The 55,652-nt window shown below is 72.5% G+C and carries 58 protein-coding genes and 1 pseudogene (1 of these 59 running past the window's edge); 28 read left to right on the top strand and 31 right to left on the bottom strand.

Features of this window, described 5'->3' with window-relative positions:
* Positions 1–130: 130 nt before the first annotated feature.
* The 6 genes from CHF16_RS13515 to CHF16_RS13540 form a co-directional block, all read right to left on the bottom strand.
* Positions 131–1,555, bottom strand: coding sequence for a pyridoxal phosphate-dependent decarboxylase family protein (locus tag CHF16_RS13515; RefSeq protein WP_089326359.1), 1,425 nt, complete (start codon positions 1,553–1,555; stop codon positions 131–133).
* Entirely contained in the window at positions 1,545–2,939 is a 1,395-nt protein-coding gene (locus CHF16_RS13520; RefSeq protein WP_089326360.1) for an MFS transporter, read from the bottom strand. The genes CHF16_RS13515 and CHF16_RS13520 overlap by 11 nt, the downstream gene beginning before the upstream one ends.
* The gene (locus CHF16_RS13525) at positions 2,936–3,544 is read right to left on the bottom strand and encodes a TetR/AcrR family transcriptional regulator (RefSeq protein WP_089326361.1); all 609 of its coding nucleotides are present in this window, start codon (positions 3,542–3,544) and stop codon (positions 2,936–2,938) included. The genes CHF16_RS13520 and CHF16_RS13525 overlap by 4 nt, the downstream gene beginning before the upstream one ends.
* A 32-nt stretch (positions 3,545–3,576) precedes the next feature.
* Positions 3,577–4,797, bottom strand: a complete 1,221-nt coding sequence (locus CHF16_RS13530) for a PucR family transcriptional regulator (protein ID WP_245868452.1) — start codon at positions 4,795–4,797, stop codon at positions 3,577–3,579.
* 233 nt (positions 4,798–5,030) lie between these two features.
* Positions 5,031–5,660, bottom strand: coding sequence for a LysE family translocator (locus CHF16_RS13535; protein ID WP_089326498.1), 630 nt, complete (start codon positions 5,658–5,660; stop codon positions 5,031–5,033).
* Positions 5,661–5,736: 76 nt separating this feature from the next.
* Positions 5,737–6,348: a TetR/AcrR family transcriptional regulator gene (locus CHF16_RS13540; protein ID WP_089326363.1), complete on the bottom strand. Its 612-nt coding sequence runs from the start codon at positions 6,346–6,348 to the stop codon at positions 5,737–5,739.
* Between the two features lie 231 nt (positions 6,349–6,579).
* Here CHF16_RS13540 and CHF16_RS13545 point away from each other — a divergent pair, with 231 nt between their 5' ends.
* Positions 6,580–7,743: a cytochrome P450 gene (locus CHF16_RS13545; protein WP_089326364.1), complete on the top strand. Its 1,164-nt coding sequence runs from the start codon at positions 6,580–6,582 to the stop codon at positions 7,741–7,743.
* A gap of 117 nt (positions 7,744–7,860) precedes the next feature.
* Complete coding sequence (locus tag CHF16_RS13550) at positions 7,861–8,793, top strand: NAD-dependent epimerase/dehydratase family protein (RefSeq protein WP_089326499.1); 933 nt, start codon at positions 7,861–7,863, stop codon at positions 8,791–8,793.
* A gap of 62 nt (positions 8,794–8,855) precedes the next feature.
* On the opposite strand, the gene CHF16_RS13555 is transcribed toward CHF16_RS13550, so the two are convergent.
* A complete protein-coding gene (locus CHF16_RS13555; protein WP_089326365.1) occupies positions 8,856–9,116 on the bottom strand; it encodes a hypothetical protein in 261 nt (86 codons plus the stop codon).
* A gap of 13 nt (positions 9,117–9,129) precedes the next feature.
* A complete protein-coding gene (locus CHF16_RS13560; RefSeq protein WP_089326366.1) occupies positions 9,130–10,614 on the bottom strand; it encodes a flavin-containing monooxygenase in 1,485 nt (494 codons plus the stop codon).
* Between the two features lie 135 nt (positions 10,615–10,749).
* On the opposite strand from CHF16_RS13560, the gene CHF16_RS13565 reads away from it, so the two are divergent.
* On the top strand, positions 10,750–11,346 hold the full coding sequence (locus CHF16_RS13565; protein ID WP_089326367.1) for a TetR/AcrR family transcriptional regulator: 597 nt from the start codon (positions 10,750–10,752) through the stop codon (positions 11,344–11,346).
* Between the two features lie 10 nt (positions 11,347–11,356).
* Here CHF16_RS13565 and CHF16_RS13570 read toward each other — a convergent pair whose 3' ends face one another.
* Positions 11,357–11,707, bottom strand: a complete 351-nt coding sequence (locus CHF16_RS13570) for a MerR family transcriptional regulator (RefSeq protein ID WP_089326368.1) — start codon at positions 11,705–11,707, stop codon at positions 11,357–11,359.
* 86 nt (positions 11,708–11,793) lie between these two features.
* Between CHF16_RS13570 and CHF16_RS13575 the strand changes: the two genes are divergently transcribed.
* The 5 genes from CHF16_RS13575 (at position 11,794) to CHF16_RS13595 (ending at position 15,357) form a co-directional block, all read left to right on the top strand.
* Positions 11,794–12,591 (top strand): aminotransferase class IV family protein, encoded by a 798-nt coding sequence (locus CHF16_RS13575; RefSeq protein WP_089326369.1) that lies wholly within the window; start codon positions 11,794–11,796, stop codon positions 12,589–12,591.
* Between the two features lie 94 nt (positions 12,592–12,685).
* On the top strand, positions 12,686–13,105 hold the full coding sequence (locus CHF16_RS13580) for a hypothetical protein (RefSeq protein ID WP_143227965.1): 420 nt from the start codon (positions 12,686–12,688) through the stop codon (positions 13,103–13,105).
* Complete coding sequence (locus tag CHF16_RS13585; protein WP_089326371.1) at positions 13,072–13,674, top strand: GNAT family N-acetyltransferase; 603 nt, start codon at positions 13,072–13,074, stop codon at positions 13,672–13,674. The genes CHF16_RS13580 and CHF16_RS13585 overlap by 34 nt, the downstream gene beginning before the upstream one ends.
* Before the next feature lie 61 nt (positions 13,675–13,735).
* The gene (locus CHF16_RS13590) at positions 13,736–14,383 is read left to right on the top strand and encodes an RNA polymerase sigma factor (protein WP_245868454.1); all 648 of its coding nucleotides are present in this window, start codon (positions 13,736–13,738) and stop codon (positions 14,381–14,383) included.
* A complete protein-coding gene (locus CHF16_RS13595; protein ID WP_281259347.1) occupies positions 14,380–15,357 on the top strand; it encodes a CU044_5270 family protein in 978 nt (325 codons plus the stop codon). Before CHF16_RS13590 ends, CHF16_RS13595 begins: the two co-directional genes overlap by 4 nt.
* Before the next feature lie 21 nt (positions 15,358–15,378).
* Here the strand turns inward: CHF16_RS13595 and CHF16_RS13600 are convergent, their stop codons facing one another.
* The 6 genes from CHF16_RS13600 to CHF16_RS13625 all read right to left on the bottom strand — a co-directional run bounded on the left by CHF16_RS13600 (position 15,379) and on the right by CHF16_RS13625 (position 17,503).
* A complete protein-coding gene (locus tag CHF16_RS13600) occupies positions 15,379–15,801 on the bottom strand; it encodes a ribosomal maturation YjgA family protein (RefSeq protein WP_089326374.1) in 423 nt (140 codons plus the stop codon).
* 80 nt (positions 15,802–15,881) lie between these two features.
* Positions 15,882–16,076 (bottom strand): DUF397 domain-containing protein, encoded by a 195-nt coding sequence (locus tag CHF16_RS13605; protein ID WP_342750093.1) that lies wholly within the window; start codon positions 16,074–16,076, stop codon positions 15,882–15,884.
* A gap of 27 nt (positions 16,077–16,103) precedes the next feature.
* On the bottom strand, positions 16,104–16,391 hold the full coding sequence (locus CHF16_RS42055; protein WP_342750094.1) for a DUF397 domain-containing protein: 288 nt from the start codon (positions 16,389–16,391) through the stop codon (positions 16,104–16,106).
* Positions 16,306–16,491, bottom strand: coding sequence for a DUF397 domain-containing protein (locus tag CHF16_RS13615; RefSeq protein WP_089326376.1), 186 nt, complete (start codon positions 16,489–16,491; stop codon positions 16,306–16,308). Before CHF16_RS13615 ends, CHF16_RS42055 begins: the two co-directional genes overlap by 86 nt.
* Before the next feature lie 29 nt (positions 16,492–16,520).
* Positions 16,521–16,706, bottom strand: a complete 186-nt coding sequence (locus CHF16_RS13620) for a DUF397 domain-containing protein (protein WP_089326377.1) — start codon at positions 16,704–16,706, stop codon at positions 16,521–16,523.
* The gene (locus tag CHF16_RS13625) at positions 16,697–17,503 is read right to left on the bottom strand and encodes a helix-turn-helix domain-containing protein (RefSeq protein ID WP_089326378.1); all 807 of its coding nucleotides are present in this window, start codon (positions 17,501–17,503) and stop codon (positions 16,697–16,699) included. Before CHF16_RS13625 ends, CHF16_RS13620 begins: the two co-directional genes overlap by 10 nt.
* Positions 17,504–17,713: 210 nt before the next feature.
* Between CHF16_RS13625 and CHF16_RS13630 the strand changes: the two genes are divergently transcribed.
* On the top strand, positions 17,714–18,100 hold the full coding sequence (locus CHF16_RS13630; RefSeq protein ID WP_143227967.1) for an ATP-binding protein: 387 nt from the start codon (positions 17,714–17,716) through the stop codon (positions 18,098–18,100).
* Positions 18,079–18,456 (top strand): hypothetical protein, encoded by a 378-nt coding sequence (locus CHF16_RS13635; RefSeq protein ID WP_089326380.1) that lies wholly within the window; start codon positions 18,079–18,081, stop codon positions 18,454–18,456. Before CHF16_RS13630 ends, CHF16_RS13635 begins: the two co-directional genes overlap by 22 nt.
* A gap of 179 nt (positions 18,457–18,635) precedes the next feature.
* On the opposite strand, the gene CHF16_RS13640 is transcribed toward CHF16_RS13635, so the two are convergent.
* From CHF16_RS13640 to galE, 6 genes are all read right to left on the bottom strand, one after another.
* Entirely contained in the window at positions 18,636–19,934 is a 1,299-nt protein-coding gene (locus tag CHF16_RS13640) for a pentapeptide repeat-containing protein (RefSeq protein WP_143227968.1), read from the bottom strand.
* Positions 19,935–20,072: 138 nt separating this feature from the next.
* Positions 20,073–20,393, bottom strand: a complete 321-nt coding sequence (locus CHF16_RS13645) for a hypothetical protein (protein ID WP_089326382.1) — start codon at positions 20,391–20,393, stop codon at positions 20,073–20,075.
* On the bottom strand, positions 20,393–20,758 hold the full coding sequence (locus CHF16_RS13650) for a hypothetical protein (RefSeq protein WP_089326383.1): 366 nt from the start codon (positions 20,756–20,758) through the stop codon (positions 20,393–20,395). The genes CHF16_RS13645 and CHF16_RS13650 overlap by 1 nt, the downstream gene beginning before the upstream one ends.
* A 380-nt stretch (positions 20,759–21,138) precedes the next feature.
* On the bottom strand, positions 21,139–21,906 hold the full coding sequence (locus CHF16_RS13655; protein WP_089326384.1) for a hypothetical protein: 768 nt from the start codon (positions 21,904–21,906) through the stop codon (positions 21,139–21,141).
* 164 nt (positions 21,907–22,070) lie between these two features.
* A complete protein-coding gene (locus CHF16_RS13660) occupies positions 22,071–23,144 on the bottom strand; it encodes a hypothetical protein (protein ID WP_089326385.1) in 1,074 nt (357 codons plus the stop codon).
* A gap of 254 nt (positions 23,145–23,398) precedes the next feature.
* The gene (gene galE, locus CHF16_RS13665; RefSeq protein ID WP_089326386.1) at positions 23,399–24,403 is read right to left on the bottom strand and encodes a UDP-glucose 4-epimerase GalE; all 1,005 of its coding nucleotides are present in this window, start codon (positions 24,401–24,403) and stop codon (positions 23,399–23,401) included.
* Between the two features lie 219 nt (positions 24,404–24,622).
* Here galE and CHF16_RS13670 point away from each other — a divergent pair, with 219 nt between their 5' ends.
* From CHF16_RS13670 to CHF16_RS13710, 9 genes are all read left to right on the top strand, one after another.
* Positions 24,623–25,276, top strand: coding sequence for a response regulator (locus tag CHF16_RS13670; protein WP_179271521.1), 654 nt, complete (start codon positions 24,623–24,625; stop codon positions 25,274–25,276).
* Positions 25,277–25,385: 109 nt separating this feature from the next.
* Entirely contained in the window at positions 25,386–26,795 is a 1,410-nt protein-coding gene (locus CHF16_RS13675) for a YveK family protein (RefSeq protein ID WP_089326388.1), read from the top strand.
* A gap of 4 nt (positions 26,796–26,799) precedes the next feature.
* Positions 26,800–27,945: a DegT/DnrJ/EryC1/StrS family aminotransferase gene (locus CHF16_RS13680; protein ID WP_089326389.1), complete on the top strand. Its 1,146-nt coding sequence runs from the start codon at positions 26,800–26,802 to the stop codon at positions 27,943–27,945.
* A 2-nt stretch (positions 27,946–27,947) separates the two neighbouring features.
* Positions 27,948–29,129: a polysaccharide biosynthesis protein gene (locus CHF16_RS13685; RefSeq protein ID WP_089326390.1), complete on the top strand. Its 1,182-nt coding sequence runs from the start codon at positions 27,948–27,950 to the stop codon at positions 29,127–29,129.
* 7 nt (positions 29,130–29,136) lie between these two features.
* Positions 29,137–30,372: a glycosyltransferase gene (locus CHF16_RS13690; RefSeq protein ID WP_089326391.1), complete on the top strand. Its 1,236-nt coding sequence runs from the start codon at positions 29,137–29,139 to the stop codon at positions 30,370–30,372.
* Positions 30,369–31,682: an O-antigen ligase family protein gene (locus CHF16_RS13695; protein ID WP_089326392.1), complete on the top strand. Its 1,314-nt coding sequence runs from the start codon at positions 30,369–30,371 to the stop codon at positions 31,680–31,682. The genes CHF16_RS13690 and CHF16_RS13695 overlap by 4 nt, the downstream gene beginning before the upstream one ends.
* A complete protein-coding gene (locus CHF16_RS13700) occupies positions 31,679–33,070 on the top strand; it encodes a lipopolysaccharide biosynthesis protein (RefSeq protein ID WP_089326393.1) in 1,392 nt (463 codons plus the stop codon). The genes CHF16_RS13695 and CHF16_RS13700 overlap by 4 nt, the downstream gene beginning before the upstream one ends.
* A gap of 2 nt (positions 33,071–33,072) precedes the next feature.
* Positions 33,073–33,801 carry a sugar transferase gene (locus tag CHF16_RS13705; protein ID WP_089326394.1) on the top strand — a complete coding sequence of 243 codons (729 nt, stop codon included), beginning with the start codon at positions 33,073–33,075 and terminating at the stop codon, positions 33,799–33,801.
* A gap of 23 nt (positions 33,802–33,824) precedes the next feature.
* Complete coding sequence (locus CHF16_RS13710) at positions 33,825–34,745, top strand: hypothetical protein (protein ID WP_089326395.1); 921 nt, start codon at positions 33,825–33,827, stop codon at positions 34,743–34,745.
* 39 nt (positions 34,746–34,784) lie between these two features.
* On the opposite strand, the gene CHF16_RS40260 is transcribed toward CHF16_RS13710, so the two are convergent.
* The 3 genes and pseudogenes from CHF16_RS40260 to CHF16_RS42165 form a co-directional block, all read right to left on the bottom strand.
* On the bottom strand, positions 34,785–34,940 hold the full coding sequence (locus tag CHF16_RS40260; RefSeq protein WP_179271522.1) for a hypothetical protein: 156 nt from the start codon (positions 34,938–34,940) through the stop codon (positions 34,785–34,787).
* Positions 34,941–35,148: 208 nt separating this feature from the next.
* Positions 35,149–36,297 (bottom strand): Rieske (2Fe-2S) protein, encoded by a 1,149-nt coding sequence (locus CHF16_RS13715; RefSeq protein ID WP_245868456.1) that lies wholly within the window; start codon positions 36,295–36,297, stop codon positions 35,149–35,151.
* Positions 36,298–36,339: 42 nt separating this feature from the next.
* Positions 36,340–36,714, bottom strand: a pseudogene (locus CHF16_RS42165) (MBL fold metallo-hydrolase); the annotation flags it as partial.
* A 259-nt stretch (positions 36,715–36,973) separates the two neighbouring features.
* On the opposite strand from CHF16_RS42165, the gene CHF16_RS13720 reads away from it, so the two are divergent.
* From CHF16_RS13720 to CHF16_RS13755, 8 genes are all read left to right on the top strand, one after another.
* Entirely contained in the window at positions 36,974–37,834 is an 861-nt protein-coding gene (locus CHF16_RS13720; RefSeq protein WP_179271523.1) for a sensor histidine kinase, read from the top strand.
* Positions 37,831–38,478, top strand: coding sequence for a response regulator (locus CHF16_RS13725; RefSeq protein ID WP_089326398.1), 648 nt, complete (start codon positions 37,831–37,833; stop codon positions 38,476–38,478). The genes CHF16_RS13720 and CHF16_RS13725 overlap by 4 nt, the downstream gene beginning before the upstream one ends.
* Before the next feature lie 124 nt (positions 38,479–38,602).
* Complete coding sequence (locus CHF16_RS13730; protein WP_089326399.1) at positions 38,603–39,472, top strand: cytochrome P450; 870 nt, start codon at positions 38,603–38,605, stop codon at positions 39,470–39,472.
* Positions 39,473–39,576: 104 nt separating this feature from the next.
* A complete protein-coding gene (locus tag CHF16_RS13735; RefSeq protein WP_089326400.1) occupies positions 39,577–40,905 on the top strand; it encodes a sensor histidine kinase in 1,329 nt (442 codons plus the stop codon).
* Entirely contained in the window at positions 40,902–41,567 is a 666-nt protein-coding gene (locus tag CHF16_RS13740) for a response regulator (RefSeq protein WP_089326401.1), read from the top strand. Before CHF16_RS13735 ends, CHF16_RS13740 begins: the two co-directional genes overlap by 4 nt.
* Before the next feature lie 88 nt (positions 41,568–41,655).
* Complete coding sequence (locus tag CHF16_RS13745) at positions 41,656–42,270, top strand: response regulator (protein ID WP_089326402.1); 615 nt, start codon at positions 41,656–41,658, stop codon at positions 42,268–42,270.
* 297 nt (positions 42,271–42,567) lie between these two features.
* A complete protein-coding gene (locus tag CHF16_RS13750) occupies positions 42,568–43,203 on the top strand; it encodes a DUF6230 family protein (protein WP_218826663.1) in 636 nt (211 codons plus the stop codon).
* 5 nt (positions 43,204–43,208) lie between these two features.
* On the top strand, positions 43,209–44,354 hold the full coding sequence (locus tag CHF16_RS13755) for a DUF6114 domain-containing protein (protein WP_143227969.1): 1,146 nt from the start codon (positions 43,209–43,211) through the stop codon (positions 44,352–44,354).
* Here the strand turns inward: CHF16_RS13755 and CHF16_RS13760 are convergent.
* From CHF16_RS13760 to CHF16_RS41345, 3 genes are read right to left on the bottom strand one after another with little or no spacing between them, the layout of a single operon-like run.
* Positions 44,264–45,733 carry a serine/threonine-protein kinase gene (locus CHF16_RS13760; protein WP_089326404.1) on the bottom strand — a complete coding sequence of 490 codons (1,470 nt, stop codon included), beginning with the start codon at positions 45,731–45,733 and terminating at the stop codon, positions 44,264–44,266. The genes CHF16_RS13755 and CHF16_RS13760 overlap by 91 nt on opposite strands.
* Before the next feature lie 22 nt (positions 45,734–45,755).
* Positions 45,756–47,483 carry a serine/threonine-protein kinase gene (locus tag CHF16_RS41340; RefSeq protein WP_089326405.1) on the bottom strand — a complete coding sequence of 576 codons (1,728 nt, stop codon included), beginning with the start codon at positions 47,481–47,483 and terminating at the stop codon, positions 45,756–45,758.
* On the bottom strand, positions 47,483–49,564 hold the full coding sequence (locus tag CHF16_RS41345; RefSeq protein WP_245868459.1) for a serine/threonine-protein kinase: 2,082 nt from the start codon (positions 49,562–49,564) through the stop codon (positions 47,483–47,485). The genes CHF16_RS41340 and CHF16_RS41345 overlap by 1 nt, the downstream gene beginning before the upstream one ends.
* 188 nt (positions 49,565–49,752) lie before the next feature.
* Between CHF16_RS41345 and lysX the strand changes: the two genes are divergently transcribed.
* Positions 49,753–53,064, top strand: coding sequence for a bifunctional lysylphosphatidylglycerol synthetase/lysine--tRNA ligase LysX (gene lysX, locus CHF16_RS13775; RefSeq protein WP_089326406.1), 3,312 nt, complete (start codon positions 49,753–49,755; stop codon positions 53,062–53,064).
* On the opposite strand, the gene CHF16_RS13780 is transcribed toward lysX, so the two are convergent.
* The 4 genes in view from CHF16_RS13780 to CHF16_RS13795 are tightly spaced (at most 42 nt apart) and all read right to left on the bottom strand, a layout consistent with a single transcriptional unit that may run on beyond the window.
* Positions 53,061–53,567 (bottom strand): polysaccharide deacetylase family protein, encoded by a 507-nt coding sequence (locus CHF16_RS13780; protein WP_089326407.1) that lies wholly within the window; start codon positions 53,565–53,567, stop codon positions 53,061–53,063. The two genes, lysX and CHF16_RS13780, sit on opposite strands and share 4 nt — an antisense overlap.
* 41 nt (positions 53,568–53,608) lie before the next feature.
* Positions 53,609–53,989, bottom strand: a complete 381-nt coding sequence (locus tag CHF16_RS13785) for a hypothetical protein (protein ID WP_089326408.1) — start codon at positions 53,987–53,989, stop codon at positions 53,609–53,611.
* A 42-nt stretch (positions 53,990–54,031) separates the two neighbouring features.
* Positions 54,032–54,778 (bottom strand): GNAT family N-acetyltransferase, encoded by a 747-nt coding sequence (locus CHF16_RS13790; protein WP_089326409.1) that lies wholly within the window; start codon positions 54,776–54,778, stop codon positions 54,032–54,034.
* Between the two features lie 6 nt (positions 54,779–54,784).
* On the bottom strand, positions 54,785–55,652 hold the 3' portion of the coding sequence (locus tag CHF16_RS13795) for a DEAD/DEAH box helicase family protein (protein WP_089326410.1). Its footprint extends 3,035 nt past the window's final position; 868 of the gene's 3,903 nt are visible here — the last part of the coding sequence; the start codon falls outside the window, past its right edge — the gene reads right to left on this strand; it ends in the stop codon at positions 54,785–54,787.

Genomic DNA, 55,652 nt, shown 5'->3' on the forward strand with positions numbered 1-55,652 from the left:
ACTCCACGGTCCAGGCGATGGAAGTGCTCACTCACCGGCGGCTACCAGGCACCGAGTCTGTCAGCAGTGGCCGACCCGGCAGCTCCCATTAGGCGGACAGGGCGGAGCCTCAGGCGTACAGGGCGCAGCCTCAGGCGTACAGGGCGGACAGGAAGCGGATCAGCAGGGACTCGCGGGTCGCGGGCGGCAGGGCGTCCAGGATGGCGTTGACCACGGCCATCTCGGGGTCGCCGCCACCGGCGAGGTCGACGCCGACGGAGGCGAGGAGCCCGGCGAAGCCGGCGTCGTCGAGGCTGTCGAGATCGAGCCCGGCGAGGGCGCCGACCAGCTCGGCCGGGACGTCCGGCGGCCCGGCGGCGCGGGCCGCGTCGGTGGCGGCGGTGAGCGCGCCGAGGAGCGCGTCGACGTCGCTGACGCCGGTGACCGTGAAGTGCAGGTTCGGCGGGATGCCCTGGTAGGAGAGCTGCGGCTGGAAGAACCAGCCGCGCCGCCGGGCCTCGTCGGCGATGACGAAGACGTCCAGTTCCGGGTCGGTGGAGGCGACCGCGACGAGCGGCGCGACCGGGTCGCCGAGCACCCGCAGGCCCGGTATGCCGGCGACGCCCGCGCTGAGGCGTTCCGCCGACTTCATGGCGCTCTCGGCGAGGTCGCGGTAGCCCTGCGCGCCGACCGCGTTGAGGGTTGCCCAGGCGGCGCCGAGCGGCCCGGCGCTCTTGCTGCTCTGGACGGTCGCGTTGATGACGGTGTATCCGGGCCATTCGGCGGACGCGAAGTAGGCGGCCCGGCGGTGCGACTCGTCCGCGAACAGGACGACCGAGGCGCCCTTCGGCGTGTACCCGTACTTGTGCAGGTCGCAGGAGATGGACGTCACGCCGGGCACGGACAGGTCGAACGGCGGGACGTCGCGGCCCGCGTCCCGCAGCCACGGCAGCACCCAGCCGCCGACGCACGCGTCCACATGGCAGGGCACGCCGGCCTCCGCGGCGATCGCCGCGATCTCCGGGACCGGGTCCATGGTCCCGTGCGGGTAGGACGGCGCCGAGGCGACGACGAGCGCGGTGCGGGGCGTCAGCGCGGCGGCGGTCGCGGCCGGGTCGGCCCGGTACGCGGTGTCCACCGGCACGTGCACGACCTCCATGCCGAGGTAGTGCGCGGCCTTGTGGAACGCGGGGTGCGCCGTCGCCGGCAGGACGACCTGCGGCCGCCCCTCGACCGGGTGCGCGTCCCGCGCCGCCTTCACCGCCAGCATGATCGACTCGGTGCCGCCGCTGGTGAAGATGCCGGAGCCGCCGCCGAGCTTGGCCGCGACGAACCCGACGATCTGCCGCTCCAGCGCGACGATGCTGGGGAACGCCGTCGGGTCGAGGCAGTTGACCTCCAGCATCTCCCGGTAGGCGGTGGCGGCGAGGTCGTGCACGGGCTCGCGCCCGGTGTCGTAGACGTAGGCGGTGACCTTGCCGCCGCGGACGGGCAGGTCCGCGTCCCGCAGGCGGGCGAGCTCGGCGAGCAGGTCGGCGGGCGGGCGGCCCGCCTCGGGCAGGTGCTCAGACGGCATGTTCGGGTGTTTCCTCCACGGGACGGCGCCCGGTCGCCCGCCGGAACGCGAGCAGGGGCGGCACGCTGATCAGCAGGAGCAGCGCGGGGACGAGGGAGAATCCGGCGCTCAGCCCGGTGAGGGCCGAGTCCGGCTGGACGACCGGCGTCTCGAAGTCGGCGGAGCGGAACGAGGTCGCGGCGAGGATCAGCGCGAACACGCCGGGCCCGAGGGCGAGCGCGCCGGTCTCCGCGGCCGTGTAGAGGCCGGTGAACGCGCCGGACTGGGCGTGCCCGGTGCGTCCGGTGTCGGCGTGGACGGTCTCCGGCAGCAGCATCAGCGACAGCAGCTGCATGGCGGCGTAGCAGACGCCGACCAGGCAGGCGAACCCGAGCACGCCGGGGGTGGAGCCGAGGACCGGGTACGTCGCGGCGGCCGTCACGGCGAACATCAGCACGCCCGCGATGTAGCACTCGACGACCCCGAACCTGCGCGCGAGCCACCGCCACATCGGCACCGCGAACGCGCTCGGCCCGACCATGCAGACGAACATCGCGGACGTCAGCCCGTAGTCGTCCAGCCGGTAGGTCGCGACGTACGGGGCGCCCGCCAGCATGATCCCGACGGCGAGGATCTGCGCGACGGACGCGTAGAGCAGCAGGAAGAACGGCCGGTTGCCGCGCGCGGTGTGCAGCGCGGCGGCGAGCCCGAGCGGGCGCGGTCCGGGCCGGGACGGGATCCACCGGCTGGCCAGCGTGCTCGCGATCATCGCGGCGCCCATGGCGAGCCCGATGACGGCGCCCATCAGCGCGTACCCGCCGCGCCCGCCGCCGGCGGCGTCGGTGATGGCGGGGGCGACGCCGCCCGCGACGAGGATGCCGAGCGTCAGGCAGACGACCCGCCACGCCATCGCGCGGCCCCGCTCGGACGGGTCGGCGGAGATCTCGGCGGGCAGCGCCACGTACGGGACCTGGTAGCAGGCGAACGCGGTCGCGGCCAGCAGGAACGCGACCCCGGCCCAGGCGGCGGCGAGCCCCGGGGAGTCGCCCGGCACCGCGAACATGGCGGCGAACAGGACCGGCAGCGTCACGGCGCCGGTCAGCAGCAGCCGGGTGCGGCGGCCGGTGCGGACGGCCTCGCGGTCGCTCGCGGCGCCGACGACGGGGTTGAGCAGCACGTCCCACGCCTTGGGGACGACCAGCACGGCCCCGGCGATCGCCGCGGACACGCCGAGGACGTCGGTGAGGTAGTACAGGAGCAGCAGGCCGGGGACGGCGGAGAACACGCCGGTGCCGACCGAGCCGACGCCGTAGCCGAGCAGGCGCCGCCGCGACAGCGGGGCCGAGGGGTCGTCCGGCGGGGGGTGCGCGGCAGGGGGGACCGCCGCCGGGGGGAGGCCGGTCATCCGCGGGCCCGGTCGGGGGCGCCGATCGCCAGGGCGATGGTGCGGCGCATGTGGCGGCGGAACCGGTCCACGGCCTGCGGGTCGTCGGCGCCGTGCCGGTGCCCGCCGGGGTCCAGGACGCCGCCGCGCCCGAACCCGTGGGTGCACCACACGACCGTCCACACGACGTAGTCGACGTCGATGTCGTCGGGGACGACCTTGCGGACCGCCTCGGTGACCATCTGCATCAGCGGCCGGACGTACTGCTCCTCCAGGTGGACGACGTCGCTGGCGTCCGACAGCCAGCGGTGCATCCACAGCGCCGGGATCTCCGGCCGGGCCAGGCAGAACCCGACGTAGGCGTCGACGAGGGAGAGCAGGCCGTCGACGTCCGGGGTCATCCGGCCGAGCGCCTCCTCCAGCGCGGCGCGCTCGGCCTCGTGGGCGCGTTCCATCACGGCGAGGTACAGGTCGCGCTTGCCGCCGACGTGGTAGGCGACGGTGGCGACGTTGAGCCCGGCCGCCTCCGCGATCATGCGGGTGGACGTCCCGTCGTAGCCCAGCGCGGAGAACAGCCGGGTGGCCGCCTCCAGGATCCGTTCTCGGCCCGATTCGCTACTGCCCATGGCCTCACGCTAGGCGCTGCTCCGGAGCCCGGTCAATCGCTTGATTGATCGCCCGCGGGCTCGGTGAGCCGGACGGTGAGCACCATCTCCATCTCCATCCGCGCTTCCGGGTCGTACAGGCGCTCGCCGAACAGGTCCTGCAACTGGTGCAGCCGGTACCGGACGGTCTGCGGGTGGACGTGCAGGCGGTGCGCGACCTCGGTGGCGTTGAAACCGTTCTGCAGGCACGACAGCAGCGTCCGCATCAGCCGCTCCCGGTGCCGGGGCCGGACGCCGCGCAGCGGCGCGAGCCGCAGCTCCGCGACCGTCCGGACGAGCTCCTCGTCCTTGAACATCACCAGCGCCGGCATGTGGTCGGCGCAGCGGATCAGCCGGCCGGACGGCAGGATGCCGCGCCGCGCGAGCGGCAGCGCCTCCCGCGCCCAGCGCAGCGACTTCGCCGCCTCCTCGGTGCCGACGGTCGGGCCGAGCGCGGCGACCCAGTCGCGCAGCGCCGACTCCAGCATCCGCCCCCGGCCGGGGCCGTCCGGGTCGGGGACGAGCAGGCACGGCTCGCGCCGGTTGACGTCGGCGAGCACGTCCGGCGGCAGCGACGGTTGCGAGAACGGCCGCCGGCCCCGCTCGTACAGCACGACCGCGGCGACCGTGCGGGGCACGCGCCACTGCGCGAGCCGGGCGAGGTCGGCCACGGCCTGCGGGGCGGCGGGCGGCTCGGCGAGCAGCAGGTCCAGCAGCCGGCGGCGGCGGTGCTCCAGCTCGCCGGCCTCCTGCGCGCGGGCCCTGGTGTAGCCCTCGGTGGCGGCGCGGGCGATCTCGTCCAGGAACGCGAAGATCGCCTCGGCGATGCTGGCGAGGGTGCCCCGCGAGATGTCGTACCGCTCGGACTCGGCGGCGAGCCGCCGCCAGGCGACCCGGGCGCCGAGCCGCAGCGAGGTCTGCAGGATGTCCAGGCCGCGGCCCTCGCGGGCCTCGGCCCGGCCGATCTCCCGGTAGACGGCCGCGACCGGCTCCCAGGAGCTGTCCGGGTCCATGATCAGGTCGACGAACTGGTGGAGCGCGCCCTCGACGGCGAGCCGGACCAGCCGCGCGTACTCCTCGTCCCGCGGGCGGGAGTACTCGGGGATCCCGGCGAGGATCTCCTCGATCATCTCCTCGGCGAGCGCGTCCAGGTGGGGCCGGAAGGCGGTGGACAGCTCGCTCGGCACGCCGGCCCAGGGCTTCAGCGGGGAGCGGTTCTCAAGCGTCGTGGTCACCGTTCGCACCTCCGGCCCGGAAGCTACCCGCGCCGGGCCGGACGGGCTGCACGACCGGTTACGCATTGCGGTGCCGCGCTTATCAACCGATTGACAATCCGGTCTGACAAATCCACCTGGCAGTGCAGGTCGGCGGGTCAGCACGGTGTGTCAGGCGCGGCGGGTCTTTCAGAGAATCAGGCGCAGAGAATCCGGCGCAGAGAATCAGGCGCAGGCAATCAGGGCGCGGCGGGTCAGGCGCGGCGGGCGCTCGGTCCGGCGAGCATCGCGCCGGCGCCGAGCCCGAGGTAGACCAGGCTCGTCGCGTACCGCTGCCGCCGCCGGAACGCGGGACGGGTCCGCAGCCACGCGCCGATCGACCCGGCGGCGACCGCGTACCCGAGGTCGACGGCGAGGCCGATCAGCGCGAGGGCCAGGCCCAGCACGGCGATCTGCAGCGGCACGGCGCCCGCGTCCCGGTCGACGAACTGCGGCAGGAACGCCAGGAAGAACAGCACGACCTTCGGGTTCAGGACGTTCACGAGCGCACCGTCCAGGTAGACGCGGCGGATCGGGCGGGGCGCGAGCCGCGTCTCGGCGAGGTCGTCGCCGCCGCGGAACGTCCGGTAGGCGAGGTACAGGAGGTATGCGGCGCCCGCGTAGCGCAGGAACCCGAAGGCGGTCGCGGAGGCGGCGACGAGCGCGGACAGCCCGGCCGCGGCGGCGGCGATGTGGACGAGCGTGCCGGTCTCGACGCCGAGCGCGGACGCGATCCCGGCGCGGCGGCCCTCGCCGATGCTGCGCGCGGTGATGTAGAGGTGGTTCGGGCCGGGGATGGCGACCAGCGCCAGCGCGGCCAGCAGGAACAGCGGCGGATTCGTCACATGCAGCACGCTAGGAGCCGCGGTGGTCCTGCCTCCAGGTCCAATCAGACCGGGAAAACGTGAACCAATCGGGCGGTCAGCTGGGCGCGGCGGCGGACAGCGCGCCGGCCAGCACCAGGCGCCCGGCCGTCCGGACCATGGTGGCGACGTCCTCGACGGGCTGCCGGAGCGTCGCCAGGCTGATCAGCCCGGCGAGCAGGATGTGCCCGAGGACGAGCTCGACGTCCTCCCGCTCGGGCACCGGGTCGCCGATCGCGGCCGACAGCCGGTCGCGCAGGTACTGGAACAGGACGGTGCGGGCGTCGTCGACGCTGGAGTCGTCCGAGGTCACCGCCTGGATGATGGCGGACGTGAGCGTCGGCTCCTGCGCCGCGACGTACACGATGCGCTCCAGCAGCGCGGTGAGCCGCTCCAGCTGGGTGTCGCCCACCGCGAGCGCGTCGATGTCGTCGGTGACGTGGTGCGCCCAGGTCGCCGCGACCTCGGTGAGGAGGTGGTCCTTGGTGGCGAAGTAGCGGTAGACGGTGGCGCGGGCGACCCCGGCCCGGTCCGCCACGTCGTGCATGGTGACGGCCGGGTAGCCGCCCTCCAGCGCGAGCTCCCTCGCCGAGTCGATCAGCCGCTCGCGCCTCGCCTGCTGGTCCTTGCTCAGCGTCCGCGTCACGGTGAACCGAACGTCGCCGCTCAAAACGCCTCCTCGCTGTGGCCGCCCCCATTGTTCCGCACATTGGCCCCGAACGCGTGCACCGAGGCCCTTCGTTCCCTTTACCGCCCGCGCCCGCCGGGTCACCATGGACCGGACACATACCTAGCACTTGCTTGGGTGAGACGTTAGTCTAGATTCGCGTCTATCCGATCGCCGGGCGACTGCCGCACTCCCCACGAGCCCCTGTCCGCAGCGTTTTCCGAGGAGTGAGCCATGGACATCGACCTTCTCGACGGCGAGATGTACGCCACCGATCCCTGGTCCGTCTACGCGCGCCTGCGCGCCGAGTCGCCGGTGTACCACGACGAGGAGAACGGCCTCTGGGGCGTGTCCCGGCACGCCGACGTGTTCGCCGTCGAGCGCAACCCCCGCGTCTGGACGAACTCGGGCGGGTACCGGCCGCAGCTCCCGTCCGACCCGTCCATGATCGGGCAGGACGATCCGGAGCACGCGCACCGCCGCCGCATGGTCTACCAGCGGTTCACGCCGCGCGGCGTCTCGCGCTACGAGGAGCGGATCCGCGCCACCGCCGTCGACTGCATCACGGCGGCGCTGGACGCGGGCACCGTCGACGCCGTCCCGGCGCTGGCCGCTCCCCTGCCCGCCCGCGTCATCGGCTGGCTCCTCGGCTTCCCGGACGACGCGTGGCCGAAGCTCGTCCACTGGTCGGCGACCGCCGTCTACGCGGGCGGCGGGCGGCGCTACATCACCGACGAGGCGACGATCGCCGCCGGGGAGTACGCGCTCGCCGTCCTCGAGATGGCCGAGGACCGCCGCGCCCGCCCGACCGACGACCTGCTGTCGGTCTGGTCGAACGCGGGTCCCGATCAGCCCGCCTATGACGACGACCACCTCGCCCACGAGGCGCTGCTCCTGCTGGTCGGCGGCGCCGAGACGACCCGCACGGTCATCGCCACCGCGCTGGACGCGCTGATCCGGCATCCGGACCAGTGGCGGCGGCTGCGCGACGACCCGTCCCTCATCCCGGACGCCGTCGAGGAGTTCGTCCGCTGGACGACCCCGATCCTCAACATGTGCCGGGTCGCCGCGACCGACGCCGAGATCGCCGGGGTGAAGATCCCGGCGGGCGGGCAGATCCTGCTGATGTACGGGTCCGCGAACCGCGACGAGGCCGTCTTCGACGACCCGGACGCCTTCGACGTGACCCGCCGCCCCGGCGACCACATCGCCTTCGGCCTCGGCCCCCACTTCTGCCTCGGCGCGTCCCTGGCCCGGCTGGAGCTGCGGATCTTCTTCGAGGAGTTCGTCGCCCGCGTCGCCACCGCCGAGTGGGCCGACGACGAGGGGCCGCGCATCCTGCGCAACGCCTTCGTCCGCGGCGTCACCGAGTTCCCGGTGACCCTCACCCCGCGCTGACCCTGACCCCGCGCCGGCCAGGGCGGGCCTGGCGACCCGCGGGGGATGTTGTGTCACAAACGGGCGGGGCATCTCGTCACTCTTCGTGGAAGCGGAACACGATGGGGAGTGATGGTCATGCGCGTCTTCGTGGCAGGTGGGACGGGGGTCCTGGGCAGGCGGCTGGTGCCTCGGCTGCTGGAGCGCGGCCACCAGGTGACGGCGACGGCGACGAGCGCCGCCAAGCTGAAGATGCTCGCGGACATGGGGGCCGAGGGCGTCGTGATGGACGGCCTCGACGCCGAGTCGGTCAGCGCGGCGGTGTCGGCGGCCCGGCCGGACGTGGTGGTCCACCAGATGACCGCGATCTCGGTGGCGCACGCGGGCAAGGCCGACATGAAGCACATGGACCGGTGGTTCGCGGGGACGAACCGGCTCCGCACCGTGGGCACGGACAACCTGCTGGCGGCCGTCGAGGAGTCCGGCGTCCCGCATGTCGTCGCGCAGAGCTACGGCGCCTGGAACGGCCTCCACGAGGGCGGCTGGGTGAAGACCGAGGACGACCCGCTGGACCCGATGACCGGGACGCCCGCGGAGCCGGGCATGGCGGCGATCCGCCATGTGGAGGAGGCGGTCGGCGCGGTCGGCGGCGCCGTCCTGCGCTACGGCTGGTTCTACGGGCCGGGGGCGATGGACGACCTGGTCGAGCCGGTCCGCAAGCGGCAGTTCCCGGTCGTCGGGGGCGGGCGCGGGCACTGCTCCTGGCTGCACCTGGACGACGCGGCGAGCGCGACCGTCCTGGCCGTGGAGCAGCAGGCCCGCGGCGTGTTCGCCATCGTGGACGACGAGCCGGCCCCGGCCGCCGAGTGGCTGCCCTACCTCGCCGAGTGCGCGGGGGCGAAGCGGCCAATGCGGGTCCCCGCCTGGCTGGCCCGCCCCCTCGCGGGCGACGTGGCGGTCATGGTGATGACCGAGGGCCGCGGCTTCTCCAACGCCAAGGCCAAGCGGGAACTCGGCTGGGAACTGCGGTACCCGTCCTGGCGGCAGGGCTTCAAGGAGGAACTGGCCTAGCGGCTCGGACGGCGGCCGCCGTCGCCGTCCGAGCCGGGCGAGCCCCGAGGACGGGACGGCCGTCAGGCGGAGCGGCTCTTGGTCACCGTGCGCGCGCCCAGCCAGGCGGCGTAGACGGCGGTGCCGATGAGGCCGGCCTTGCGCGTCTTGTCGACGGCCAGGGCGACGCCCAGGGCCAGTTCGGTGGCGCCGTTCCGCTTGATCCAGGTCTGGGTGTCCTCGGGGAACGGCACCCGGGAGATCGGCTCGAACGCCTTGGGCGCGGCGAAGTGCGCGGCTCCCGTGGCGGCGAGGACGACGCCGGCGGCGCGGAGAAGGGCCATGAGGGGATTCCTTTCAAGCGGTGTACTCGTAGTCGTCGAGATCGAACGTCCGGCTGCGGCGCAGCACGTGGAACCCGGACTGCGGACGGACGTACGGGGCGTCGCCGTGCCGGTCGAAGTAGTAGGAGTTGGCGCGCGCGCAGCTCGGCTGGCCGAGGATCGTGCCCTTCATGCGCTCGCGCATCCGGGCGGTGAAGTCGTCGTGCGGGCGGCGCCTGACCACCATGCGGGCGGCCCGCCGCCGCCGCGCCTCCGCGACGCACCGCGCGATGTGGGCGCTGCCCGCCTCGATGATCGAGAACCAGGACGCGCCGGTGACGGTGTACGGGCCGTTCATCAGCCAGAAGTTGGGGGCGAGGGGCGAGGCGACGCCCTCGTAGGTCTGGTAGCGGTGCTCGTCCCAGTGGGCGCCCAGCTCGGTGCCGCCCAGGCCGACGACGGGGAACGCGGGCATCGCCCCGATCTCCAGCGTCTTGAAGCCGGTGGCCAGGATCAGGGTGTCGATCGGCCGCTCGCGTCCGTCCCGGGTGACGATCCCGTGCTCGGTGATCCGCTCGATCGGGTCGGTCACCAGCTCGACGTCGTCGCGCATGAAGGTCGGGAAGTAGCGGTTGGAGAACGAGGGCCGCTTGCAGCCGAAGCCGTAGCGCGGCGTGAGGGCGCGGCGCAGGCGGCGGTCGGGCACCTGGCGGCGCAGGTGCGCGCGGCAGATCAGCTCGGTGCCCCGCACCAGGAACGGGACCTTGCCGTAGTGCACGATGCCCAGCACCATGATCACCTCGGAGGCGGCCGTGGTGATCAGCCGGGCGAGCGACTGGACCGGCGGCACCGCCCGGAACAGCGCGCGGACCCCGCGCGGGACCGTGAAGTCGATCTTCGGGAAGACCCAGATCGGGGTGCGCTGGTAGACGTCCAGATGCGCGGCGACCGGCGCGATCTCCGGGATGACCTGGAGGCCGGACGCACCGGTCCCGATCACCGCGACCCGCTTCCCGCGCAGGTCGTGGCCGTGGTCCCAGCGGGCGGTGTGGATCACCTTCCCGGCGAACGTCTCGATGCCGGGGATGGCGGGGTTCTTGGGCTGGTCGAGCGGGCCGACGGCGGCGATCAGGAACCGCGCGACGATCTCGCCCTCGCCCGTGTGGACGCGCCACACGTCGGCGTCCTCGTCGAAGACCGCCCGCTCGACCCTGGTGCCGAGCCGCAGATGCGGCCGCAGCCGGTACTTGTCGGCGCAGTGCTCGGCATAGGCGCGCACCTCCGCGCCCGGCGCGAACGCCCGCGTCCAGGACGGGTTGGGCTCGAACGAGTAGCAGTACGTGGTGGACGGGATGTCGACGGCGACCCCCGGATAGGTGTTGTGCCGCCACACGCCACCGACGCCGTCCGCGGCGTCCAGGATGACGAAGTCACGGACGCCCCGCTGCCGCAGCCGGATGGCGACGCACATACCGGAGAACCCGGCGCCGACGATGACCACCTCATGGTCGGGCTCCATCCGGCGCCACCTCCCCCAGCCGAGATACCGACGGTATTCAGCAGTTGGACGAGGTGTCAATACATCTGCGAGGGGTCGCCGCGCCCGGCCGGATACCGTCGGTATCCGAAGGTTCACGCCCCCTACCATGGCGGGATGGCACGACTGAGCAGGGCGGAAAGCCAGGCGCGCACCCGCGAACTGCTGATCGCCACGGCCCGGCGGCTGTTCCTGCGTGACGGGTATCACGCCACCACGCTGGAGAAGGTCGCGGAGGCGGCGTCCTTCTCCAAGGGCGCCGTCTACTCCAACTTCGGCACCAAGGACGAGCTGTGCCGGACGGTCATCGACGCCATCCGCGCCGAGCAGGTGCAGGCGGTCATGGACGCCTTCCTCGGCGAGGGCTCCGACGAGGACCGGCTCGCCGTCTTCGAGGCGTGGGCCGAACGCACGATCGGCGACCCCGGCTGGACGCTGCTGGAGGCCGAGTTCGCCATCCACGCCACGCGCCGCGACCCCCGGCTGCGCGCCGAGGTCGCCGCCGGCGGGCGAAGCTGGGCCGGGGCGCTGCGGTTGCTGCTGGAGGAAGAGGCCAGGCGCCGCGACCGCCCGCTCCCCCTGCCCGCCGCCGAACTGGCCGACGCCCTCCTCAGCCTCGGCATCGGCCTCGGCCTGCGCCGCGCGGTCGACCCGGCGCTGTCCCCGAACGCCCTGACGAACGTGATCCGCCTGCTGCTGGCGCACCCCACCTGACGGCCGGAGTTCAGCCGTCGGACTGGGCGAGGAAGGTGGCCAGGGTCTGGCGATTGCGTCGCAGGACGTCGATGCGCCCGTCCAGGGCGGCGAGTTCCCGGTCGAGGAGGTCGCGGATGTCGGCGCACCAGTCGAACTCCGACCCGTCGCCCCGCGTGCAGGGGAGCACCACCCGGATGACCTCGGTGGACAGGCCCGCGTCCAGCAGGACGCGGATCTTCCGCACCGTCGTCACGGAGTCCTCGTCGTAGTGCCGGTACCCGTTCGCGCCGCGCGCGGCGTCGAGGAGGCCCTGCTCCTCGTAGTAGCGCAGCAGGCGCGGGCTGACACCGGTACGCCGGGCCAACTCCCCGATCAGCATGTCACCGTCCCATGTTGACCTTCTCACCGATGTGAGGCCTTAACGTCGCTCCGCGAAAGCTCATTCCGCCTGTTGGGGGCACGCTCATGGCCTTTTTCACCGTCCAGCGCAATGGCCGCGCCGCGACCGCCGAGGATCTGGCGCCGCTGGCCTTCGCGGGCTACGCCCACTTCACCGCCATGCAGGTGCGCGGGAGCAGGATCCGCGGCCTCGACCTCCACCTGGAACGGCTGCGGTACGCCTCGGAGGAACTGTTCGGCCGCGCTCTGCCCGACGACCGGATCCGCACTCTGCTGCGGACGGCATTGGCGGCGAGCCCGCCCGACGTCTCACTGACGGCCACCGTCTACTCGTCGCCGGGCGAATTCACCGCCGATTCGACGGAGCTGGACGTCCTGGTCCGGACCGGACCGCCCGCATCCGGCCCGGCGGGACCGCTGGCGCTGACCGCGGTCGAGTACGAGCGGCCCCTGCCCGCCGTGAAGCACGTCGGCGAGGTGGCCAAGACGTACTACATGCGCCGGGCCGTCCGGGACGGCTTCGACGACGCCGCGTTCGTCGACCGCCGTGGCCGGTTCAGCGAGGCGACGATCTGGAACCTGGCGTTCTGGGACGGCGAGGCGGTGCTGTGGCCCGACGCCGAGATGCTGACTGGGACGACGATGGGCATCGTCCGCCGCCAACTGGCCCGTCTCGGCGTCCCGCAGCGCACGCGGGAAGTCGCTCTCGCAGATCTGCCGGCGCTGGGCGGGGCCGTCGTCATGAACTCGTGGACGCCGGGCGTGGCGATCCGCCAGATCGATGCCGTGCCCGTCCCGGAGGCACCGCGTTTCCTGGAACTGCTGCACCAGGCGTACGAGGCGGAACCGCTCATCGAGCCTTGAACCTGTTGACGGCCGCACACCATCCGGTTTCGATGACCTGTGCGCCCGCCGCCACGGCCAGGCAGCCGTCGGCGGACGATGCGGAGGAGTGCCGTTGAGCAAGACAGTGCCGGTGATCTCCGGTGGCGCCATGTTCTGGGCTTATGACGTGGCACTCGGGGTTCTCTTCATCGAAGCGGCGCGAGTCGGGGCGGAAGCGCCGCCGGACGTCCGCCCTTCGTGGTGGCCGGAGCTGGAGCAGGACTTCCACACATACGCGCTGGTGGGCGGCAGTTCCACGGTGCTTCTGGACGACTTCAGCGGGGACCGGCGACAGATGTTCGTGCAGTGCATCGTGGAGGCGGCTCGCCGGATCGAGGCTCGCGGCGGCGTAGGCAGGGCCGAAGTCTCATCCTGGCCGGACCACGCTGCGCACTGCCGCACCCGAAGGCCCTTGAATATGGATCGCTTCGTCCGCCGTCACTGTGCGACGTTGATCGCGTGCCTCAACCGATCCTGCGCACCGACAGGCTGATGCTGGTCCCGCTCGCCGACCGGCACCTCGACCTGGAAGTACGGCTCGACTCCGACCCCGAAGTGCTTCGCTACCTCTCCGCGCGAGTGCCGACCAGGGACGAGGTGGTCGCCTCTCACGAGCGGCGGATGGCGATGGCGGGCAAAGTGGACGGCCTTGGTTTCTGGATGGCCTTCGCCGCGTCCGACAGCGGGGCCTCGCCGCCGGCGCGGGAGGAGGACGGCGAGTTCGTCGGGCTGATGATGCTGCCGCCCGCGCACGGTCCCGACCAGCCGGACGATCCGACCGTTTCGGATCTGGGATACCGCCTCCTCCGGCGGCACTGGCGGCGGGGTTTCGCAGGCGAGGCGTCCCGCGCCCTTCTGCGGCATGCCTTCGACACGGTCGGGCAGAGCCGCGTCATCGCACAGACCATGACCGTCAACGCCGGTTCCGTGGGTGTGATGCGGTCCATCGGCATGCGGTACGTGCGCACGTACTACCCGCAGTTCGACGAGCCGTTGCCGGACGCGCACCTGGGCGAGGTCGAGTACGAGATGACCCGCGCCATGTGGGAGCAGATGCGCTGAGGCCGCGGGCATCCGGGAACCCGGTCGTCTTGGCGGACAGTCCAGGTACATGGAGACAAGCATGCGCGCCCGGGTCCACGCCGGTGACCCGGACGCGTTCAGGGAGCTGTTCGACGAACACGCTCGCTCGGTGTACAACCTCGCCTTCAGGTTGACGGGGAACTGGTCGACCGCTGAGGACGTGGTGTCGCTGACCTTCCTCGAAGCGTGGCGGCTGCGCGAGCGGGTCGACGTCGCCCTCGATACCGATGCCGGCGGCGGGTCGTTGCGTCCATGGCTGCTGGGCATCGCCACCAACGTCACGCGGAACGTACGCCGAGCCGCCCGGCGGCACGCCACCGCGCTCGTCCGGCTGCCGAAGGACGACGCGGTGCCGGACATCGCCGAGGAGGTCACGTCCCGCGTCGACGACCGGCGACGGCTCGCCCTGGTGCGGACGGCGCTGAGCGCGCTGCGCCGTCCGGAGCGCGAGGTGCTGGTGTTGTGCGTCTGGTCCGGGCTGGATTACGCCGAGGCCGCCGCAGTGCTCGGTGTGCCGATCGGCACTGTGCGCTCCCGGTTGTCGCGAGCGCGGAAGAAACTGAGCGGCCTCGTCGACACCGCCGGTCTTCGTCCGTCCGGAGAAGGCCGGGAACCCGGTACCGGCCGCGGACAGCTAGAGGATGACCGCGGATTCGCGGTCCGGTCCATGCAGGAGAACACCCGATGAATGCCACCCAGTCGCAGCGAGATTCCGGCGAGCACGAGGAATTGGCCCGGTTGCTGCCGGGACCGGCGGAGCGGGATCTGCCGAGTGACCGTCACCAGCGTCTCAAGGAGTTCGTGATGAGTCAGATCCAAGAAGACCTGCGATCGTCCGAGCAGGCCCCGCGCCGTCGCAAGGGACGCCGGCCGGTGGTCCTGGTGTCGGCGCTGACCGCCGCCGCTACGGCGACCGCCGCCGTGGTGGTGCTCGGCATGAGCGGCTCCGAGGACTCGCGGGCCGGGTCGGACGGCCGCTCCACCGCTTCCGCCGCCGCCTCACCGTCGGGTCAGCAGATCCTGCTCGTCGCTGCCACCACCGCGGAACGGACGCCGGCGGGTTCCGGCACCTACTGGTACGTCAAGACGACGTACACCAAGCGCGAGGGGGGCGCCCGGATCTCGCTGGAGAGCTGGACTCGCCGGGACGGCCGCGTCTGGTGGAAGGGAGCCAAGACGCAGGGCAAGGTGGTCCGGCTCGCCACTCCCGCCCCGTTCCGGCTGGGCGGCGCCGCGGTGAGCGTCGAGCAGCTCGACCGGCTGCCCACCGAGCCGGAAGCGCTGCAGGGCTGGATCGCCGACGCGGTGAAGCGCGGCGGGGTCACGACCAGCGCCGGACGCGCCGACGCGAAGACCCGGGAGCGGTCCGTCTTCGACGGGCTGGTCTCGCTGGTCTCGCAACTGCCGTCCCCGCCGAAGGCCCGGTCCGCCGCCTTCCGCGCGCTGGCCTCCTACCCCGAGGTCAAGAACCTCGGCCCGGTCAAGGGCGGTCAGGGCCTGACGATCTCCTTGGGGAAGGGAGAGGTGGCGAACCTGGTCCTCGACCCGAAGACCTCGCGCATCACCGACACCGACTACTTCGTCTCGGCTGACGGCGCCCAGGTCACGGCCCCGGGCGGCGCCACCATCGTCGCCCAGTGGACGAACCGGCCACCGAAGTAGACCCGGTCCGGCGACGCATCGTCACAGGCCCGCATGCTCACCCGAGCGTGCGGGCTTCAACCGTTCACCGGACCGGAGGAACCAATGCGCGATGACCAATGGGATGATCCCGACCGGATACCAGATGACATCGACGAGGTCGAACTGGGCGCCCAGCAGTTGACGTGCGAACCAGCTGCGTTCGGAGATGGCCTCGGGTATCGAGGTGAGCTGCGCGAACTCGATGAACCAGCAGTATGCGATAGCGATGGCACCGGCGAGCAGCGGACGGATCGACGGCCTTATGAAGACCGCAATCGTGTACACGATGGCGCCCGAGAAAGCGGCACCGGAGTACTGCTCGATAGGCCCGTCCATCACGGCACGGGTCCCATAGGCCGCACCTGCAAGACCGACAGCCGCCGCGACCATCAACAGCCGAGTCCAGCGCGCTGAGAACGACATCGCGCAAGCATAGAAGCCCCACAGCCCACATCAACGCGATTCAGCCGCACACGGCCAAGTCACGTCCAATGTTGATGCACCTAAAGATTCTTGAGGGCGTCGGCGAGGTCACGAAAGTCACCACGGCTGATGACTAGAAGGAGGCCGTCAGCGTCCTGACTGTCACGGATCAAAACCGCCTCATCGGTGACCGCCAACTCGATACAGGCATCTCCACACTCGTTACTGCGTGAAGACTTACGCCATGCTGTTCTGGCCAGAGACATCGACCTCATACCCCTCCAGCAGCAAGAAGACCCGACCTACAGCCCTTTGACCACCTCGGCAAGGAGTCGAAAATCGCCGCGACTGATCAGAATCTTAGGACCATCCGGGTCCTTGCTGTCACGAAAGGCAACGGCACAAGACACTGAAGCCACCTCGACACACGCGTCACCTTGTTCGCTACTGCGAGTTGACTTGCGCCACGATGCGCCTTCCGGATCCACCGCGCCTTTCACCTCCTCACAGAGTTTTGAGCGTCTCAGCAAGTCGTCGAAAGTCGCCGCGACACATGAGAATCCGCGGACCGCTCGGGTCTTTGCTGTCACGAAGTGCGACTATATTCGACAACTCGGCGACCTCGACGCAATTGGAGCCGTCTTCTTTGCTTCGAGCGGCTCTGCGCCATGACGTTCTGGCCGGAGACATTGTCCCCTCCAATGGCGAGGCAACCAGACTTACAACTCTTTGATCACATCGGCAAGGCGCCGGAAGTCGCTACGCGGGACCAGAATCCCGGGACCGCCGGGATCCTTGCTGTCGCGAATGAAAATCTCATCCGCGATGGACGCCAACTCGATGCACGCATCGCCTTCTTCGTGGCTCTTGGAAGCTTTACGCCAGGTCGCCTCACTCAGGTCCATCGTTCCTCGATCACCTTTCTGATATATGTACGCGAGTCTTCCGTGTTGAGCGCCTTCGCATTCAACGTGTGCATCACCGTACTAAGTCTTGCAAGCTCGCGGGGATCGCGCGTTATCTCACCTCCCGTTGCTTTGACCACGTAAGCGACTTCACTCCGGTCCGGGAGTGTCGCTATATTAAAGGATGCCCGTGCATCTCGATAGTGCGCAGTCTTAGCTATTTGAATGAAAATGCCCTCTCGCCTGGACAGCTCGATCAAGTGCTCAAGCTGCTCTCGCATGACCTCCTTGGAGCCAATCTGCCGACAAAGGACGCTCTCCTCCAAGACCACGCTGATCATCGGACACGGCTTCCGAGACAAGAGCTCCTGGCGCTTCATCCTGGTCGCTACCGCGTCATCATCGACCAACACGACACGAGCATACGCCTCCGTTTGAAATAGGCCATAGACCAGATGCGTCTCATACGCCCGCAGCTGATCGGCCGACGCCTCAGCCTTTGGGAACGCCACGAAGTGGGACGGGTACCTGACCTGCTTGATCTGCTCCAACAGGTCGTCCCACGCCTGGACGATCTTGCCGCCAGCGTTGAGGACATCGTCGACGCGTTCGGCGAAGTCTCGTCGGCACTTCGTCCGACCGCACTCGACGTGGCTGATGTAGGACCGTGCGACGCTGACGAGGTCCGCCAATTGCCCCTGCTTCAGACCGGCCGCCTCACGGGCCCGCTTGACCACCGCCCCGAAGCCCGCCAACTCGGGATCGATCTTCGGCCGGACGCCACGAGATGCGGGCATGGCTGCTCTCCTCACTGAAGCTAGTAGCGGGCTACTAACCGCTACCGGATTGTGGGCACTGGACGACTCTCCTGAATTCTAGGGCGCCGCATGACTTGATGGTGGTCGTTCAGTTACACAGGGTGATCAGAGTGGGTTCTTCCGGTTTGGTGGATTGGCCCGTTCGTGGTCGCCTCCGTCCAGGCTGGAGGGTTACCGATGCCAGCGGTCATGCTTGCGCCAGAGACGCCGCCACTCGTGCTGGAGCCGTGCGACGAGGCTCCCGCCAAAGCGCGGCGCTACCTCAGCGACCGGTTCCGCGAACTGGGGCACACCGACGACTTCGTCGGCCGGCTCGTGGTTACCGAGCTGGTCACCAACAGCTACAAGCACGTCGGGACCGGGCACATCGTCGTCCGCGTCTTCCCGGACGTGCGCGAGCCGCTCACCGTCATCGAGGTCTGGGACGAGAGCACGTCCCTCCCCGTCGTTCAGGGCGAGAGGCTATGCGCTGAGGGCGGGCGCGGTCTGCTCCTGCTGGCCGAACTCGTCCACGACTGGGGCGTCCGGCCGCTCAACGAGGAGGGCAAGATCGTATGGGCCCGCTGCGCCCGCTGAACGTCCCGGCGGGCCGCCACCTAATGGCGTGGCGGACCCGCCTGGGACGCTCCACCGCGATCCGCAACCTCGACCAGCTCGCCGTCGCCCTCCAGGCCAGGCGCTACCGGCTCGTCAAGCTCTACCAGGCCGACGAGCTCCCCGGCCGCCCACCGCTGCTGTGGGTGTTCGCGCTCGGGCCGGACGAACACGTCCGCATCGCGGTGGGGGTCCGGGCCATGCTCGGCGGCGGCTGGGCCTACTACGAGGCCGGACGCGGAGCACGCGGCTACCTCTCCTCCTGCGACAACCTCAAGCACGCCACCGACCAGGTCGACGGCCTGCTCAAACACCGCATGTTCCCCTCCACCTGGTAACCCCGTCAGCTCGGCGGAACCGTTCCGCACAAGCGGTTCGTGGCGTCGAGCGCGAGGACCAGTAGACCGCTTCGCACAGCAACTGGGCGGCCGCATGGGCGCTGCAAGCACCCGCGAAGCGACGCTACCGGGTGCCGGCAAGGCGCGAACCTGGCCGGGTGCCAGCGCCGGCGATCGTTTTACGACAGGTGATCAGCCATGCCGTGAGCCAGTCCAACAGGCTTTCGCCCGGTCGCTCCAGAGAAGTCGAGCGTGCCGCCCTCGAACCGGGCGTCATTGAAGGAGACCGTGCCCTCCGCGAACCGGACACTGCCGAAGCCGACAGCGCCGCCCGTGAACCGTGCTTTGTCGAAACGGACCCTGCCGCCCTCGAACCGAGCGGCTTTGAAGGAGACCATCCCCCCTGCGAACCGGGCACCGCCGAGGTCGACCAGACCGGCCGTGAAACGGGCCTTGGCGAAGCCGACCACCCCGCCCGCGACCCGGGCGTCGTCGAATGAGACCGTGCCGCCCTCGAACCAGGCGGCGAAGAAGCCGACCAGGCCGTCCTCGAACCGAACGCTGTCGAAGGAGACCCTGCCGCCCTCGAACCGGGCGCCGACGAAACCGACCGAGCCGCCCTCGAACCAGGCGCCGTAGAAGGAGACGATGCCGCCCGCGAACCGCGCGTCGTCGAAGGCGACCGTGCCGTCCTCGAAATGAGTGTTGGTGAAGGCGACCGTGCCGCCTTCGAATCGAGCACTTTTGAAGGAGACCCGGCCGCCCGCGAACCGGGCACCGCTGAATGAGACCCGGCTGGCGTTGAAGGTGGCGTGGCTGAAGTCGCCGCCGTCGAAGATGACGTCGGTGAAGTCGAGGTCGTGGCCCTGCCAAGAGACTGCGGCGTCGTCGCGCAGGTGGTTGCCGATGATGCGGATGACGGTGTGGCGGACCTCGCGGATCGCGCGGAAGGCGGCGCGGGCCCGAGCATGGTCGGCAGGGCCGTGGCCTTCGGCGGGCGCATCGCCGGGATCGGGGTCGTAGGGCAGTCGCAGGTACGCGCACAGCACGTCGATACAGGTCTGCCGTAGCTGGCGAGTGGGGGCATCGTCGGCCAAGCCGGCCAGCGCGTGCACCCCGCCCAACTGGACGGCGGGCGAGGAGTCGCCGAGTTGCGCGACTGCGGCCGTGAACCGGTCGCTGTGCAGCTTGGTGTCCTCGCGCAGCGCCGCGTTCTCCTCGGTGCGCTGCTTGCGGTAGGCCACCACCAAGGCCACCAGACCGCCCAGCCCCGCCACGACCGCGAACGACAGCTTCACCAGATCGAACAGCACCGATGACGTGATCTGCTTCTCGCGCTTGACGCCGTGCACGTCCAGAAGACCCAGCCCGAGCCACAGCGTCGCCCCAGCGACCGCAATGGCAGCGGTGAACGTGGCCGTCAGCGCCACCCATACCGGAATCAGCCGCGCCGGTCGCCGCAGCTCGCCTCTACTCATCCGCCGTCCTAAGCCCGCACCTCTCACGCCGTTCAGACGCGCCCGCCATCCCCGGCGTTCACCGGCGGCCCTGCCTTCAACCGCGCCCAGATGCGGCCGGTAACGGGTCAAGGCCGCCCTCCACCTTCAAACCCTCTGTCAGTGGGGTGGTGGGGGTGTTTTGCGGAGGCGGTTCGTCGCGACGAGCAGGAGGGTCCAACCGACCGCCTCGCACAGGAGCTGGACGGCCATGTGGATGGTGAAGGCACCAGCGAACGATCCTCGCCGTCCTTCCAGGACGTTCAGGATCAGGGTGGTGAGGGAACCGGCTAGGGTTCCGGCGGCCAGGACGACGAAACCGGCGCCGGACGCCCGGCCTTCGCCCCGGCCCGCGGTGAGCAGGACGACTCCGCCCGCGAGGACCGCGATGCCGCAGAAGATCCCCACGACGGTGTCGGCGAGGAGCATGATGCCCTCCATCAGCGCGCTCCCGTCAGGCCGGTGACGTGCGGTGCCGGGCGCGGGCGGCGGAGCCGGCCGAGGAAGCCCGCGAAGATCAGACCGAGCGCGGCGACCGTCACGATGTCGCTGAGGAGGGCGAGCGTGCCGGTCAGCACGATCGCCGCCGAGTTCTGGTCCGTGTCCAGGCTCAGCCATCCGGCGATGGGCGCGAGGACGGCGAGGACACCGGCCGCGATCTTGCAGCCGAACCCGGACGCCAGCAGGGCTCCGGCCCGGGGCGCGGTGCGGCGCACCTTCAGCGCCACCACCAGGCCGGCGATGCCCACTCCGAAGCGGACGATCAACCAGACGAGCCCCAGTGCTCCGAGCAGTACCGCTTCCACGATCGCCTCCCGTGCCCGTTCCGTCCCACTATGACGATCATGACGCGGGCGGGGTTCAGGTGGCGGAGGCGGGAGCCGGGGTGGACACAGCCCGTCCGGGCTTCCGGCGGAAGGGTGGAAAGCCGGACGGGCTGATTCTCGGACGCGTCGCCACGGCGGGCGGTGCGCCGCGATCAGGTTAGGACACATCCCGGAGGGGGGTCTTTCCGGGTCCGCACCGGCCGGTGCGGATGAGGTCATGCCCCGCTGATGTCCATCAGCGGGGCATGACCCTGGCTTCGGTGTTCGCCGCCGCGACGGCGGCGAGCGAGCCGATCAGACGGCCCGTGCCGTCATGAGAGGGCTCTTCGACCGGATCACGGTCTGCCCTGCGGCTCCACCTAGACCTGCGGCGCAGCCTGGCCCTGCTGAACGCCCTGGTCCGGCTGCGCGGCCTGGTTCTGCTGCGCGGCCTCCGGGGCAGCGCTCAGCTGCTCGGGCTTGGCCTGCTCGGCGGCCTGGCCCTGGTCCTGCGCGGCGGGCTGGGCGGCCTCCTGCTGCGCGGCGTTCTGCTGCGCGGCCTCCGGCGCGGCGGCCTCAGCGCCCTCCGCGGCCTCGCCCTGCTGCGCCGGCTGGCCCGGCTGCGCGGCCTCGGCACCTTCCGCGGCCTCGGCACCTTCCGCGGCCTCAGCGCCCTCCGCTGCCTCAGCGGCCTCGCCCTGCTGCGCCGGCTGGCCCGGCTGCGCGGCCTCGGCACCCTCCGCGGCCTGACCCGGCTGCGCGGCCTCGGCGCCCTCGGCGGCCTCGGCGGCCTCCGCGCCCTCGGCGGCCTCGGTGCTCTCCGCGGCCTCGGCGCCCTCCGCCTCGCCGGAGTCCTGCTCGGGGCCCTCGACCTCGATGACCACGGGGCTGTGGTGGTTGCCCTTGATCTTCGGCTTGATGTCGCCGGTCGTGACGGGCTTGTTCCCGAGGTTCGGCGAGGCGTGCGGCGACTTGACGACCTCGGCGTAGTTGAGGTCGCCGGGGCCGTTCTCGACCACGTAGCGCGGCTTGATGTAGATGTTGATCTGCTGCGGCGGGCCGGTCTCCGCAGAGGCGGCGGGCACGGCCAGGAAGCTGCCGCCGACCGCGACCGCGATGACTGCCGACGCACGAGCTATGCGTTTCATTCCTTTTCCCCCTTTTTTGGAACCTGGTTCGCAGCGCTGCGAACTAGTTGATCATAACAAGATGATTGCATCGAGCTGAATACGGGTGGCCGATATTTTCTGCGCGATCGCCCGCCCGCAAAACCGACTTGCTGCCGTTTTGCAGATCGGCAGTAATGTCGGAATTACAGGTCACCGCGTCCGATGTCCGGGCAGTGCGGGCCACGCCGGCCGGTTTGCACGCCGGTTCCGGAGGGTTCCCGGTCGCCCCGCACGAGGCGGGACGGGGCCTTGCCCGCGCCCGCCCGCGACGGTGTCGCCCATGTGCGCGGGCGTGTGCAGCGCATCCTCCGGTTTCCCGCCGGTGTCCGGCGCTCGTAGGACGCCCGCAGCCCCGCCGGCGCCGCCGCCTGCGGCTCGTTCCACCGCAGGTCGACGCCCAGGGAGGGCCTCATGGGGGCACGGTCCGGTACGGCCACGTACCCGGCGAGATCCGGAGGCGGCACGGGCGGTGCCCGGCCGGGGACGGTCCCGAACACCTCCGTCCACAGGTCGAGCAGACCGCCCCAGGGGACCCGCACCGTGTAGGTCGTGGCGAGCTTGAACTCGGTGCCGAGGCTCCACGACCGCCGGGTCACCGGCGACCCGGCGTGCCCTTGAGCCCGTCCCCTCGCCAGCGATATCGGCTTCGTCCTGAAGCGCGTACGGAAATTGCCCGTCTTGGCGTCCATATATCCCCGCATCACGCCATGACGGGAAACTGTCACACCGAAGTCGGGCGGCCTGACGAAGCTCAGCCTTCCGCTCGTCGAGGCCCGCGCCTCGAAAGCCAGACCCGCCTCGGGCTGCCCCGCCGCCGAGCCCACGGAAAAGGACCCGCCGACTCCGGCTCCGCCTTCGAAAGTGAAAGCCAGACCGTTCCGAGTAAATGAACTCGTCACGCCGCCGCCAAGGCCGCGGTAAAAGCTGAGCTTCAATACGAAGCCGTCGCCGTCCACCGGTAGCGAGAAAGCGTGCCGCTGGACATCGTCCCAGTCGGCTGCACCGCCTCCGGGCGCCGCGAACCGCCAGCCCGCGAACGGGGAGTGGTTCGGCCGGAGGCCGCTCGACATCCACGAGCAGGACGGATCGGCGGCGCATCCGCACGCGCTACCGGCGTCCGCCCGCCCCTCCAGGACGATCGCCGTCGCCGCGGCGGCCAGCACCACCGCGGACACCATGATGATCCGGACATACCTGCTTCGCCATGCCTGCTCCATGATTCCTCAGCCCACACGCCTGACTCACCCGCACAGAACAGAGGCCATCATAACGGTGTGTAGGCAAATGAATACATAAAGTGACTATCGCCCTCTTTAAGCACGATGGCGGCACCCGCCGGCACGCGGGTGCCGGCGGGTGCCGCCAGGCCGCCCCGCACGCGGGCCCTCCGGCGGAAGGAGGACGGCCCGGCGGGCGGGGCGGCGGATCAGGCTCGGATCAGGCTCGGATCGGATGTCGGCTCGGGTCCGGGTCAGGCGACGTCGAGTTCGCGGCGGCGCTCGGCCCACTGGAGGGAGTGCCGGATGGCGTCCTCGATGGTGTACTCGGGCTTCCAGGCGAGCAGGTCCCACGCCTTGGCCGGGTTGACGTAGGCGCCGACGACGTCGCCGGGGCGGGCCGGGGCGTCCTCCGCGACGAAGCCGTCGCCCACGACCTCGCGGAAGGCGGCGACCAGCTCGCGGACGGTGGTGCCGTCGCCCGTCCCGAGGTTGATCACCTCGTAGCGGGCGTGCTCGCCGACCGGCGGGATGATCGAGTCGAAGCGGGTGGCGGCCTCGTAGAAGGCGCGGGCGATGTCCCAGACGTGGATGTAGTCGCGGATCGCCGTGCCGTCCCGGGTCTCCCAGTCCACTCCGGTGATCTTGAAGGGGACGCCCAGGCCGTAGCACTCGATCATCTTGCCGAGGGCGTGCGTCGGCTTGCTGCTCTGCAGGCCGGTCCGCAGCCGCGGGTCGGCGCCGATCGGGTTGAGGTAGCGCAGCGAGATGACGCGGAAGTCGTACGCCTTGCAGAAGTCCTGCAGGAGCAGCTCCGCCATCATCTTCGAGCGGGTGTACGGGTTCTGCGGGTCGAGGACCGAGGTCTCGGTGACCGACAGGTCGGGTTCGGGACGGTACATCCCGGCGGTGGACGCGAAGATCATCCGGTTCCGCCCGTTGCGCACCAGGTGGCCGGCGAGGTCGAGGGTCTTGGACAGGTTGACCCGGTAGTAGCGCAGCGGGTCGGCCATCGAGTCGGGCACCACGATCAGCGCGGCGCAGTGGACGGTCGCGATGATGTCGGGGTGGTCGCGGAAGATCCGGTCGACCAGGTCGCCGTCGGCGATGTCGCCCTGGTAGAAGATCTTCCCCGCGGTGAACTCCGAGCGGCCGGTGACGAGGCTGTCGAGCACGACCGGCGTGATGCCGCGCTCGGCGAAGGCGGAGGCGATCGTGCTGCCGATGAACCCGGCTCCCCCAGTGATCAGCACTTTCATGTGGCTTCCCCTGCGGCCAGTGCGTCCCCTGAAATGACAGCCACAGGATCCGCAGGCGGTCGCGGACGGTCAATGTCCCGTACGCAAGGTGACCGGGTCCGGACGCCGGTGAACCGCGCGGCCCGCCGTCGCGTCCGCGCGCGGTTCTCTCCCCCTTCCGTGCCGCGAGTACAGCGTTTGCAGGATCCGCCGGGCGCGCCGAGCCGTCATCGTCGGTGGATGGAACCGATCCGCGTCCTCATCGTGGACGATCACGCGCTGTTCGCCGAGGCCCTCGCGGCCCGGCTGGGGCGCGAACCCGACCTGGTGATCCTGCCGATCGCCGACGACGTGCGGCGCGCGCTCGCGCTGACCGCCACCGAGCGCCCGCGGGTGCTCGTCCTCGACCTGATGCTCGGCCACGAGAGCGGGCTGGACGTGCTGGACCGCCTCCGCGCCGACCACCCAGACGTGCGGGTCGTGGTGCTGACCGCGGTGAGCGACCTCGACGCGATGGTGCGGGCCGTCCGGCTCGGCGCGGTCGGGTGGCTGGAGAAGACCGAGAGCGCCGAGCTGGTCGCGCGGGTGATCCGGTCGGCGGCGCGGCGCGGCGGGTGGATCCCGCCGGACCTGCTCGGCGACCTGCTGCGCGCGCTCGTCCGGGACGGCGGGGAACCGGGCGGGGAGCCGCTGGCGGAGCTGACGCCGCGCGAGCGCGAGGTCCTGCAGTGCATGGTGGACGGCCTCAACCGCGGCGAGATCGCCGAGCGGCTGGGGCTGTCGGCCAACACCGTCCGGACGCACACGCAGAACCTGCTGGCGAAGCTCGGCCTGCACTCGGCGCTGGAGGCGATCACGCTGGCGATGCGGGCCGGCATGCGGCCCGGCGGCTGATCCGCGACCGCCCCCGCGTCCGGCCGCTCTTCGCCCACTGGTGCAAAAGGCGTAGATCGGGGTCGTCTTTTGCGCGATTGCCCCGGCTCGCCCCCTTCCTACGCTCGCCGTGACGAAGCCGGAGGGGAAGATCGTGGAGATCGATGAGGTCGCGGCGCGGGTCATGCGCAGCTACTGGGCGCTTCTGCTGGTCATGACGGTCGTCCCGCTGGTGCTGGTGGGCCTGGTGATGAGCGGGCAGGAGCCGCCGGCGGTCGCGAAGTCGCGGCTGCAGGCCAGCAGCCGCGCCACCGACGCGGCCCCCGGCGACGCGGGCGTGTCGATCGTGGTCAGCCAGGTGAAGGCGTTCGCGACCACGGAGAACCTGCTCCGCGAGGTGCTGCGGAACCAGCGGGTGGACCGGTCGACCACCAAGACCGCCAAGGCGATCGAGGTGACCGGGCTCGGCACGTCCACAATCGTCGAGCTGTCGGTGAAGGACCCGGACCCGGACGTGGCGCGGCGGCTCGCGGACGCGATCGGCGCCGCCGTCGTCCGGGAGATCAACGACTCCAACCAGGGGTCGATCCAGCGGCAGATGGACGGCATCGACAAGCGGATCCGGGAGCTGGAGCGCCGGCTCGGCCCGCTGTCGCGGCGGGCGAACGCGCAGCCGAACCCCGACATCGACGCGATGAACGAGCGCGAGCGGGTGCAGGCGGAGCTGACCGACCTGCGCGCGAACCGCTCGGACCTGCAGACGCAGCTGTCGACGGCGGGCACCGCGTCGGTGGTGCAGCCGGCGGTGCTGGCGCCGCGCTCGAACCCGGTGGTCATGATGGCGTCGATCGCGGGCCTGGTCGGGCTGATCGGCGGGATCCTGATCGCGGTGGTGACGGAGATGGCCCGTCCGACGATCCCCGGGCAGCGGCGGGTGGCGCGGCGGCTCGGGGTGCCGCTGCTCGGCTGGGCCGACCGGGGCCCGGGGGGGCTCGCCGACCTCGGGCGGCGGATCCGGCTGGCGGCGCGCAAGGAGGGGGTCGGGCGGGTCGCCCTGGTCGGCGCGCCCGGCCCCCTGCCCCCGGACCTGGTGTCGGCGGTGGCGTCCGCGGTGTACGGGGACGACACGAAGCTCGTCACGGCCCGTGCCGGCGACGACGACGAACCCGGCGGCGGCAGCGGGACCACCCGCGGGGACGGCGGCGAGCCGTCGTCCAACAGCAGCGGGCCGGGCGGCGGCAAGAGCACGTCGGTGGTCCGCGCCGGCGGGGGGACCGCCGTCATGGCGAAGAAGTCCGCGCAGGTGTCCCCCTCGGAGATCACCCAGCCGGTCCCGGTGCGCCGGCTCTGTCATGTGCACGCGTTCGAGGACATCGATCCGGGGTCGGACGAGGAGGTCGGCGTGATCGTGCTGGTCGGCCCGGTGACGCGGGTGGCGGGCCTGGAGACGGTCCGCGACCTGGTCGCCGCGTCCGGCTGGCCGCTGCTCGGCGTCGTCGGCGCGACCCGCAAGATCCCGTCCCGCAGGAGCAGGGGGTAGCCAGATGAGTTCGTCCGTCCCGTTCACGATCCCGTCGGTGTCCGGCGAGGTGTCCGACGCGGTCGTCAAGGTGCTCGACTCGGGCTGGATCACGACGGGCCCGCAGACGGCCGCGTTCGAGCAGGAGTTCGCCGACCACCTCGGCGCCGCGCACGTCGTCGCGGTGGCCTCGTGCACCACCGCGCTGGAGCTCAGCCTGCGCGCGCTCGGCCTGCCGCCCGGCTCGGCGGTGCTGACGCCGAGCCTGACGTTCTGCGGCGCGATCAACGCGATCCTGCACGCGGGGCACCGGCCGGTGCTGGTCGACATCGACGAGGACACGCTCGTCCCGAGCCCCGAGACGGTCGCGGCGGCGGCGCGCCGCTGCGACCCCGCGGCGATGATCGTGCAGAACCAGGGCGGCTACCCGGTGGACGTGCCGGCGCTCGCGGCGGCGGCCGGGCTCGACCGGACGCGGGTCGTCGAGGACGCGGCGCACGGTCCCGGCGCGGCGCGCGGCGGGAAGCGGGTCGGGTCGGAGTCGTTCGCGGCGTGCTTCTCCTTCTACGCGACGAAGAACATGCCGATCGGCGAGGGCGGCGCGGTGGCGTCCGGCGACCAGGAGTTCGCCGACCGGGTCCGCGCGATGCGGATGCACGGGATGAGCAAGGACTCCTGGAAGCGGTACCTGCCGGGCGGAAGCTGGCGCTACGACGTGAAGACGGTCGGGCTGAAGGCCAACATGACCGACGTGCAGGCGGCGATCGGGCGGGCGCAGCTCGCGGCGCTGCCCGGCTGGCAGGAGCGGCGCGCCGCGATCGTCGCCCGCTACGACGCCGCGCTGCGCGACCTGCCGGGGCTCGTCCTCCCGCAGCGGAACCTCGACGGGATCCAGCACGCCTGGCACCTCTACCAGGTGCGCGTCCGGGACCGGGACGCGGTCAGCGCCGACCTGGAGGCGGCGGGCGTCGCGACGTCCGTCCACTTCATCCCCGCGAACCAGATGACCGCCTACCAGGAGATCCTCGGCGCCGAGGAGTGCGCGCAGGTGCCCGTGACCGACCGGGTCGGCGAGGAGCTGCTGTCGCTCCCGCTGTACCCCGGGCTGACCGACGACGGCCTGGATCGCGTCGTCACCGCGCTCACCGAGGCCCTGCGGACGCGGAGCTGACCGTGCGGAGGTTCCTGCCGCGCCGCGGACCAGCGGCGCCCGCGCCGGCCCCGGCCAGCCCGCTCGCCCTGCTGATGGGGCGGGACGAGGTGGCCATGGCGCCGCATCGCGGGCGGCGGCTGGTCCGCGGCCGGCGGGTACTGGTCACGGGGGCGTGCGGGACGGTCGGCCGGGCGCTGTGCCACCAGGTCGGGCTGCTCGAACCGGCCGCGCTGTGCCTGCTCGACCGGGACGGCGACGGCCTGGCGGACCTCGGCCGGGACCTCGCCCGGCACGGCGTGGACCCCGGCACGCTCGCCGAGGCCGACGTGCGGGACGCCGACCGGGTCGGCGAGGTCGTCGCGGCGGCCCGTCCCGACCTGGTCTTCCACACCGCCGGACGCAACGAGCTCGCCGACCTCGAACGCGACCCGTGCCGGGGCGCCGCGCACAACGTCCTCGGCACCCGGCACGTGATCGACGCGGCGGTGCGGCACGGCGCGGAGCGGCTGGTGTTCGTCTCCTCCGACAAGGCCGCCGACCCGACCTCGGTACTCGGCGCGACGATGCGGCTCGGGGAGCTGCTGCTGCGCACGGCAACGCCCGGCCCGACCTGCTTCGCCGCCGTGCGCGTCGGCAACGTCATCGGCGGTGCGGGCCGGCTGCTGACCGTGCTCGCGCACCGCATCTCCTCCGGCGAGGTCGTCACGATCGCCCACCCGGAGGTCGCGCGGCACTTCATGACCGTGGAGGAGGCGGCCGGGCTGCTGATCGAGGCGGCGGCGATGGCGGAGGAGGCGGAGACGTTCGTCCTCGACATGGGCCGCCCCGTCCCGGTGGTGGAGCTCGTGCACCGGTACGCCGAGCAGCTCCGGCTGCCGGAGGTGACGATCCGGTTCAGCGGGCTCGGGCCGGGCGAGAAGCTCGCGGAGAAGGCGTTCGCCGACTCCGAGCGCCGGATCCGCACCGCGCACCCGAAGATCTGGGCGACCCGTCCCGCGGCGCCGCCCGCCGGGCTCCCGCAGCTGCTGGACGAGCTGGAGGCCGCGGCCGGCTCCGGCGACTGCGACGCGGTGCGGCTGCTGCTGCGCCGGCTGCTCCCCGAGTACCACCCGGTCCGGCGGGCGGAGCCGTCCGGCGCCCCGCCGCCCGGGCCGAACTGCCTCTGCGGCGCGGGGTGCGACCCCGCCCCGCCCGGCCTGTGAGGTGCGCATGACCAGCACGAGGAAGCCCGGCACGGGCAAGCTCAGAGTCGCCACGGTGATCACCCGCTTCAACGGCGGGGCCGGGCAGGTCGCGCTGAACGGCGCGCTCGCCCTCCCGGACGGCGGCTACGAGCGCGCGATCGTCACCGGCGGCGTCGGCATGGACAGCACGGCAGCGTCCACGGGAAACAGCGTCCTCTACGGGGACGATGCCGTCGCCAACGCCGCCGCCGGTGACCTCACTCCCGCCGCGCACGCGGCCGGGATGGAGATCGTCCAGGTGGGGCCGCTGGTGCCGCAGATCTCGCCGCGCGACGACGTCGCCGCGCTGCGCACCCTGACCCGGGTGCTGGCGGAGGGCCGCTACGACGTCGTCCACACCCACAGCGCGAAGGGCGGCGTGATCGGCCGGGTCGCCGCCGCCCGCGCCGGGGTCCCGCGCATCGTGCACACCTGGCACGGGTTCCCGTTCAACGAGTTCCAGTCGTGGGCGCGGAGACGTATATACATAGGTCTCGAACGGATCGCCGCCAAGCGCACCGACGCGTTCCTCGCGATCGGGTCGGAGACGGTGACGACGGCGCTGCGGCTCGGGCTCACCACGCCCGAGCGGGTGCGGCTGTCGTGGCCGGCGGTGGACGTGACCGCCTACGCCGCCGCGCCCGGCTCCCGCGCGCAGGCCCGCCGCCGCCTCGACCTCCCCCTCGGTGTGAAGGTCGTCGGGTCGGTCGGGCGGCTGACGTTCCAGAAGGGCCCCGAGGTCTTCGCCAAGGCGATCGCGCGGCTGCCGGACGACGTGTTCGGGCTGTGGGTCGGCGGCGGGCCGATGGCCGGCGAGCTGGCGAAGCTGACCGCGAAGCTCGGCATCACCGAGCGGATGCGCTGGCTCGGGCACCGCGACGACGTCGCCGGCGTGCTGCCCGCCTTCGACGTGATGGCGATGGCGAGCCGCTGGGAGGGGCTCCCGTGCGTGCTGGTCGAGGCGATCGCGGCGGGGATCCCGCTGGTCGCGACGGCCGTCCCGTCCAACCAGGATCTGGTGCTCGCCGGTGAGACGGGCATGCTCGTCCGTCCCGAGGACCCCGAGGGGCTCGCCTCCGCGGTGTCGGCGCTGCTGGACGACCCGTCCGCCGCCGCGCGGATGGCCGAGCGGGCCCGCGCCCGGGTCGGCCCCTGGTTCTCGCCGGAGCACCTCGGGACCGTCCTCGACGAGACCTACCGAGGGAACTCCGCGCGCCCATGACATCGACCATCGAGGCCCCGCCCGCCCCGCCGCGCCCCGCGGCCGGGGCCGGTGCCGCGTCCGCGCCGCTGAAGCGCGGGACGCGGCTGACGGCCGTGATGACCGTCGCGGGCATCGCCTCGCTGCCGATGCTGATGCCGGCCGGGCTGCCGCCGGGGCCGGGCAACACGGGCCTGCCGGACCTCGCGCTCGTCGCCGTCACCGGCACGCTGCTGCTGTGGGCGGGCACCCGGAGGCGGCCGATCCACTGGCCGTTCCTCATCCCCACCCTGCTGACGATCATCGCGGGCGGCATCGCCGCGATCGTCAACGAGGCGGGCGCGCTGACGCTGGTCAAGGACCTGTTCGTGCTGCTGTGGGCGGTCGCGATCGCCAACTTCGGCCGCGACACGTCCCTGCTGCGGCTCGCGCTCCGCGCGTTCGTCTGGATCGGGACCTGCTACGCCGTCGTCATGATCGCCGGCTTCGTGCTGGGGATCGACGCGCTGTCCGGCAAGCAGGTCGACGGCGAGCGCGCCATGTTCACGTTCGGCGACGCCAACTACGCGTCCAACTGGTTCATCTGCATCTTCTTCATCGCGCGCGCGAGCCGCTTCCCCGGGACGCCCTGGAAGCGCTGGACGGTCTGCGGCGTCCTGCTCACCGCCGAGCTCCTCACCGGCTCCAACGGCGGGCTGCTCGCGCTGTCCATCGCGGTCCTGCTCGGCTACCTCTTCCGGCTGTTCCGCGAGGGCAAGGCGCACCACGCCATCGCGGTCGGCGCGCTCGCGGTGTTCCTCGGCGGCGCCGCCGTCACCGTCGTGTCGGCGGTGAACATCCAGCCGCTGCTGGACCGGGCGAGCCAGGCGTCCCCGATCCTGCGCGACTCCATCGGCCGGACGACCGGCGAGAGCACCAACTCGCGCAGCACCGTCCTCGCCACCACCCTCCAGATGATCGACGCGCAGCCGCACCCGTGGGGCATCGGGCCCGGCCAGACCGAGAAGCAGATGCTGGTGCGGCAGGAGACATACGTACGGGAGGCGCACAACGACTACGTCGCCGCCGTCCTGGAACGCGGGTTCCTCGGCGGGATCGCGCTCATCACCCTGGTGTACGTCCTGCTGCTGAAGTGCGTGCGGATCGCCCGCCGCGGCGCCCTGGCCGGCGAGTACGCGCGGCTCGTCCCCCGGCCCGAACTGTTCGGCGCGCTCGTCGCCGTCTTCCTCATCTCCGGACTCTTCTACGAGACCCTCCACTACCGCCACGGCTGGGCGTTCTTCGGCCTGATAGCCGCGCTGGATCTGTTCGGAAGGGAGCGCGCCCGATGACCGGCACCCAGTCCCCCGCCGACAGCCAGGCGTCCGTGTCCGCAGCGGGTGCGGAGTCGCGGTTGCGGCGGCGGCTGCTGGCGCTCGTCGCGGGCAACATGGCGGGACGGATCGGGGCGCTCGGCTCGCTCGGCATCGCCACGATCCTCGTCGCGCGGGTCGGCGGGCCGAAGCTCGTCGGCGCGTTCACGCTCGTCCGGATCCTCCCCGGGCTGCTGTGCCAGCTGTCCAGCGCGGGCCTGCCCGGCGCCGCGCCCTTCTTCCTCGCCCGCGCCGACTACGACCAGCGCCGGGTGCGGCCCACCCTCGCCTGGCTGACCGTCATCGGCGCGACCCTGTCCGGGATCGGGTGGCTGGCCCTCAGCCCTCTGCTCTACCTGGTGTTCTTCAAGTCGTTCGGGCTCTGGGTCGCGGTCGCCGCCGCCGCGCCGTCGTTCACCCAGGGCTTCGTGTCGGTCGGCAAGGGCCTGCTCCAGGGGACGGACGACCAGCACGGCGCGAGCCTCGCCATCGCCGTCGAGGAGTTCGTGTTCCTCCCCATCTACCTGGTGATCCTGACCGGCTGGTACGGGCCCGGCGCGCTGATCACCGGGCTGGTGCTCGCCGACATCGCCGCCGCCGCGTGGATCGTCCGGCGGCTCGCCCGGCGCGGCTTCTTCTCCGGGTGGGGACGCGCCGACCGGCGCCTCGGCCGCTCCATCGCCGGGTACGGGTTCCGCGGCTACCTCGGCCAGTTCATCGACCTGCTGCAACTCCGGTTCGACATGGCGCTGCTCGGCGCGCTCGCCGGGCCGAAGGTGCTCGGCGTCTACACGGTCGCGAGCAAGTTCGCCGAGCTGGTGCAGCTGCCGGGGCTCGCCGTCAACTACGTCCTGTACCCCGACTTCGCCAAGGAGGACCGGGAGACGGCGACGAAGCGGACCTCCCGCCTGATCCTGCCCGCGCTGGCGGTGTCGGCGATCGCCGCGCTGCCGCTCGCGCTCATCGCCGGGACCGCGCTGCCCTGGGTGTTCGGGGACGTGTTCGACGACGCGGTCGTGCCGACCTACATCCGGCTCGCGGGCGTCGTCACGTTCGGCGTGACCGGGCTGATCATGGCCTACCTGTACGGGGTGGGACGGCCCGGCGCCGCGTCCACCGGGCAGGGCATCGGGCTGCTGGTCGTCGTCGTCCTCGGCGCCGTGCTCATCCCGGCGCACGGCGCGACCGGCGCGGCCGTCGCCACGTCGCTGTCCTTCGTCGCCACCACGGCCGCGCTGCTGGTGTGGTTCCAGCACGTCAAGAACCAGCGCGTCACGAACCCGCCCGTCACGAACGTTGCTCTCGATACCCCCGCGACCGATGCCCCCGCGACCCGCAGACCACCCGTCTCCGAACCCAAGGGGTGATCATGTCCGAGCTTGCGAGCCGTCCCCTCGAACCGTCCGGCGGGATCGCGCCGTCCAGGCCGCGGCGCGCGCTGGACATCGCCGGCGCGGTCACCGGGCTGCTGCTCCTCAGCGTCCCGCTGCTGCTCATCTACCTGCTGGTGCGGCTGTCCAGCCCCGGGCCCGGCGTCTTCCGGCAGACGCGGGTCGGGCAGGGCGGGCGCCCGTTCACCATGTACAAGTTCCGGACCATGCGGGAGGGCGTCGGCGGCCTCACCGTCACCGCCAACTGCGACCCGCGCCTCACCCGGGTCGGCAAGCTGCTGCGCCAGTGGTCGCTGGACGAGCTGCCGCAGCTCGTGAACGTGCTGCGCGGCCAGATGACGCTCGTCGGGCCGCGCCCGGAGACCTACGACCTCGCCGTCCACTACGCCGCCGACTGCCGCTGGGTCTTCGACCACCGGCCCGGCCTGACCGGCGTCTCGGAGGTGCGGCTCCGCGACTTCGACGTCCTCGGGCCGGACGAGGAGGTCGACCTCGACAACTACATCACCCGGATCGTGCCGGCGCGGGTCGCGGTCGACGCCGTCTACCTGCGCGACCCGTCGATGCGCGCCACGTTCGGCGCGCTGTGGGACACGGTCAAGCACATCCTCGGCATCCCGGTGCCGCCGCTGCCGCCGCTGCGGCGGGACGCGGCCGGGGCCGAGCCGCCCGTCCGTCCCGCGGAGGAGCCCGGCTCCGCCGCCTGACCAGCCGAAATCGGGGAGGAAGCATGGACATCCGGGACGTCCGGTTCCGGATCTGGGCCATCGTGACCGCGGTCGTCCTGGTCGCCGGGTTCCTCTTCTACGTCGGGCACCGGAAGGCCGGGTACGAGCCCTACCGGGGGCCGCTCGCCTCGCCCGGCACGACCGCCGCGCATCCGCCGCAGACGCGGCGGATCGCGCTGAACACCCAGCCCGCCGACTACCCGCGGCTGAGATCGCTCGGCTACGACCTGGTGGACGTGAAGGCCGACGAGGCCCTCGTCGCCGGCGTCCCCGCCGGGATGCAGGCGCTGCTGTGGGTCGGCAACTTCACCTGCGGCGGCTTCGAACTCGACTGGGAGGCGTTCCAGCGGGCCGTGCGGCGGTTCGGGCGCGACCCGAAGGTGTACGGCTGGTACCTGTCGGACGAGCCGAACCCCGGCGACTGCCCCGGGATCGCCGGGGAGATCCGCCGCCGCGCCGAGTACATCGAGCGGCACGCGCCCGGCCAGGTCTCGTTCATCTCGCTGACCGACTGGCCGATGAAGCCGCTCGCGCCGAAACGCGTCGGCGTCGACCTGGTCGGGCTCGACCCGTACCCGTGCAAGGGGTCGGCCGAGACCCGCGAGCGCTGCGACATCGGGGCGATCGACCGGATGGTCCGGATGGCGGACGCCGCCGGCATCCCGCGCGCCAGGGTCGCGCCCGTCCTGCAGACGTTCGGGCAGGGCTGCAGCAAGGGCGACAAGAAGTACTGGCTGCCGACGCGGACCCAGTTCCGCGAGATCCTCGCCCGCTGGGACCGGCTCGCGCCGCGCCCGCCGCTGGAGATCTCCTACTCCTGGGGCCGCCAGGACGAGTGGGCCTGCCCCACGCTCGCCGACGCGACCGGCGGGAAGCACCCCGACCTGCAGAGCATGATGCGCGCCCGCAACCTCGGAAGCTGACCGGGCCGATCGAACGACCGGGTTCAGAGGCGGGCGGGGCTAGCCTCCGCCGCCCGGGTTGTCGGCGACGGCCGGATGCTCGGCGCCGGACGGCACCGGGAAGTCGAACGACCCGATCTTCAGGGCCGCGATCTCCAGCACACCGACGAGCAGAACGAACGCGACGGCCAGCAGGCCGAGCTTCTTGCGGTCCACGCCCCGCACCCCTATCGAACCCCCCAAAAACGCAGGTCAAACCTAACACAAAATGATCTACAGGCCGGGCCTGAACGCCTCCTCGCGCACAAGACGTGACCACGTTGTTACAGTGCGCCCGCGTGTCGCGCGCCCGCCGGACGGCGGGCCGCCGGCAGCACTGCGGGCCGGGCGGCGCGGAACGCCCGGCCCGTGGCGGCCGTGGGTTCTAGGCGAGTCGGCGGCTGGTGAGGTTGGCGGCCCTGGCGTTGAGGCACTCGCCGGTGGCGAGGTCGAAGGCGAAGTTGTGGGCCAGGCAGTGGATCGTGCCGTCGCGGACGACGGCGCCGACCGACAGGTCCTCGCCCGCGTGCGGGCAGTAGCGGGGGATGTCGTAGCGGGCGCCGTCGCAGGCGACCGTGATGCGCTCCGACTCGTCCCGCCCGGTCTCGTACGCCTCGACGGCCTGGAGCGCGGGCGCGTTGGCGTGCTTGAGCAGGCCGACCAGGTGGTCGTTGTAGACGTCCGGGTCGCGGTAGAGGCTGAGCCGGAACGAGATGAGCAGGTCCTCCCAGGCAATCCGGCCGGTGAGGACGGCGTCCAGCCAGCGGCCGGCGGTGGTGATCCGGTAGTGCGGGCGGACGTCCGGGCCCGCCTCCGACACGGCGACCCCGTCCGCGGTGAAGTCGACGTCCCAGGTCCCGCCGTTCGGCCCGGTCACCTCGAAGCGGACGATCATCGCGATGCGGCGGCGGAAGTAGTCGCTGAGGCCGCCCAGGTAGGTGAAGTGGGCGGCGAAGCGGTCGAACAGGTCGGGGCCCGGTTCGGGGTACTCGGCGAGCACCTCGGCGATGGCGGGCGCGCGGTCCTCGGCGTACCGCTTGAGGTACTCCTGCCGGTCGGCGTCGGCGAAGGAGAACCGCGCCGAGACCGGGTCGCGGGCGATCCCACCGGTGTCCAGGTCGATCGCGTCGCCGGGCAGGAAGTGGTCCCAGCGCTGCCGCGGCAGGTGCTCGCGCAGCCACGCCGTCGAGACCTCCGGGTCGCAGAACGCGCCGTCCGCCTGGCCGAGCACCCAGTTGAGGTGCTCGACCTCGGCGTCCAGGAAGCACGGCGGACCCGCGAACGGGACGGCCAGCTCCGGCTCGGTCTGCCGGACGAGCCGCTGCACCGAACGCAGCTTGGAGATCCGCTTGGCCATGGACAGCTCGGCCATCTCGGCCGCCGGGTACTCGTAGCAGATCGGGTGCCAGGACGCCCCGGACGTCTGCACCGCCATGAGGTCGAGCCGGTCGCCGGCGAGGTGCTTGGCGCGGCGGGCCTGCGCGGCGGTGAGCCGGGCGTCGTTGCAATGCAGGATCCCGCGCCCGTCCGCCACGATGAGAAAGGCGGCATCGTGGCACATAGGTGACAGTTCCGGAATCGCCGTGATCCAGGACCCGCGATTGTCCAGCGGGTATTTCCCCCAGGGTTCGATCTCGATTACCTGGCGGCCACCCGCGGCCGCCGCCATGCGTTCCCGGAAGGCGGGTCCGGGATAACGCGGAATGAGGATCCGGGTCCGCACGGGAAGGCGGGCGATGACCCACGGGTCGAAATGATCTAGATGCTCGTGCGACACCGCGACCCAGTCGGCGTCGAGCACCGCGTCCGGATTCAGATGATCGTTTCTCGGATACTGGTGCCAGGCTCCGAGAAAGGCCCCCGTTGGAGCGAGCCACGGGTCCGCGAGCAGGCGGAACGCCTCCGCGTCCAGCGCGATCCCCGCATGTCCGAGAAATGTGACCGTAGGCATGGTCCGACTGTCCCGCCGCGGGGCCGCCGGCGCACCCACCGGAATGCGCAAAGCGGCTACGCCACCGGTATGAAAGAAAAGTCACCGGCCGAACTGACAAACCTTACTGGGACGTTCCGACAAAGCAATGAGTTTGCCCCGGTGGGGCACATGTCCACTTCTGGACAGGCAGCGGTCTGTTGCGGCCAATTGACTGGACATGCGCCGGGAGGCCGGGTGACCGTCTATGGGGTGCTGGAATAGCGGACGGGGGACTTTCATGGACAACGGACGAGCGCGGTCCTCCCCGGCGGGCTCCCCCGCCGGCCCCGCGGGCGCGGGCGCGCACGCGGGGACGTACGCGGGGACGGGGACGCTCGCGGGCGCGCACGACGGCGGCCACCCGGCCGGGCGGGGCGAGCAGGTGCTGTGGCGGCGCCGGCTCCGCCACGACATCCGGCACGAGCTGGGCACCATCATCATGCTGGCCTCGGCCGTCGTCGTCGCGGAGGACGTCGGCGACACCAGCCGGGCCCGCATCGAGCAGCTGCTCGGCGAGACCCGCTGGCTCGACCACCTGCTCCGCCGGCTCGACGAGGACGACACCGGCGGCGCGGAGGGCCCGGACGGCCGCCCGCTGCCCGGCCCCGAGCGGCTCCGGGTCGACGAGCTGACCGCCGAGGTCGTCACCGGCATGCGGCTCGCGACCCGGCACGAGGTGTGCTTCACCGGCGCCGAGACCTGGGCCCACATGGACCCGGTCGCCCTGTGGCGCGCGATCCGCAACGTCCTCGACAACGCGTGCCGCGTCGCGGCGGGCCGCGTCGACGTGCGCGTGGAGGCCGACCAGGGGTGGATCGTCATCCAGGTCGACGACGACGGCCCCGGCTTCGGCGCCGCCCCGGCCGGGCGCCCCGGCCGCGCGGGCCGCGGGCGGGGCCGGCCCGGCCTGGCCTCGCTCGGGCTCGGCATCGTCCACGACCTCATCTCCGGCTACGGCGGCAGCCTGGAGATCCGCACCTGCGAGATGGGCGGGGCGCGGGTCCGGATGCTGCTGCCGGCGGCGCCGCCGCCCGACCCGGCCGGGCCGCGCGGCATCGGCGACGACGCGTTCGCCGACGACTGGCGGCCGCACCCATGAGAATGCTCATCTGCGACGACCACGCGGTCTTCGCCGAGTCGCTGTCGCTCGTGCTCGCGGACGCCGGGCACAGCGTCGTCGGGGTCGTCTACTCCCCCGCCGACGCGCTGCCGGTTCTCCGCTCCCGGCAGCCCGACGCCTGCCTGATCGACCTGCAGTTCCCGTCCGGCACCGCGCTCGACTGGATGCCGCGGCTGCGCGCCGCGTCCCCGCGGACCAGCTTCGTCGTGCTGACCGGCTTCCTGGAGCAGCCGGTGCTGGACGAGGGCGTCGCGGTGGGGGTGCGGGGGTTCGCGCACAAGGGCCAGCAGGCCGGCGACATCCTCGCGGTGCTGCGCCGCGTCGCGGACGGCGAGGTCGTGATCGACCAGGCGGCGCTGCGCGGCGGCGCCCGCCCGAGCACCCGCGCGCAGAAGGTCGCGCGGTTCCTCACCCCGCGCGAGCGGGAGGTGCTGACGCGGCTGGCCCGGGGCGAGTCCACGCAGGCGCTGGCCAAGGCCATGGGGGTCACCCGCAGCACCGCGCGCAGCCACGTGCAGAGCGTGCTGTCCAAGCTGGGCGTCCACTCGCAGCGGGAGGCGGTGATCGAGGCGGCCCGGCACGGGCTGGTCAGCGTGGAGACCGGGGAGTGGCTCGCGGGCTGATCCACCGGGCGCCGCCGTGACCGCGGCCCGCGCATGGGACCCGCCGGGCTCCGGGGACGGCCGAATCCGGCCCTTCAGGGTTCGGCCGGGACGCGTTAGCGTCTGCCTCGGAGAGGAGGTACCCATGCCGCAACGGCGCGGCGCGCCGGCGATCTCCACCGCCCGTCCCCCCGGCCGCGCGGACGCCCACGCCTGCGGGGTCCCGCACGACCGGCTCGAACGGCTCCGGGCGCGGACGCCGGTCGCCTGGCTCGACGAGCGCACCGCCGGGCAGCCCGGCGCCTGGGCCGTGCTCCGCTACTCCGACGTCCGCCACGCCCTCACGCACCCCGAGGTCTTCGCTCCGCAGATGGGCGGGCCGCTGCACGGACCCGTGACCGGCGGCGAGGCCCACGGCGCGGCGCACATCGACATGGACCCGCCCGCGCGCGACATGCTCGCCCGCATCCCGTCCGGAGAGGCGGTCGACTTCGTCGGCGAGGTCGTGCCTGAACTGCCCGAGACGCTGCGCAACACCCTCGCCGGGGGCCTGTACGCGCTGCTGCGCCACCCCGGCGAATACGCCCGGCTGCGGGAGCGGCAGGACGACGACGCGCTGATCGACAGCGCCGTCGAGGAGATGCTGCGCTGGTGGACGCCGGTGCTCCAGGTCTGGCGGACGGTCCTGCGCGCCACGACGGTCGGCGGCGTGCCGCTGCTGCCCGGCGAGAACGTGGCGCTGTGGCTCGTCTCCGCCAACCACGACGGCGAGACGTTCCCCGACCCCGGGCGGTTCGCCCCGGACCGGTTCGTCCAGGCCGCGCGGCCGCACCTGTGCTTCGGGTTCGGACACCGCGCCTGCCTGGGCGCGCGGCTGGCGCGGGTCCACCTGCGCGCCATGCTCGTGGCGCTGCTCGAACGCCCCGGGGCGCCCCGGCCCGCGGGCGAGCCGGTGCCGCTGCGGTCCAGCGCCCGGCACGGCTTCGTCCATCTGCCCGTCCGCTGGAACGACTGAGCCTCCCGGCGGCGCCCGGCCGGCCCGGCTACCTCCGGAGGAGTACGGACGCGCACTCCCCGGGGCCGACGTGGCGCGCGGCCCCGATGACTTACCGTGCAGGCATGAGCACCTCACCGCCGCACGGGCACGGCCGCACCGGCTGGCCCCTCCCCGGCACCTGGCCGGTCTGGGTGGTCCCGGTCCTGGTGGCCTTCCTCCAGATCGTCGGGTCGCTCGGGGCGCAGAGCGGCGGCCCGTCCGGCGGCGAAGGGCCCGGCGGCCCGCCGTGGGAGCACGGCGGCGGGGCGTCCGAACCGGGCCGCACCGACCTCGACGCGCTCGGCTTCGCGCTGCTGCTCGGCGGCCCGGCGCTCCTGCTGCTGCGGCGCCGCCACCCGGTGTTCACGGTGTGCGCGGTCTCGGCCGTGACGGCGCTGTACTTCCTGCGCGCCTACACCTACGGCCCGGCGCCGCTCGCGCTGGCCGTCGCGATGATCGCCGCGATCACCGCCGGGCACCGGCTGCTGACCTGGGCCGGGGCGGGCATCGGGCTCGCCGCGTTCTTCACCCTCACCGCGCTGATCGGGGTCCCCGCGGGCGAGCGGGGGCAGGACGGGCCGTTCCCGGTGGAGGAGCCGACCCTCGCCGGGTCGAGCTTCGTCGTCGGCTGGGCGCTGGTCGTGCTGATCGGCGGCGAGCTCATCCGGATGCGGGCGCAGCGCGCCGCCGAGACCGCGCGGACCCGGGCCGAGGAGGAGCGCCGCCAGGCCAGCGAGGAGCGGCTGCGGATGGCCCGCGAGCTGCACGACGTCCTGGCGCACAACATCTCGATGATCAACGTGCAGGCGGGGGTGGCGCTGCACCTCATCGACCAGAACCCCGAGCAGGCGCGGACGGCGCTCGCCGCGATCAAGGACGCGAGCAAGGAGGCGCTCACCGAGATGCGCGGCGTGATCGGCGCGCTGCGGTCGGAGGGCGAGACCGCGCCGCGCGCCCCGGCCGCCGGGCTGGACCGGCTGGACGACCTGCTCGACCGGGCGCGGTCGGCCGGGCTCGCCGTCGACGCCGAGATCACCGGGGACCGGCGGCCCCTGCACGCGAACACCGACCTCGCCGCGTTCCGGATCGTCCAGGAGGCGCTGACGAACGTGACCCGGCACGCCGGTCCCGGGCCGGTGACGGCGCGGGTCCTGATCGCCTACCGTGAACACGGGATCGAGGTCCGGGTCGAGGACGACGGGCGGGGCGCGCCCCTGCTGGACGACCGGCCGGGCGGCAGCGGCCTGCGCGGGATGCGCGAGCGCGCCGCCGCGCTCGGCGGGACGTTCGACGCGGGGCCGCGGCCGGGCGGCGGGTTCCGGGTGCGGGCCGAGCTTCCCCTGCCCGAGGGCGACGCGGGCGGGGACGGCGTGGACGGCGGCGACGGCGGGGCCGGAGGGAGTTCGCGGTGATCAAGGTGATGCTGGCCGACGACCAGGTGCTCGTCCGGGCCGGGTTCCGCGCGCTGCTGGACGCGCAGCCGGGCATCGAGGTGGTCGGCGAGGCGAGCGACGGCGAGGAGGCGGTCGCCGGGGCGCGCCGGCTGCGGCCCGACGTCATCCTGATGGACATCCGCATGCCGGGCCTGGACGGGCTGGAGGCGACCCGCCGGATCGCCGCCGACGAGCGGCTCGACGGCGTCAAGATCGTGATCTTGACCACGTTCGAGTTGGACGAGTACGTGTTCGAGGCGCTGCGCGGCGGCGCCAGCGGGTTCCTCGTGAAGGACACCGAGCCGGTGGAGCTGATCCACGCCGTGCGGGCCGTCGCGGCCGGTGACGCGCTGCTGTCGCCGAGCGTGACCCGGCGGCTGATCGCCGAGTTCGCCGCGCGGGCCAAGGAGCCCGCGCCCTCGCCGCGGCTGAACGCCCTGACCGACCGCGAGCGGGAGGTCATGGCGCTGGTCGGGGAGGGCCTGTCGAACGAGGAGATCGCGGCCCGGCTCGTGGTGAGCCCGGCGACCGCGAAGACGCACGTCAGCCGCACGATGGTGAAGCTCGGCGCGCGCGACCGCGCGCAGCTGGTGGTGTTCGCCTACGAGTCGGGGTTGGTCAAACCCGGCTGGCTGCCCTAGAAATTTACTCTGCATCGATTCACTGTTGCCGTCGGCGGGAGCATGACAGGCTGGACGGCACAGGCCGCCACCGACGTTGAGGAGTCCAGTGCCGCACGACACCAGGATCCTGGCCGTCGACGACCGCGAGGAGAACCTGACCGCCCTCGCGGCCGTGCTCGACGCCCTGCCGGTGGAGGTCGTGCCCGTCACGTCCGGGCACGCGGCCCTGAAGGAACTCCTCAACGACGACTTCGCGCTCATCCTGCTCGACGTCGTGATGCCGGAGATGGACGGCTTCGAGACGGCCGAGCACATCAAGTCCCGGCCCCGCACCCGCGACATCCCGATCATCTTCCTGACCGCGGGCGGCGACGCCGGCGAGCAGGCGTACCGGGGCTACGCGACCGGCGCCGTCGACTACCTGACCAAGCCGTTCGACCCGTGGCTGCTGCGCGCGAAGGTGTCGGTCTTCGTCGACCTGCACCGCCGCAACCTGGAGCTGAAGCAGCAGGCGCGGCTGCTGCGCAGCACGCTCGGCGGCGACGACGCCGACGCCCTCGCGGGCTGCGACCGGCTGCTGGCGGCCCTGGACGAGCGGCTCGCCAAGGTGGAGGGCGACCTCGTCCGGGTGCGGGCGGCCGGTGCCGGGCCGGTCGACGATCTCGAACGGCACGTGCGCGAGCTGCGCCTCGCCGTGGACGCCTTCTCGGCGGGGAGCTGACCCCTCCGGGAAGCCCGCCCGCCGCGGTCTGGTTCAGGACCTCCGTCCCGCGACACCGGGGATCTATGGCCCGTGACGATCACTCTTGGTAGCTGATAGAGATTGATCCTCACCGGCCCTTATTGACATCGAGTTCAAGAGATCCCGCAGGTAAATGCCCCGATTCTTTACCTTCGAGCAGTCCGCCACCGTTTGCCGCAAGTAAGTACTTGGTAGTAACTTGCACTCACCGTCACGAGATCGACCGGTGCCGCCGGGGCTCCGCCCGGCCCGCCGAGACCCCCAGGAGCAACCCCCATGACCGATTCCCCCGACCCGTCCGGCGCCCCCGCCGGCCCGTCCGGCGCCCCCGCCGCGGCCCCGGTCGGCCGCGTCCGCTGGAAGCGGTTCGCCGCCCTCGCCGTCCCCGCCGCGATCGGCGCGGGCGCCCTCGCCTTCATGACCGCGGAGGGCGCGGTCGCCTCCTCCTTCGCCGTCTCCGGCGGCAGCTTCAAGGTCAGCGCCGACTCCCTCAGCGGCCAGGGCTTCGTCCAGTACGGCGGGGTCGACACCGGCAAGGACGGCAAGCAGCACCCGGTGCAGATCTCCGGGATCAAGTCCGCGCAGATCCGCAACATGTGCCAGTCGGTCAAGGTCGGCCCGTTCACCCTGCGGCTGACCGCCGGGACGGGATCCAAGCCCGTCGAGGCGTCCGACCTGATCCTGGACGTCGAGCAGCTCGACGCCGACGCCACGTTCTCCGACATCGAGATCGGCCGCGACGCCGGCACCCTGGACAAGGGCCCGAACGGTGCCCAGGGGCCCGCGGGCATGTTCGGCCAGCAGGCGTCCAGCATCGAGCTGCGCAACGTCAAGCAGGTCGCGTGGGCCACCACCGCCGGAACCTTCAAGCTGAACAACCTCAGCATGAAGCTCGGCCGCGAGTGCTTCTGAGCGCCATGGACTCCGCCGGACCCCGTGGATTCCGCCGCTGGCGGCGGACACGCCCCTTCTGGGGCGGCGTGTTCGCCGTCCTCGGCGGCCTGGAACTGATCGCGATCCCGCTCGCGCCGATGCCGCTCGTCGTCCATCAGGGCATGGCCGGGGTGGCGAGCTGGCTGATCGGCGCGCTGCTCGTCACGGCCGGGCTGCTGCTGTGGCTCCAGCCCGCTCAGCGCAGCTTCTACGGCGTCCTCGCCGTGCTGCTGTCGCTGGCGTCGTTCCTCACGTCCAACTTCGGCGGGTTCTTCGTCGGCCTGCTGCTCGGCCTGGTCGGCGGCGCCCTCGGCTTCGCCTGGTCTCCGGCCGCTCCCGCGGCCCAGGCTCCCCGGAGGACGGCCCGGCACGGCGGGCGGCTGACCGCCATCGCGCTTCCCGCCATGCTGGGCATGCCGCTGCTCGCGCCCTGGCCCACGCCCCTCTGGCCGTGGGCCACCCCGGCGCCCACGGCGACGCCCGCCCCGACGGCCGCTCCCAGCACCGCCCCGACCGCCGAGCCCTCCCCGACCGCCGCTCCGTCGGCCGCTCCTTCGACTGCCCCGTCTGAGAGCACCAAGGCGGCGGCCTGCCCGGACGTCCCCGCGAACGGCACCGGGCTCTCCCAGGACCAGCTCCGTGCTCTCCTGAAGAAGTTGCAGTCGAGCAAGGATCCGGCCTGCCAGGCGAAGGACGGGCAGTCCGCCGCCAAGCCGGCCGCCGGTTCCGGGACGCGGATCTACACCGGTGCGTCGACCCTGCGGGCCAGCTCACTCACGATGTCGGGGCTCAGCTACGACGGCGTCGCGTCGCTGCCGTCGGCGGGCGGGGCGGTGAAGGCGCTGAAGTTCAGCATGTCCAAGGCCGTCCTGAAGAACGTCGACCAGACGGCGTCCGGCGGCCGGGCCGCGGCGCGGACGCGCACCCCCGAGCTCACGCTCTCGGGCGACGTCGTCATGTACACGACGAAGATGTCGTCCAAGCTGCTCGGGATCCCGCTGACCTTCACCCCGGAGAGCCCGCCGCCGCTGACGCTCCCCTACATGGTGATGACGGACGTGGTGTCCGAGCAGCCGTCGGTCACCGCGAACGGCGCGCAGATCACCGGGCTCGGCATCGCCTCCGGCTGAGCGTTCGAGCGCAGCTTGCCGCGCAGGATGAACGCGCCGAGCAGCACCGCCGCCACGACGAGGATCACCGCGAGCGTGACGACCAGCACCGTCTTGTGGCGCTCACCGCCCGCGGCCATGCGCGGCGGAGGCTGCGGCTGCTGCCAGTTCGCGTACTGCTGCGGCTGCTCCCACGGCGGCGGCGTCTGCGGCGGGCCACCCGGCCCGGACCGGGTGCCCGACCTGGACGGCGGCGGCGCCCACTCGGTCTCCAGCAGGGTCTGGGCGTCGCGCTCCCCCGCCCCGCCGGAGCCTCCGGTGCCGGCAGGGCTTCCGGAACCGGCGGGGCCGGGGTCGCGGCGGGTCACCGGCTCGGGCTCGGGCGGATCGAGCCGGGTCACCGGGTCGCTGTACCCGGCCGGGTCGAGGACGGTCTCGGCCGCGTCGTCCCGGCGGGCCGGCGGAAGGCGCCGCGCGGACGGCTCGTCCATCACCGTCGCGCTCGGCGGCTGCGCGGCCGACCCCACGGGACGAGACGGTTGGGACGGATGGGGCGGCCGGGGCGGAGGGCCGGGGCGAGACGGCGCCGGCATCGCCGCGACCTGGGCGAGCAGCGGCTGCGCCTGCGCCGCGGTCATCCGGTGCACCGGCTGGCGCGCCAGCAGCCCGTCCAGCACCCGGGCGAGCGGGCCCGCGTTCCGCGCTATCGGGACCGGCTCGGTCAGCACGGCCTGCAGCGACGACATCGCGTCCGACCGCTCATAGGGCGAGCGGCCCTCGACCGCCGCGTACAGGGTCGCGCCGAGCGCCCACAGGTCCGACGCGGGCACCGCGCGCTCGCCCTGCGCCCGCTCCGGCGGGATGTAGGCGGGCGACCCCATGACCAGGCCGGTCTGGGTGAGCGTCGCGTCGCCCTCCATCTGCGCGATGCCGAAGTCGGTGAGCACCACCCGGCCGGACTGGGTGATCAGCACGTTGCTGGGCTTCACGTCACGGTGCAGGATGCCCTTCTCGTGGGCGTGCCGGAGCGCGCCGAGCATCTGCAGGCCGATCTCGGCGACGCGGCGCGGGTCCAGCGGGCCGCGCTCGATGACGTCCTGGAGCGACGGCGCGGACACCAGCTCCATGACGATCCAGGGCCGGTCGCCCTCCTGCACCACGTCGTGGACGGTCACGACGCCGGAGTGGTTGAGCCGCGCCGACGCCCGCGCCTCCCGGAACGTCCGCTCGTACAGGACGGCGCGCTCGTCCTCGGTCAGGCCGGGCGGGAACACGACCTCCTTGACCGCGACCTCGCGGTCCAGCATGACGTCGAAGGCGCGCCACACGGTGCCCATGCCGCCGCGGCCGACCACCGAGTCCAGCCGGTAGCGGTTCCCGAGCAGACGTGCCTGTGCCATGTCGGAAGGGTCCCCCCGTCGGTCATCCCACCCCGGAGGGACGGAACGTGTCGAGCACATTCTTCACGAGCTGCTCTCTGCCGTTCCACTGGGACGCGGGAACCGCCACCACCACGGCGTACGGCCGGCCCCCGACGATCACGCCCCGGTCGCGGGCGCGGGTGAGGCCCGCGCTCCGGGTCCAGGTGAACTCGATGTCGGCGGCGGGGTGCCCCGCGACGGTCGTCCGGGTGATCGGCCCGACCCGCCGGAAGTTCTGCAGCTTGCCGTCCGCGATGGCCTCCCGCTCCCAGACGACCCAGTGCTCGTAGGGGTCCCCGGTCCAGATCGTCTGGTCGACCTGGATGTAGGCGGTGGACGCGGGGTCGGTCCAGACGACGCTGTTGCCCCGCACCGTGCGCACCCATCCGCGCGGGATGCCGATCGTGAAGCCGCTGCCGCCCGTCCGGACGAGCCCCGGCGGGAGGGCCGCCGGGCTGGTCGCGGGGTGCGACGGGGACGTGCTGGTCTGGGAGTCCTGCGTGGCGGACGGCGTGCTCCCGGCGGCGGCGGGCGGGTTCGTCGTGAGGTCCTGCGAGCCGCCGCCGGACGAGGGGCGGTTCGCCCAGAACACGACCCCGGCGACCGAGATGATCACCGCCGCCGCGGCGAGGCCGCCGAGGAGCGGCACAAGCGACGACCGCTTGCGCGGCGGGGCGGGCGGTACCGGCGCGGGCGCCACCGGCGGCGGGACGGGCACGGATCCGGTCGTCGCCCCCTGAAAGCCCGCCCCCTGAAAGCCCGCCCCCTGAAAGCCCGTCCCCTGCCGGCCCACGCCCTGCTGGTCGGTGCCGGGTGGGAACGGCGCGGTCACGTCCAGGGCCGGGGCGGGCACGGGGGGCGGGACCGGGACGGGCTGCTGCATGGTCGCCGCGTGCGTCATGGCCGGTTCGGCGGCGCGGCCCGCCGCGACCGCCTTGAGCGCCTCCTCGGCCCGGTCGCCGCTCAGCCGCCGCACCGGGTCGCGCTCCAGCAGCGCGGTGAGGACGGGCGCGAGCGGGCCCGCGTTCCGCGGCGGCGGGACGTCCTGCGTCATCACCGCGGCGAGGACCGCCATCGCGTCGGAGCGGTGGTGCGGGGCCCGGCCCTCCGTCGCCGTGTAGAGGGTGGCGCCGAGCGCCCACAGGTCGGACGCGGGGATCGCCGGATCGCCGTTCACCCGCTCCGGCGACATGTAGGCGGGCGACCCCATGATCAGCCCGGTGCCGGTGAGGGTGGCGTCACCCGCGAGCTGGGCGATGCCGAAGTCGGTGAGGACGGCCCGGTCGTCCCCGGCGACCAGCACGTTCGCGGGCTTGACGTCGCGGTGCAGGATGCCGATCGCGTGCGCGGCGCGCAGCGCGCCCGCGACCTGCCGGCCGATCTCCGCGACCCGGCCGGGCGGCAGCGGCCCGTCCTCGTCCACGATCTCCTGGAGCGAGCGGGCCTCGACCAGCTCCATGACGATCCACGGCCGGGCGTCCTCGTCCACGACGTCGTGTACGGTCACGACGCCCGGATGGTTCAGCCGCGCCGACGCGCGGGCCTCGCGGAGCGTCCGGCGGTGCCGGTTCTCCCGCTCCTCGTCGCTCAGCCCGGCGGGCAGCACGACCTCCTTGACCGCGACCTCGCGGTCGAGGGTCTCGTCGCGGGCGCGCCACACGGTGCCCATGCCGCCGCGCCCGACCACGGATTCGAGCCGGTACCGTCCGGCGAGGAGACGGCCGCCCATCAGTCGTCCGCGGGCTTGAAGTGCGCGTAGACCGGCTGCATCTCCTGGAAGACCTTGTCCCAGGCGGCCTCCGGCGCGCGCAGCAGGATCGCGTAGCCGTGGCCGTTCGCCACGAACCCGCGGTTGAGGATGTGCACCCGGCCCCCGTCGCCGCTGTAGGTGAACTCCCAGTCGGCGGAGTCGTCGCCGTCGCCGGTGTCGCGGACGGGCGGGTGGTCGCCGGTCGGAGCGATCTTGATCCTCTTGTAGCCGGGGAACCCGGCACCGCCGCGCTCCTGCCGCCGCCAGTCGCCGATCGCGCTCTCGCCCGGATCGTCGGTCTGGCCGATCTGGATGTAGACCTTGCGGTCGGGCGAGTAGAAGAAGTCGCCGCCCTGCTTGCGCTCGGGACCGGTGTACCCCTTCGGGACGGGGACCGCGTAGCCGGTGCGGTCCTTGTGCAGGCGGAACCCGGCGGGCAGCCCGCCCGGCGACGCGCTCGCCGAGGCGGTGGACGACGCGCTCGACGCCCCGGCCGTGGCGAGCGTCGACGGCGCCGGGCCGCCGGACGGCGTGGCGGCGCCCTCCTTGCGGTCCCCCTTGTCGTCGTCGCCGCTGCTGGCGAGGGCGATGCTCGCGATGACCACGATGATGACCAGCACGATGGCGGCGACGATCAGCACGTTCCGGTTGGCGGCCAGCGCGGGCCGTGCGGACGGGTGGTGCGTCGTCGGCGGGAAGTGCGTGGCCGGGCCGGGCGGGTCCTGCTCGGAGGGGACCGTGTCGGAGCGGACGGCGCCGGCGGGCTCGGTGCGCGGCCCGGACCGCCATGACCTGACCCGGTCGGGGTCGGGCGCGGTCTCGGCCGGGTCGCCGGCGCTCGCCCGGGTCGCCTCGCTCCCCCGGCCGCCCCGCTTCGCCGCGCGGGTCACTTCGGCGGGGAGGTCGAGGCTGGTCAGCTGGTCCGGCCGCGCCTCCTGGGCGTTCTCGGACGCCGGAGCCCGCGGTGACGACGCGGACCGTGCGGACGGAGCGGCCGGGGCCGATGGAGCCTGCGGGGCCGGCTCGGGGGCCTCCGGGCCGCCCTGCTCCTCCAGTTCCTCGGGGAGCGGCTGGTCGGGCGCGTACGTCTCCGGGTACGGCTCGGCGTACGCCTCCGCGTACGGCCGCGACCGGTAGGCGGAGTCCTGGACGGTGCCCTGCGGGTCGGCGAGGTCGTCCATGGAGAACTCGACGGCCATGGTGCGCTGCGTGTCGACCGTCTCCTGGCGGACGATGTCGTCCAGCAGCGCGCCGGCCTCGATCGCGTCCATCCGCTGGTCGGGGTTCTTGCGCAGCAGCCCCTCGATGACCGGGACGAGCCGGCCGCCCTTCTCCGGCGGGTCGGGCTCCTCGGAGATCACCGCGACCAGCGCGGCCATCGGCTCGGGCCGCTCGAACGGCGACCGGCCGTGCACCATCGCGTACAGCGTGACGCCGAGCGACCACAGGTCGGACGCCGGGCCGGCGACGCGGCCCCGCGCGCGCTCGGGCGCGATGTAGGCGGGCGAGCCCATCACCAGGCCCGTCTGGGTGAGCGTGGCGTCCCCGGCGGCGGTCGCGATGCCGAAGTCGGTGAGCACCGCGCGCTCGCCCATCCGGCCGGTCCCGGTGATCAGCACGTTGCTCGGCTTGACGTCGCGGTGCAGGACCCCGGCGCCGTGCGCGGCGTGCAGCGCGGCGAGCATCTGCCGGCCGATCTCGGCGGCGCGGCGCGGCTCCAGCGGACCGTCCTGCTTGATCACCTGGTCCAGCGAGCGGGCCTTGATCAGCTCCATGATGATCCACGGCCGGTCGTCCTCCTCGACGACGTCGTAGACCGTCACAACGCCGGGGTGGCCGAGCCGCGCGGCGGTGCGGGCCTCACGGAACGTGCGCTTGTGGTGCACGGCGCGTTCCTCATCGGTGAGACCATGCGGGAGGATGACCTCCTTCACCGCAACGTCACGACCGAGGACCTCATCGTGCGCCTGCCAGACCGTCCCCATGCCGCCTCGGCCGACCTGGGTCACCAGGCGGTAGCGGCGGGCGAGCAACCGCTCACCGGTGGGTTCATTTGGCATATCCGCGACCATATCGACTTTTGCTGACAACCTTGGACCGAGCTTGCAAGCCACATCCCCCTATCCGTACGACGTCCGGCACCATCCCGAGGTTCGCCGCCGGACGGGCCCCCGCCGCGGACGAAAGCGTGATGGACGTGACACCCGGTAAAAAGAACAGAGCCGAACCACGCGGGGACCGGGGGGGCATGACGGAGAAGGAGCCGCCGGGCACGGGCACGGGCGGCCTGCGGGGCGAGTGGGAGCGCCTCATCCAGGCCGCACCCACGATCTTCTTCTGGTACACCCGACTCTCCGGGATCCTGTCGCTGCTCGCGTGGGTCTCCTATGGTCTCATCCTCGAGATAGCCGATATCTGGGCGCTGCGCTGGATCGGCTACCTCGGCTGGTTCCCCAGCGTCCCCGTCGGGCTGCTGTGGATCCTGCTGTCGATGGGCGTCCGGCGGCGCAAGAAGGCCGCCTGGCGGATCCTCCTGCTGATCTTCTGCCTGCCCACGGCGCTCGGCGTCACCGCCGTGCTGACCACGCTGTTCAACCCGGAGCGGCCCACCCCCGTCGGGCTGATCGTCACGGCCGCCGTGTACCTGGCCGTGCTCGGCCTGCTGATCTCCGCGCGCGGCGAGTTCACCACCCTCCCGGACCGTGCCAACCGGCGGCTCGCGACCATCGTCTTCACCAGCCTCCTGATCGTGACCTGCGGGATCGGCACGTTCCTCGTCACCGTGACCGACGGCAACCGCAGCGGCGACCTGTGGACGCATCCGCTCTACGCGATCGCGCAGACCGTCCTCGGGCCGCGCGTCACCGGCAAGCCGATCGACGTCGCCGTGCCGTTCTGGGTCGACGCGATCCTGTGGAGCCTCGGTACCGGGCTGCTGATCGTCACGTTCTGGGCGCTGTTCAAACCGGGGCGGCGCGACCCCGTCCTGTCCCCCGGCGAGGAGCTGTCGGCGCGCGCGCTGCTCGCCGAGTACGGCGACCAGGACTCGCTCGGCTACTTCGCGCTGCGCCGCGACAAGGACGTCATGGTCGCGCCGAACGGTAAGGCGGCCATCGCCTACCGGGTCGAGGGTTCGGTCTCCCTCGCCAGCGGCGACCCCCTCGGCGACCCCGAGTCCTGGGACCAGGCCATCGAGGCGTGGCTGGAGGAGTGCCGCGCGCACGCGTGGATCCCCGGCGCCGTCAGCGTCGGCGAGCGCGCCGCCCACATCTACAAGCGGCACGGGTTCGACGCGCTGGAGCTCGGCGACGAGGCCATCATCGACCTCACCGACTTCAACCTCGACGGGCGCGAGATGCGGCAGGTGCGGCAGGCCGTCCGGCGCGTCGAGCGGGCCGGGTACACGGTCCGGATCCGGCGGCACGCGCAGATCCCCGGCTGGGAGATGGCCAAGCTCATCCGCAGCGCCGACGCCTGGCGCGGCGAGGAGACCGAGCGCGGCTTCTCCATGGCGCTCGGCCGGCTCGGCGACCCCACCGACGGGCGCTGCGTCATGGTCGAGGCGTTCGACGCGCACGGGGAGCTGCGCGGCCTGCTCAGCTTCGTCCCGTGGGGGCGGGCCGGGCTGTCGCTCGACCTGATGCGCCGCGACCGGCTCGCCGAGAACGGCCTCAACGAGTACATGGTCGCCAAGCTCGCCGAGAAGGCCGCCGCGATCGGCGCGCAGCAGCTGTCGCTCAACTTCGCGATGCTGCGCTCGGCGTTCGAGCGCGGCTCCCAGATCGGCGCCGGGCCCGTCGCGCGCCTCTACTACAAGTTCCTGTCGTTCGCGTCGAAGTTCTGGCAGCTCGAATCGCTGTACCTGTCGAACGCCAAGTACATGCCGCACTGGCGGCCCCGCTTCATCTGCTACACGCAGAGCCGCCACCTCGTCCGGCTCGGCCTCGCCTACGCGCGCGCCGAGGGGTTCCTGCCGAGCTTCAACCGGCCGAAGCTCGACCGGGCCGCCGCGATGGTCCCGTCCACCGACCTCGTCGACAAGATCCACGAGATCGAGGAGGCGGCGGACGCGGCCCGCGCCCCGCAGCGGCGGCTGTCGGAGCAGGAGCGGGTGCGGCACGCCAAGCTCGACCAGATCCGCGCCGCCGGGATGGAGCCGTACGCGCTCGGCTGCGAGCGCACCGACTTCGCCGCCGGGATCCGCGACCGCTTCCCCGGCCTCGCCCCCGACACGCGCACCGGCACCGAGGTCGCCATCGCGGGACGGGTCGTGCTCGCCCGCGAGCACGGCCGGCTGATCTTCGTCACGCTGCGGGACGAGACCGCCGACCTGCAGGTCATGCTGACCGCCGACGCGCTCGGCGAGGAGTCGCTGCGCCACTGGAAGACGCTCATCGACCTCGGCGACCAGGTCGGGGTGCGCGGCGAGGTCGTCACGTCGCGGCGCGGGGAGCTGTCGGTGCTCGCCGCGTCCTGGACGCTCGCCGCGAAGTGCCTGCGCCCGCTGCCGAACAAGAGCTCCGGGCTGTCGGACCCCGAGGCCCGCGTCCGGCAGCGGTACGTCGACTTCATCGTGAACGACGAGTCCCGCCGGATGCTGCGGATGCGCGGCGACGCCATCGCCGCCGTCCGCGAGGGGCTGCGCGACCGCGGCTACCTCGAGGTCGAGACGCCGATGCTCCAGCCCGTCCACGGCGGCGCCGCCGCGCGGCCGTTCACGACCCGCATCAACGCCTACAACATGCAGCTCTACCTGCGGATCGCGCCCGAGCTGTACCTGAAGCGGCTGCTGGTCGGCGGGGTCGGGCGCGTCTTCGAGCTGAACCGCAACTTCCGCAACGAGGGCGTGTCGCAGAAGCACAACCCCGAGTTCACAATGCTGGAGGCGTACGAGCCGTACGGCGACTACGACACGATGGCGGAGCTGACCCGCTCCCTCGTCGTGGACGCGGCCCGCGCCGCCCTCGGTACCACCGTCGTCGTCCGGGACGGCGTCGAGTACGACCTCGCCGAGCCCTGGCACGAGATCACCGTCTACGAGTCGGTGTCGAAGGCCCTCGGTGAGGAGGTCACCCCGGGGACGCCCGCGGACGTGGTCCGCGGCTTCGCCGAGCGGCACGGGCTGAACGCCGACCCGCAGTGGGGGCAGGGGAAGGTCGTCCAGGAGCTGTTCGAGGAGCTCGTCGAGGAGCAGCTGACGGCGCCGACGTTCGTCCGCGACTACCCGGCCGAGACGTCCCCGCTGACCCGCCCGCACCGCGCCGACCCGCGGCTCGCCGAGAAGTGGGACCTGATCGTCTTCGGCCTGGAGCTGGGCACCGCCTACTCCGAGCTGATCGACCCGATCCTGCAGCGCAAGCGGCTCACCGAGCAGTCGCTGCAGGCGGCGGGCGGCGACCCGGAGGCCATGGAGCTCGACGAGGACTTCCTGCGCGCCCTGGAGTACGCGATGCCGCCCGCCGGCGGCATGGGCATGGGCATCGACCGGCTGCTGATCACCCTCACGGGCCGCAGCATCCGGGAGACGATCCCGTTCCCGCTGGTGCGCCCCGGTTCCTAGAGGGTGCGCGGGACGGGCCGGTAGCCCTGCTCGGCGAGCCAGGCGCGCGCCGCGCCCCGCCGGGCGTCCTCGCCTTCGGGCAGGGCGCCCGGCGGGATCGGCAGCCAGCGCCACGGGTCCGCCGGGGACGCCTCGTCCTCCGGCAGGACGTCGCCGCGCTCCAGGTCGAGCAGGTGGCCGCCGTCGTCGAGGGCCGCCGCGACGGCGCCGAGGTCGACCGGCAGCGGGCCGAGCGGTTCGGCGGGCGGGGCGCCGTCGAGCGCGGCGGCGAGTTCGGCGGCCAGCTCGGCGTCGCCCGGCAGGCCGCGCGTTCGCAGGCCGTCCAGGCAGGCGCGGGCGAGCGCGCCGTCGCCGCCGTCCCGGGACAGCGCGGCGAGCAGCACGTCACCCGCGTACTGGAGCACCGGATCGAGCGGACGCCCCCGGAGGACCGAGGTGTCGCCGTCGCCCCGATGGGCGGCGGCCCGCAACCGCGCCAGCGCCTCCTCGTCCCATTCCGTCACATGACATTTGTACAGACATCCGCTGACATCAGTACCCGAATTCACCGAGCGCGCTTGTCCTCGACATGGAGCACGGAGAGTTCCCGGGCGTCCTGATCGCGTTTGCTCCGCCCGAACAGGCCCACGACCAGATCGTCCGCGGCTTCCTCGACCTCGTCCGGAGCGACATAGGTGAGGATGTCGCCGTGGTGCCCGTACACGGCCCATCCGGGGGCCGCGTCGAGGTCGATCGTCCCGAAGTCACCGGCCGGGGTGCCCCCGTGAACGGGCCCGTACTCGCGCAGCAGTGCCACCGCCTGGGCGCTCAGATCGTCCTCGGGCTCCATCAGGATCACGCACGTGCCGTGCTCGAACAGGACCCACGACTTCTCGTCGCCCAGAATGACGTCCCGCCACACCTGGACCAGTTCTCCGGTCACCATGCGGGCGATTCTGCCGGTCGCCACCGACACTTCGCACACCCTTTACCGCCGCCCGGCGCTCCGGTAGTGGTAGGTGCGCATTTCGGTGAAGCCCGCCCGCGCGTAGAGCCGCGACGCCGCCGCATTCCCGCGTTCGACCTGGAGGTACATGCGGTCGGCATCGTTCGCGTCCGCCCAGCCGGCCAGCGCGGACAACACATTCCGGGCGGCGCCTTTCCCGCGCGCCTCGGGAAGCGTCGCCATGCTGAAAACGCCCGCCCACCCGGAATCGAGCACCGCCCGGCCGACCGCGACGACATCGTCTCCGATCAGCGCGGACACGTAGGCGGACGGCAGGTCCACGCGGGCCAGCATCTCCCACTCGGCGGCGGACTCGCCGTTCACCGCCTGCCAGGCGGCATACCACGCGCGCGTCGGACGCTCGTCCACTCTGGCATTCAGCGTGCTTTCGAGTTCGCGGACGCGTGCGGTGCTCGCGGCGCGCAATGACACGGGGCTGTGCCGCCGATAACCCCGCCGTTCGAGAAGGTCGTCGAGCCCCTCAGGGCACACCCCAGGAGTGAGCTGGAATCGCGGCACCGCGCCATGGGCGGCATAGAACTCCTCCGCCGCGACGACCCTGCGTTCCATCTCGCCCGGCCCGGCCGCGCCATGCGGAAGCGCCGCCCCCACCCACCACGAGCCTTCGGGGGCGAGCCGCAGCAGCCATCCGCCGGCGTCCTCGACCCGCTCCGCCGGCTGGCCGCGCGCCGCCTTCTCCTGGAGAGACCGCACGAGTTCGCCGACCATCAGAGGTCAGTCCTCCGCCTGCTGCCGGTAGGTCTCCACGGCGTAGCGGAGCCGCGCGCCGACGAGGAGCGCCTCATCCTCGGGGCAGGCGAGGAGCCGCGCGACCAGCTCGACGAGCTGGTCATCGCTGAGGTCCGGCTCCCGCTCGGCGATCCGCCCGACGATCTCGACCAGCTCGGGCCGCTTGTAACTCACGATCGACTGCCCGCGCCGCACCTTCGCGTGCTCCCCGGAGCCGTCCCGCTGCGGCGGCACGTCCACGGGCTGCGTCTCGTCCGCCGGACGCGGCGAACTCGGAGAGGGAGGCGGCACGGGCGGTCCCTGCTCCTCCGGAGGATGCGGCGCCCCGGACCGAAGCGGCGAGTCCAACCGGCGCGGCGGCATGGGCCGACGCCGCGACTCCGGCGGCCGCGGCACGTCTGGGGGTCCCTGCACCTCCGGCGGACGCGGCACCCCGCGCCGACGAGGCGAGTCCGGCGCGCGAGGCGGCATCGGCGGGCCCTGCGGGTCGTCCAGCGGGCGCTGCCTCTCCAGCGAACGCGGGGGAACCGGTCGGCGCGGAGGCGGCCCCGGGGGACGCTGCGACTCCATCGAAGGCCGCGTCTCAGCCGGAGGTCGCGGAGCATCCTGCGGGCGTGGGGGCTCCTGTGGGCGCGGGGGCTCCTGCGGGGCCTGCCGCTCCAGTGATCGTGGCGGAACCGGTCGGCGCGGTGGTCCGGCCGGGCGCCGTGGCTCCGCAGGAGGCTGTGGCTCGGGCTGGCGTGGGGCTTCCTGCAGGCGTGGGGGGTTCTGGACGCGTGGGGCCTCGTGCTCGCGCGGGGTTTCCTTCGGGTGCGGGGCTGGGGGGTGCTGGGGCTTCGGGGGCGGGTGGGGG

Source organism: Actinomadura meyerae (assembly GCF_900188445.1).
Lineage (GTDB): Bacteria > Actinomycetota > Actinomycetes > Streptosporangiales > Streptosporangiaceae > Spirillospora > Spirillospora meyerae.

Coding starts and splice junctions, on each gene's coding strand:
- CHF16_RS13515 (WP_089326359.1), bottom strand. CDS start 1,555: ATGCCGTCTGAGCACCTGCCCGAGGCGGGCCGCCCGCCCGCCGACCTG.
- CHF16_RS13520 (WP_089326360.1), bottom strand. CDS start 2,939: ATGACCGGCCTCCCCCCGGCGGCGGTCCCCCCTGCCGCGCACCCCCCG.
- CHF16_RS13525 (WP_089326361.1), bottom strand. CDS start 3,544: ATGGGCAGTAGCGAATCGGGCCGAGAACGGATCCTGGAGGCGGCCACC.
- CHF16_RS13545 (WP_089326364.1), top strand. CDS start 6,580: ATGGACATCGACCTTCTCGACGGCGAGATGTACGCCACCGATCCCTGG.
- CHF16_RS13550 (WP_089326499.1), top strand. CDS start 7,861: ATGCGCGTCTTCGTGGCAGGTGGGACGGGGGTCCTGGGCAGGCGGCTG.
- CHF16_RS13555 (WP_089326365.1), bottom strand. CDS start 9,116: ATGGCCCTTCTCCGCGCCGCCGGCGTCGTCCTCGCCGCCACGGGAGCC.
- CHF16_RS13560 (WP_089326366.1), bottom strand. CDS start 10,614: ATGGAGCCCGACCATGAGGTGGTCATCGTCGGCGCCGGGTTCTCCGGT.
- CHF16_RS13565 (WP_089326367.1), top strand. CDS start 10,750: ATGGCACGACTGAGCAGGGCGGAAAGCCAGGCGCGCACCCGCGAACTG.
- CHF16_RS13570 (WP_089326368.1), bottom strand. CDS start 11,707: ATGCTGATCGGGGAGTTGGCCCGGCGTACCGGTGTCAGCCCGCGCCTG.
- CHF16_RS13575 (WP_089326369.1), top strand. CDS start 11,794: ATGGCCTTTTTCACCGTCCAGCGCAATGGCCGCGCCGCGACCGCCGAG.
- CHF16_RS13590 (WP_245868454.1), top strand. CDS start 13,736: ATGCGCGCCCGGGTCCACGCCGGTGACCCGGACGCGTTCAGGGAGCTG.
- CHF16_RS13595 (WP_281259347.1), top strand. CDS start 14,380: ATGAATGCCACCCAGTCGCAGCGAGATTCCGGCGAGCACGAGGAATTG.
- CHF16_RS13600 (WP_089326374.1), bottom strand. CDS start 15,801: ATGTCGTTCTCAGCGCGCTGGACTCGGCTGTTGATGGTCGCGGCGGCT.
- CHF16_RS13605 (WP_342750093.1), bottom strand. CDS start 16,076: ATGAGGTCGATGTCTCTGGCCAGAACAGCATGGCGTAAGTCTTCACGC.
- CHF16_RS13615 (WP_089326376.1), bottom strand. CDS start 16,491: ATGTCTCCGGCCAGAACGTCATGGCGCAGAGCCGCTCGAAGCAAAGAA.
- CHF16_RS13620 (WP_089326377.1), bottom strand. CDS start 16,706: ATGGACCTGAGTGAGGCGACCTGGCGTAAAGCTTCCAAGAGCCACGAA.
- CHF16_RS13625 (WP_089326378.1), bottom strand. CDS start 17,503: ATGCCCGCATCTCGTGGCGTCCGGCCGAAGATCGATCCCGAGTTGGCG.
- CHF16_RS13630 (WP_143227967.1), top strand. CDS start 17,714: ATGCTTGCGCCAGAGACGCCGCCACTCGTGCTGGAGCCGTGCGACGAG.
- CHF16_RS13635 (WP_089326380.1), top strand. CDS start 18,079: ATGGGCCCGCTGCGCCCGCTGAACGTCCCGGCGGGCCGCCACCTAATG.
- CHF16_RS13640 (WP_143227968.1), bottom strand. CDS start 19,934: ATGAGTAGAGGCGAGCTGCGGCGACCGGCGCGGCTGATTCCGGTATGG.
- CHF16_RS13645 (WP_089326382.1), bottom strand. CDS start 20,393: ATGGAGGGCATCATGCTCCTCGCCGACACCGTCGTGGGGATCTTCTGC.
- CHF16_RS13655 (WP_089326384.1), bottom strand. CDS start 21,906: ATGAAACGCATAGCTCGTGCGTCGGCAGTCATCGCGGTCGCGGTCGGC.
- CHF16_RS13660 (WP_089326385.1), bottom strand. CDS start 23,144: ATGGAGCAGGCATGGCGAAGCAGGTATGTCCGGATCATCATGGTGTCC.
- galE (WP_089326386.1), bottom strand. CDS start 24,403: ATGAAAGTGCTGATCACTGGGGGAGCCGGGTTCATCGGCAGCACGATC.
- CHF16_RS13670 (WP_179271521.1), top strand. CDS start 24,623: ATGGAACCGATCCGCGTCCTCATCGTGGACGATCACGCGCTGTTCGCC.
- CHF16_RS13680 (WP_089326389.1), top strand. CDS start 26,800: ATGAGTTCGTCCGTCCCGTTCACGATCCCGTCGGTGTCCGGCGAGGTG.
- CHF16_RS13690 (WP_089326391.1), top strand. CDS start 29,137: ATGACCAGCACGAGGAAGCCCGGCACGGGCAAGCTCAGAGTCGCCACG.
- CHF16_RS13695 (WP_089326392.1), top strand. CDS start 30,369: ATGACATCGACCATCGAGGCCCCGCCCGCCCCGCCGCGCCCCGCGGCC.
- CHF16_RS13700 (WP_089326393.1), top strand. CDS start 31,679: ATGACCGGCACCCAGTCCCCCGCCGACAGCCAGGCGTCCGTGTCCGCA.
- CHF16_RS13705 (WP_089326394.1), top strand. CDS start 33,073: ATGTCCGAGCTTGCGAGCCGTCCCCTCGAACCGTCCGGCGGGATCGCG.
- CHF16_RS13710 (WP_089326395.1), top strand. CDS start 33,825: ATGGACATCCGGGACGTCCGGTTCCGGATCTGGGCCATCGTGACCGCG.
- CHF16_RS13720 (WP_179271523.1), top strand. CDS start 36,974: ATGGACAACGGACGAGCGCGGTCCTCCCCGGCGGGCTCCCCCGCCGGC.
- CHF16_RS13725 (WP_089326398.1), top strand. CDS start 37,831: ATGAGAATGCTCATCTGCGACGACCACGCGGTCTTCGCCGAGTCGCTG.
- CHF16_RS13730 (WP_089326399.1), top strand. CDS start 38,603: ATGCCGCAACGGCGCGGCGCGCCGGCGATCTCCACCGCCCGTCCCCCC.
- CHF16_RS13735 (WP_089326400.1), top strand. CDS start 39,577: ATGAGCACCTCACCGCCGCACGGGCACGGCCGCACCGGCTGGCCCCTC.
- CHF16_RS13750 (WP_218826663.1), top strand. CDS start 42,568: ATGACCGATTCCCCCGACCCGTCCGGCGCCCCCGCCGGCCCGTCCGGC.
- CHF16_RS13755 (WP_143227969.1), top strand. CDS start 43,209: ATGGACTCCGCCGGACCCCGTGGATTCCGCCGCTGGCGGCGGACACGC.
- CHF16_RS13760 (WP_089326404.1), bottom strand. CDS start 45,733: ATGGCACAGGCACGTCTGCTCGGGAACCGCTACCGGCTGGACTCGGTG.
- CHF16_RS41340 (WP_089326405.1), bottom strand. CDS start 47,483: ATGGGCGGCCGTCTCCTCGCCGGACGGTACCGGCTCGAATCCGTGGTC.
- CHF16_RS41345 (WP_245868459.1), bottom strand. CDS start 49,564: ATGCCAAATGAACCCACCGGTGAGCGGTTGCTCGCCCGCCGCTACCGC.
- lysX (WP_089326406.1), top strand. CDS start 49,753: ATGACGGAGAAGGAGCCGCCGGGCACGGGCACGGGCGGCCTGCGGGGC.
- CHF16_RS13785 (WP_089326408.1), bottom strand. CDS start 53,989: ATGGTGACCGGAGAACTGGTCCAGGTGTGGCGGGACGTCATTCTGGGC.
- CHF16_RS13790 (WP_089326409.1), bottom strand. CDS start 54,778: ATGGTCGGCGAACTCGTGCGGTCTCTCCAGGAGAAGGCGGCGCGCGGC.